We start from the raw sequence: 57,671 nt of genomic DNA, 5'->3' as shown, positions 1-57,671 counted from the left end.
GTGCTGTTCGAGAAGTGGCTGGCGCAGGCCTGCGAGGCCAAGTTGACCGATCCCACCGCCATGGTGGTGGCGACCGTGGATGCCGAGGGGCAGCCCTGGCAGCGCACCGTGCTGCTCAAGCACTACGACACCCAGGGCATGGTGTTCTACACCAACATGGGCAGCCGCAAGGCACACCAGCTGGAAGGCAACCCCCGCATCAGCCTGCTCTTCCCCTGGCACACCCTGGACCGCCAGGTGCACGTCACCGGCCGGGTGGAGAAGATGAGCACTTTCGAGGTGATGAAGTACTTCCACAGTCGCCCCAAGGATAGCCAGATAGCTGCCTGGGTTTCCAAGCAGTCGACCCGCATCTCGGCCCGCGGCGTGCTGGAGGCCAAGTTCCTCGAGCTCAAGCAGAAGTTTGCCAATGGCGAAGTGCCGCTGCCGAGCTTCTGGGGCGGCTATCGGGTGGTGATCGACACGGTAGAGTTCTGGCAGGGGGGCGAGCATCGCCTGCACGATCGCTTCTACTACACCCGCGAGGGCGATGGCTGGCACATAGAGCGGCTGGCACCCTGAGAGTCTGTTTTATTCCGTTCAATCTCCTGCGCTGACAAGGAGTCTGTATGCGTCTGTATGGCGACCTGAGATCCGGCAACTGTTACAAGGTGTGGCTGCTGGCCCGTTGGCTCGAGCTGCCTCTGACCTGGGTACCGGTGGATATCCAGGCAGGTGACACCCAAACCCCGGCCTTTCTGGCCATGAATCCCAACGGCAAGATCCCCGTGCTGGTCATCGATGAAGGGGATACGTTGGCGGAATCCAACGCCATCCTCTTCTATCTGGCGCAGGGCTCCACGCTCTGGCCGGCGGATCCCCGCCAGCAGGCCGAGGTGCTCAAGTGGCTGTTCTTCGAGCAGTACAGCCACGAGCCCTACATAGCCGTGGCACGCTTTATCGTTCACTATCTGGGCCGCCCCGAGTCCCAGGAGGCGCGACTCGACGGCCTCAAGGCCGGTGGCGAGCGGGCGCTGGCGGTGATGGAGCAGCAGCTCAAGCGCACCCCCTATCTGTGCGGCGAGGCACCGACCATCGCCGATATCGCCCTCTATGCCTACACCCATGTGGCGGAGGAGGGGATCTTCTCGCTGCAGGGCTGGCCCGCCATCCAGGCCTGGATCGCCCGCATTGAGGCCCATCCCCGCCACCTGAGCCTGCCTGCAGCCTGTCAGGCAAGCTGATGGAGTTGCTGATCGAGCGGGCGCTGTGGCAACCCCATTGGTCTCCTGTGCTGCAAGCCTGGCAGCAGCAGGGTCATTGCTGGAAACTGCTGCTGTGCAAAGAGAGCGCACCCCATCTGGGGCAGGGGGCTGACCTCTGGTCTGGGTGTCCCCCTGATGGCATCTTGTCCGCCAGCGCGCTGCTGGCGGCCTGGCTCGACGGCGATCTGAGCGCGGATCCCTATGTCGACCCCAGCCGTCAGATCCTGATCAGCGCGTCCCCCTCTCTGCTGACCCTGGCCAAGGAGAGCGGCCTGCTCACCTTGGGGCCGCTCGGGGCCGATCTGGTGCTGACCGCGGATGACGACATGGGCGCCGTGCTCAAGCGCCTGCTTGCCCGCCGCTTGACCGTGCCCCTGCTGCGTGAATCCGCTCTGGCGTCATCCTCTGGCAGCCCCCTGTTGTTGCGGCCATTGCTGGCCGACGACGAGGCCGAGGTGGTGCGCTACTGCAGCGATGAGGCGCTCTCCCGCTATACCCTCAATATTCCTCACCCTTACCCGCCGGAAGGCGCCCGTGACTGGCTCGCCAGCAGTGGGCGCAAGGGCGCGCTGGGGCTTGGCTGGAGCTGGGTCATGACGCTGCCGCAGGGGGCTGAAGTGGCCCCGCTGGTCGGGGTGATTTCGCTGCACTGGAACGGCGAGCTGGCCTGGTGGGTCGGCGTCCCCTGGCAGAACCGGGGGCTGGTTACCCGGGCTGCGCAGCTGGTCAAGTCATTTGCGTTCGACACCTTGCAACTGCCGGCGTTGACCGCCCGTCATATGCCGGGCAACCTCGCCTCCGGTCGGGTGATGGCCAAACTCGGCATGCACTATCGCGGGCTGCGCGCCCGCACTGCCCAGCAGCCGTGCGAGGTGAGCTATTGGCGACTGGACAGGGCCATCCCCCTGCCCGAGCCAGTGACGCAGCAACTGGCGCCCTGGCTGGCGAACGAGCGGGTGGCCGTGGCTATTTTGCATGGTGCCGATGCACAGGCCGGGTTGGGTCATGACGGCTCGTTGCAGCTCACCCTGTTTCTGGATGACAAGTGCATATCCACCTTGCCCGGTGCAGCACCCTATGATGGTGCTCTGCTCGACATTGTGTGCCATCCGCTCAGTCAGCTGGAGCAGGTCGAGCCCGAGCAGTTGCATCTGCTGGGTGGCTTGCTGCTAAAAGACAGGGACGAGCAGGGGCTTGCCTGCCTGCTGCAACTGACCAGTCTGCTGCGCCAGGGGCCCGTTCTGCTCACCCGCACGCAGCGGCAACAGCGGCTCGACTGGATTGACAAGATGGTGCGCCACACAGGGCTGCCCGCGGCAGGGGGGCGTGATGGGGCTTCGGTCGCGGGGCGTTATCATCAGCTCTGGCTGCTGGTAGAGCTGCCAGAGCTCATCGATGAGCTGGCCGGGCGCTGGCATCAGGGACCCGAGCTTGCTCTGGCAAGGTTGGAACAGGACGATGCCGAGCTGTTCGCGGCCTACGGTGAGGCCATCACTGCCATGACGCCGGTGGCCTTGCAAGGGGTACTGCGGCTGCTTGCGGCTCGCTTTCCTGAGTCCACTCTCCCATTTCTGGACAAAGGTGCTCAGGCCGACCGGTACTTTGTGGAATAATGCCCGCTCTGCTGTACGAGGAGTAACGCTGTATGCTGAGAACCGAGCGCCCCGGCGACATGCTGCCGGTTTATGAACTGGTGAGCGCCGCCTTTGGCCGTTCCGATGAGGCCGAACTGGTCAACCGCCTGCGCGAATGTGGCGCTGCCGTGGTGACCATGGTCGAAGAGGAAGAGTACGAGTTCATGGGGCACCTGATGCTGAGCCCGATCACCATTAACGGCATGGAAGGGCCCTGGCTCGGTCTGGCGCCTGTTGCCGTCCATCCGGACTGGCAGGGGCAGGGTATCGGCTCGGATCTGGTGCGTGAGGGACTAGATACGGCGCTGGAGATGGACTGGAAGGCGGTGGTGGTGCTCGGCGATCCGACCTACTACGGTCGCTTCGGTTTTCGTCCTGCCAGCGAGTTCGGTCTGCACTGCATCTATGAAGTTCCCGCCGACTGCTTTCTGGCGATGGAGCTGCAGGAAGGTGGCCTGGCTGGCATGGCCGGCGAAGTGCTCTACCACCCCCTGTTTGACGAACTCCCCGAAGACGAGTCCGAAGACGAGTCCGAAGAGGTTGGAGAGGCATAAGCCGCCGCTCATGAAAAAGGCGCCATCAAGGCGCCTTTTTCGTCTTTGTCAGCCAGCCTGACTAGCTGAAGAACCAGTAACCGCGGTTGACCAGACGGGTCAGCAGCTGCAGGAAGCCGGCCTGATCGGTAAGCTCCACCATGTCGGCCTGGGTGATGATGTCTTTGTCACACAACAGGGAGATGGCGGCGGCATCGTCGCTCGGCAGGGTCCAGGCTTCGCCGTCGATGTAGCAGGTACGGCTCTCGCCGCTGAACCAGACGGAGCGCAGGCCCGGCACCTTGATGGCAGGTTCGCCCTGGGTCAGCAGGTCGGCCACTTCCTCGGCGCTGTAGTCAGGCTCCATGGGGCTGACGTCCAGATCGTGCTTGGCCTCGGAGATCATGGTGCCAAACCACTCCTTGAACAGGGTCTCGTCGTCCAGAGCCTGCTGCATCAGTTCGCGCAGGCGGTGCAGCTCATGGGGCTGGATCTCGCCGTGACGGACGCGGGGCTTGAGATCCCCATCGCCGTAGCGTTCGGTACGCATTTCGTTGTCGATCAGGTGATCGGCAAAGGAGGAGATGAGTGCCTTGGCATCCGGCGCGCGGAAGCCTACCGAGAAATTCATGGAGGGCTCGATGGCGTAGCCTTCGTGCGGGAATCCGGGCGGAATGTAGAGGATGTCGCCCGGCTCCATGATGACGTCGATGATCGCCTCGAACGGTTCGCAATGCAGCAGCGCGGCGTGGGCGGCAAACTCGTTGAGAGGCTTGGCATCGCCCACTCGCCAGTGGCGCTTGCCCTGGCCCTGGGTGATGAAGACGTCGTAGTTGTCGATGTGGGGGCCGACACCACCATGAGGGGTGGAGAAGCTCACCATCACATCGTCAAAGCGCCAGCCCGGAATGAACTGGAACGGCAGTGCCAGCTCGTGTACCTCGGGGGCCCAGTGGTTGCAAGCCTGCACCAGCACAGTCCAGTTCTCTTCCCCCAGGTGATCGTAAGATTCGAAAGGGCCGTGAGCCGCTTCCCACTTGCCGTCGAAGCGGGTCACCAGACGGGATTCGATGACCTCTTCCATGGCCAGACCCGCCAGCTCGTCCGGGCTGATGGGATCCTGAAAGTCGGTGAAGCCGCCTTTTATAAGGAGCGGGCGTTTCTGCCAGTAGTGCTCGAGGAAGTGAGCGATATCCAGATTGAGTTCGTACATAGTGCTTCTCGTCAAAAGATCAGAAAGAGTCAGGAGAGGTCTTGCCCAAGATGGCTGCGGGCCTTGGGCAAGGCCTCTTGTATGGCAAAACGTATGGCCGTCAAAAATAACAGGGGCCCTGTTGCGCAATGTGCACAGGGCCCCTGATGTATCAGGTTATCGGCTTATTTCAGCAGATCCACCAGACGCTGGGCCTGACCGATATAGTTGGCCGGGGTCAGCTTCTTCAGCTCGACTTTCACGTGCTCGGGGAGCTCGAGGGTGTCGATAAAGGTACGCATGCCTTCGGCATCGACGCGGCGACCACGGGTCAGCTCTTTGAGCTTCTCGTAGGGCTTCTCGATGCCGTAGCGACGCATCACAGTCTGGATGGGCTCGGCCAGCACTTCCCAGTTGGCGTCCAGATCGGCGGCCATGGCACCGGCGTTGGCTTCCAGCTTGGAGATCCCCTTGAGGGTCGCCTGATAGGCAATCAGGGAGTAACCGACCGCCACACCCAGGTTGCGCAGCACGGTCGAATCGGTGAGGTCTCGCTGCCAGCGGGAGATGGGCAGCTTGGAGGCCAGGTGCTGGAACACGGCGTTGGCCAGACCTAGGTTGCCTTCGGAGTTCTCGAAGTCGATGGGGTTGACCTTGTGCGGCATGGTGGAGGAGCCGATTTCGCCCGCCACTGTGCGCTGCTTGAAGTGACCCAGGGAGATATAACCCCACACGTCCCGATCAAAGTCGATGAGGATAGTGTTGAAGCGAGCCATGGCGTCGAACAGCTCGGCGATGTAGTCGTGCGGCTCGATCTGGGTGGTGTAGGGGTTCCAGTTCAGGCCCAGCGAAGTGACAAACTCCTCGGAAAACTGGTGCCAGTCCACTTCCGGATAGGCGCTGACGTGGGCGTTGTAGTTGCCGACGGCACCGTTGATCTTGCCGAGGATCTCCACCGCCATGATCTGCTTGAACTGGCGCTCCAGGCGATAGGCGACGTTGGCCATCTCCTTGCCCATGGTGCTCGGGGTCGCCGGCTGGCCGTGGGTGCGCGACAGCAGCGGCATGTCACGATACTCATGGGCCAGACGCTTGAGCTCGCTGATCAGCTTCTCGCAGTAAGGCTTGATGACCTCGTCACGGGCGGTTTTCAGCATCAGACCGTGGGAGTTGTTGTTGATGTCTTCCGAGGTACAGGCGAAGTGGATGAACTCGCTGACGGCGGCCAGCTCGGGGTTCACTTCAACCTTTTCTTTAAGGAAGTACTCCACCGCTTTCACATCATGGTTGGTGGTGCGCTCTATCTGTTTGATGCGGGCGGCGTCACTCTCGTTGAAGTTGAGGACTATGCCGTCGAGCAGGGCGTTGGCGGCCGCGCTCAGGGCAGGAACTTCCGGGATCCCGGCGTGGCTGGCCAGTTTCTGCAACCAGCGCACCTCAACTTCGACGCGAAAACGCAGCAGGCCGAATTCGGAGAAGATAGGGCGCAGGGCATCGGCCTTGTCGCCATAACGACCGTCAATCGGGGAAACAGCAGTCAGCGCGGACAGCTCCATGGGGTGAACTCCTGATGATTGGTGTGGGGGATTCTCATCAACTCGCGCTCCTGTTACGAGACCGTTATCAAGGCTCATGTGCTGCTCGGCATCCTTATTTATCGACATAAACTCCGGTACCTGTGCTGCTCTTCACCTTGCTTCCGGCCTCTCACGACGGAGCTCGAGCCGATTCTTAGAAACGTTTGGCCAGTTCGACCATCTTCTTGCGAGCGAAGATGATCTGGGTACGGCTGCCGCCAAGCTGGCGCCACAGCACGCAGGCACGAATGCCTGCCAGCAGCAGGGCGCGCACCTTGTGCTGCACCAGGGGCTGCTGCAGGAACAGCGGGGTACCCGCTATCTGGATGCGCGGCCCAATGGGGCTGATGAGATCGCTGTAGATGCTCGCCATGTTGGCCAGGATCTGCTCGTCGAGCAGATCGAAATGCTGTTGCTGGCGGCCGATCTGGCTGATCCGCTCTCCCAGCATGTTGAGAATGTCCTTGCGCTTGGCCAGCTTGCGCTCCAGCGCAATCAGGCTCACCACGTAACGGGTCAGCTCGGCATTTTTCTGGCTGCCGTCGGATCCCAGTTGCTCGACCAGGGCGCGGTAGCCATCGCGAATGGCCAGATGGTTGCCAAACACCTCCAGCGGCTGCTTGGGATCGGTCACCAGCACGCTTTGCAGGCTCTCGCGCAGGGACGCTTCATCGCAAGTGCCATCACGGGCCACTTTTTGTACCAGATAGGCCGCCTGGCAGATGCCGGCAAAGGCCATGGTTCTGTCTTGAAATTTGTCGCTCATCGTTTCACAGCCCTGTTATGTTGGTTCACCGGCTGATGCCGCAGCAGGCCATGATCCGGCCTTGGAATTGGTCGCTCACGTTCGCTGCCTTCTTTGTTGGCCCAAACCGCATGGCTGACGCACTGTTTCAGCGTGCTTGCAAAGGCCATGGTTCAGCCCTGGTATTTGTCGATCATCGATGTCACCGCCGTCAGGATTTACACCGGATGGCTGAAACGCTGCTCGATGATGCCGCCGCCCAGGCACACTTCTCCGTCATAAAAGACGGCGGATTGACCCGGAGTTACGGCTGCCTGTTTCTCGTCGAAGATGACCCGTATGGTCTCGTCATCGATGGGCTGAATGAGGCAGGGGATATCCTGCTGGCGATAGCGTGTCTTGACGGTGCAGCGACGCGGTGCGCGGATCGGGGTGCGATCCACCCAGTGCAGCTGGCTGGCAATCAGGCCGTCTGAGTAGAGACGCGGGTGCTCGCCCTGCGCCACCACCAGGGTGTTGCGCTCCACCTCTTTGTCCACCACGTACCAGGCCTCTTCGGTGGCGTCTTTGCGACCACCGATGCCGAGTCCCTTGCGCTGACCCAGGGTGTGATACATCAAGCCCTGATGCTCGCCGATCACCTTGCCGTCCACGGTTTCGATGGGGCCGGGCTGGGCGGGCAGGAACTTGGCCAGGAAATCCTTGAATTTGCGCTCACCGATGAAGCAGATACCGGTGGAGTCTTTCTTCTTGGCGGTGATGAGATCCAGCTGCTCGGCGATGCGGCGCACCTCCGGCTTCTCCAGATCGCCCACCGGGAACAGGCTCTGACCCACTTGCTTTTCGCTCAGGGTGTAGAGGAAGTAGCTCTGATCCTTGTTGCTGTCGAGACCGCGCAGCAGGCGCGGGTGGCCTGTGCTGTCGTCACGGCGCACATAGTGGCCGGTGGCGATGTAGGTGGCACCCAGCTCTTCGGCGGCAAATTCGAGGAACGCCTTGAACTTGATCTCCTTGTTGCACAGGATATCCGGGTTCGGCGTGCGCCCTGCCTTGTACTCTTCCAGGAAGTGCTCGAACACATTGTCCCAGTACTCGGCAGCGAAGTTGATGGTATGCAGTTTCATACCCAGCTTGTCGCAGACGGCCTTGGCATCAGCCAAATCCTGGGAGGCAGAGCAGTACTCGTCCGTGTCGTCTTCTTCCCAGTTCTTCATGAACAAGCCTTCGACCTGATAACCCTGCTGCTGGAGCAGGTAGGCCGAGACGGAAGAATCCACGCCGCCGGACATGCCGACGATCACCTTGATTTGGCTGTTGTCTGTCATTAGTCGAAGTTACCAGTTCGTTTAAACGGGGCGTATTCTACCAGAGTTTTGCGCCCTCGGTCACATCTCCCTGTCCGCTTCCCCTTGAGGGGTAGCAAGGCAGGAAATCGTTTTTCTGTCAGCTGGCCCGCCAGCAATAAATCGGTGCCAAATGGCCTTAGATAAAGGCCTTGAGCGCCGACAGTGGCAAGCGGGTGCCCCCCAGATAATCCTGAATGCACTGCCACACCAGGGGACTGCGCAGGGCCGGTTTGCACTCGGCTATCTCCTCCAGAGTGAGCCAGTGGCAGGCCAGCACATCGCCGTCAGGATCCTCTGGATGGTGCTGACCCGGCGCCTTTTCAAGGTCGAAGATGACGGCAGTGCGCACAAAGGTGGCCTCGCTGTCGGCCGGTTTGTAGAGATAGACCCCGAGCCAGGCGCTGGGCGTGGCGGTCAGTCCTGTCTCTTCTTTGAGCTCGCGGCAGGCCGCTTCAATCAGGTTTTCACCCGGTTCCACATGGCCGGCAGGCTGATTGAAACGGCGCTGGCCCTTGATCTCTTCTTCTACCAGCAGGAAACGACCCTGCCAGTGCACCAGCGCCGCCACCGTCAATCTGGCCGGCATTCTCTCTTCCATCGGCGGGCGATCCATCATGATGACTCCTTGTCTGTGGTGTGACGGGCAGGACGGCGGGCCGTGCCGCGACCGCTGCTACGGGGCTTGCTCTCGGCAGGGGGACGAGAGCCTGCCTGGTCGATGGCTGGCTTGCCTGCGCTGCGCTGCGGGTTTTTCTGATTGGACTGGGCCGGTCTGCGTGGTCCGTCGCCCGCAGGTTTGGCGGCACTACTGCCGGTTTGAGGTTTGCGCTGACGAGCAGGCGATACAGACGCCAGTTCGGGGGCGGGCAGGCTGCGGCTCTGCCCGGGGGCCAGCCTATCGAGCGTCCAGTCGCCGATGGCGTAGCGAATCAGGCGCAGTGTGGGGTGGCCGATATGGGCCGTCATGCGCCGCACCTGACGGTTGCGCCCCTCTACTATCTTGATCTCGAGCCAGCGGGTGGGGATCTCCTTGCGCTCGCGGATCGGCGGATTGCGTGGCCACACATCGGGCTCATCCATGAGCCTTGCCTCGGCGGGCAGTGTCATGCCGTCGTTGAGTTCAACCCCGGCGCGCAGGGCGGCCAGTTCCTCTTCGCTCGGTATGCCTTCCACCTGCACCCAGTAAGTCTTGGGCGTCTTCTCCCCCGGCTGGGTGAGGCGAGCCTGCAACTTGCCGTCGTTGGTGAGCAGCAAGAGCCCCTCGCTGTCGCGGTCCAGCCTGCCGGCGGCATAGATGCCGGGCTCCTTGATGTAATCCTTGAGGGTCTCCCGTCCCGCCTCGTCGGTGAACTGGCACAGCACCATGTAGGGCTTGTTCAGCAGCAGCAACTTGCGATCGGCGGGGGCCACCTGCGGTTTCTGCCCGGCCTGTTCAGCGGCCTGTGCATGCCGGGTACCGGCCCGTGAGCGTGTCAGACCAGGCTGGTTGGCGTCATCTTGTGGGGTGCGGCCAGCGGCGGTCGTTCGGCCTTGGAGGGAGAGACGGGGGCGGGCAGATTTCATCGCATGCATACCAAAAACAGGGGATGCCGGAGTGTATCACAGGGGGCCGCCGCCATGGGGCATGGTCGGGCTTGTTCGCCTAACTCAACAGCCCTTCGATGACGATGGCCTGACGGGCGGGGGCCGAGCTTGCGTGCAAGAGCGCCGTGCTGACCACCTCGTCCATCATGGCGCGAGCCAGCCGGGTGAGGGGGCGCAATTGCTCGGGGGCGAGCCCGGCCGGGATCGCCAGCAGTATGATGGTCCGTACCGGCCCGAGCGCCGATCCCCACTCGATGGGCTCGGCGCAACTGAGCAGCGAGAGGGCGGGCTGGCGGATGGCGGGGCAGATCACGTGGGGTATGGCGAGGCCGGGCCGTATGATGGTGGCGGCGATCTGTTCGCGCTTGGCGATGGCCTGCTCAAGCGCTGTCCTGTCGCGAACCAGCTCGGCGGGCAAGAGATCGACCAGTACCCTCAGGGCCAGGGACTTGTCCAGCGATGCCGCCGCGTGCCCCAGCTGGGCGAGGGAAAAACAGTAGTCGGGCTGGGCGAGGCCAAGGCGCTGCTCGGCCGGGGTGGCGCTCCCCGGTCTGCCAAGGGGCTGGCCCAGTTCCACGCACCAGCAGGTGAAGGCCATGTGGGCCAGCTCCGCATCCAGCCCTTCGATAAGCAGCAGACAGAGATCGCCGGGCTGGGTGGCCAGGGTGAGCAGGGAAAGCTGGCTGGTCGCCTCCACACGTTGGCGGCGAGTGACATTGATAAGCTGGATATGGGATTTGAACAGCCCGGCCAGTCGGCTCAGCTGCTTGGCCTGGGTGATGGTCAGCCCCAGCCGGCAGAAGAAAGTGAGCTCGCGGGTGAGCATTCAGACGCCGACGGTGGCGGTTTTGAGTACGGCGCTGGCATTGAGCAGCACGGATTCCAGCGATACCTGGCGAACCGTGCAACCGAGGAAGCGATCCTTCTGCTCTATCTCGATGTCGGAGGCGATCAGCACCAGGTCGGCGCTGGCGATGTCCCGCGCGGTGAGAATGTTCTCCAGCCCCATGGCGCCCTGGGTTTCAACCTTGATCTTCAGCCCCAGCTTGTCGGCAGCTTTTTGCAGCGCCTCTGCGGCCATATAGGTGTGGGCTATGCCGGTGGGGCAGGCGGTGACGGCGAGGATCTTCATCGGTTCTCAAAGCAAATGGCGGTGGGGCAACAAGATAGCGCCAAGGGGCGGCTTTTGCCAAAGGCGTGGGGCAAAAATGGGATCTTGGCGGCGCACTGGTGCTGGCTTGCACAGGGATGGCGAGAATCTGGATTCATCTGCTGACGGCGGGTGTGGCAATAAAAAACCGGCCCCACCAGAAGATGGGGCCGGTTGTATTCAGTTAACGCGGGTTCAGGCTGACTGGGTCGCCAGCTCGGCGGCTTTCAGTTCACGCTTGATACGGCGGATCTTGCGCTCCTCGGCCACGGCCACGCAGGCCATCAACACAAGACAGGCGGCTGCGGCCATGTCCAGCGCCGCGAAGGTGCCGGCCCAGCCGGTCAGACCGAAGATGGGGGTGCCATCGGCGATCATGCCCAGACCCAGTTTGGCGAAGCTGTCACCGATGAGGTAGGCAAAGGTACCCTTGACGCCATCGGCCACGCTGATGCCCTGCTTGGGCACAAAGCCCACGGCGGCCACGCCGATCAACAGTTGCGGACCAAACACCAGGAAGCCCAGCAGGAACAGGGAGCCCAGGAACATGAACTGGGTGGTGGCATGCTGGTAGAGACCCAGAGTGGCGATAATCAGCGCCAGTGCCACGCAGGCCACCAGGCCTCGACGACCGTTCGCCAGATCCGAGAGGTAGCCCCACATCAGGGTGCCGACCAGGGCGCCTACTTCGAAGAAGGTGAAGCCCTGGATGGCGATCTCCTTGGAGAAGCCCAGCTCCTGGTGAGCGTACACGGTGGACCACTGGTCGATACCGATGCGCACCACGTAGAGGAAGATGTTGGCAAAGCAGAGCAGCCAGATCACCTTGTTCATCAGCACGTACTTCACGAAGATCTGACCCTTGGTCAGCTTCTGCTCTTCGGTGGCGATATCTTCTTCACTGGCCACTTCGTCAAACAGCTCTTCCACCTTGCCCAGACCATAGGCTTCCGGTGAATCGCTGCCAAAACGCAGGCCGATAAAGCCGACCACCAGCGCGATCATGGACGGGAAGATGAACATGCCGAGCACATTGCCATCGAACAGGTAGTTGGCACCGAACAGCGCCACACCGGCCGCACCGGCACCGCCCACGTTGTGGGAGAGGTTCCACATGCCGAGATAAGTGCCGCGCTTGTTGCGGGGGGTCCACTTGGTGATGGTGGAGTAGCTGCAGGAGCCACCACAGCTCTGGAAGAAGCCGCTCAGGGCATAGAAGAAGATCATGAAGTAGAGGCTGAAACCCGTGCCGCCCATGCTGGCACTGAAGCCCAGCATGCACAGGGCGGAGAGGATCAGCATCAGCGGCAGGAACTGCTTGGTGTTCTTGCCATCGGCATAGTAGGAGACGACCGTCTTGCCCACCCCGTAGGTGATGGAGAAGCCAAGGCCAATCATGCCAAGCTCGGTCATGGAGAGACCGTACTCCTGGATCATGTCGTTCTGCGCAATGTTGAAGTTCTTGCGGATCAGGTACATGGTCAGATAGCCAATAAATACAACCAGATAAGATTGCATAAACGGCTTGAACCAGAGCTTGCGCCGGGCTTCGACCGGCAGTTCCAGGGTCGGCACCCGGACCTGTTGGAGAAATTTCAACATCTTCGTTCATCCTCTGCGAGATAGACGGTATTTCCGCCGCGCCCCTCATTTTTTGGTTGGTGTCAGAGGTCACGCCACGGAAAGGACAACAGAAAGAGGTTGGACTGTGCCCCTCGCTCCCCTGTCGATTGAACCCATGCCCGAACCTGCGCCACTGCGGGGGTCGGGTCACTACATCAGGTAGCGTGACTTTAATGAGGCGCGGCGCAAATGGCGTGAGAGCCATCCCTAGTGGCATTAGGAAAATTTCCTAGTTTGACGGGATCCGGCCATGAAGCGTGAAGAGGATCACACAGTGACGGCCCACGGCGGGGCCATGCTACGAAAAGAGGGGGACTGCCCGGCAGTCAGACAGGGCTGGGGGCGTGAGGTTGTGCTATGGGGTGAGCAGGCCATCGTCAGCAGCATTGGCGGATATCTGACGCCATAAAAGAGGCCACCCGCAGGTGGCCTCTTGTCGTATCAGTGCGAGAAGGGGATCAGGCCGCCTTGGCGAGTTCCACCCCGTCGGTTTTCTTCACCCGCAGCTTTTTCAGGGCAACCGCCACCACGCCGGTGACGATGGCGCCACAGATCATGCAGAGCAGGGCCAGCAGCGGCTTGTTGACCGCACCCAGCAGGGCGACGATGGGGCCACCGTGGGCCACGCTGTTGGTGATGCCAAACAGGAAGGCCATTACCGCAGCTGTCATGCTGCCCAGCACGTTGGCGGGGATGACGGCGAGCGGGTCACGGGCGGCGAACGGGATCGCCCCTTCAGAGATCCCTACCAGACCCATGGCACCGGCGGCTTTGCCCGCTTCGATCTCGGAGGCATCGAAGATACCCAGCTTGCGACCGAGCACGGTCGCAAGCGACATGCCGAGCGGCGCCGCTGGTATGGCGCAGGCCATGGCACCCATAAACTGGGTCTGACCGGAGGCTATCATGCCCACCGAGAACAGGAAGGCCACCTTGTTGACCGGGCCGCCCATATCAAAACCGGCCATGCCCCCCAGCACTATGCCCAGCAGCACCAGACTGCCACCGCTCATGGAGAGCAGCATGGCGTTCAGGCCAGTCATCATGTCGGCAATGGGGGCACCTATGATGAAGATGAAGACCGCAGCGATAAAGAGCGACCCGACGATGGGGGCGATCAGGATCGGCACCAGCGGTTGCACCATCTTGTGGTACTGGCGGGTCGCAATCCAGCGCACCAGATAACCGACCAGGAGGCCCGCGATGATGGCACCGATAAAGCCGGTACCTGCGTCAGCGCCGTAGAAACTGCCGTTGTTGGCGATCCAGCCGCCGATAAAGCCCGGTGCCAGCGCCGGACGGTCACCGATGGCGTAGGCGATATAGCCCGCCAGTATGGGGATCATCAGGGTGAAGGCGGCCACGCCCACGTTGAGGATCTGGTTCCACATACTCCCTTCCGGGATCTGCATGCCGCTCGGGGTCGGGTTGCCGCCGATGGCCAGTGCCAGCGCAATCAACAGACCGCCGGTCACCACGAACGGGATCATGTGAGAGACACCGTTCATCAGGTAGCGATAGAGATCGGAACTGCCGCCCGCGCTCTTCTCTTCACCTTTTTTATCTTCTTTGCCAGCCACATAGGCGGGGGCTTTCAGGGCCTGCTCGATCAGACCCTTGCCATCCTTGATGGGGGCCTTGACGCCGGTTTTGATCAGTGGCTTGCCGTTGAAGCGGGCCATGTCCACCTGCTTGTCGCAGGCGACCACGATGGCGGCGGCGCGGGCGATCTCGTCCGCGGTCGGGCTGTTCTTGACGCCGATGGAGCCGTTGGTCTCCACCTTCACCTCATAACCGAGCTCCTTGGCGGCACGCTCCAGCGACTCTGCCGCCAGATAGGTGTGGGCAATGCCGGCCGGACAACCGGTGACACCTATGATGAAGCCCTTGCTGGTGGTCGGGGCAGCGGCTTGCTCCTCCTTGCGCTCCAGCAGCAGGGCCAGCGCGGCAGCTGGGGTCTTGGCAGCCAGCAACTTGGCAATGAAACCCTCTTCAATCAGCTTGGCGGAGAGCTCGGCCAGCACCTCGATATGGTGGTTGGCGCCACCGGCCGGGGAGGCAATCATGAAGAACAGCCGGGACGGCTTGCCATCCTCGGCGCCATACTCGATGCCGTTGCGGCTGATGCCGATGGCCACCGCCGGTGTGCTCACAGCCGCACTCTTGGCGTGGGGCAGGGCAACGCCTTCTTCAAAGCCGGTGTTGTCCAGCTCTTCCCGGGCCCACAAGTCCTTGATGAACTGCTGCTCATCGCTGACCTTGCCCTGCGCGACCAGCAAGCGGGCCATCTCGCTGAAGACCTCCTCCTTGCTCGTCGCGTTCAAATCGAGATTGATCAGATGTTCGTTGATCAGTGTGGTGATCATGGCGCTCTCCCGCTCCCGTGAGGGAGCCTGTTGGCATGTCGTGCAACACGGCATGCGGACAAAATTGACCTCACTATTATCGCGCCGGGGAGCAAGCCACCCTATCGGACAAATGTGCGAATGACTGGATTTTTGTGCGCTATCGTCCCGAGTGTGACCCCGATCTCACAGCAGACCTGCTGACAAAATAGATCTGAATGGAATCGAAATATGGTTTTATACCGTTAAAAATCAAATAATTATGATTTTACGTGCCAACGCACATCAGCCATGGCACGGGCCACCTCTTGGACGAGAGCCGCCGCCAGCCTGTAAATTTGTGAGGTGAAAACGAGCTGCAGGGTGTGAACCAACGCACACAAATGGCAGTGATTGGGTAAGAAATGAGAGGGGATCAAGAGAAGGAAAATACTGGAGAAATGGGTTTGGCACCTGGTCTGGATGCCGCTGGGCTGTGCCTTTTGCGGCTGAGTGTTGCCCCCTGAGGGAGCCAGCCAGGCGTAAATCAACGGCAATAGTTTATTGCATATGCCACAAACAAGGCGTATACATGGCATATGCTACTTACTTGGCCACCAGTTAAAGCACCGCATTAGCGGATGTGCTGTGAGTAAAACAGCCAGCAAGCGTTCATTCGGCACTTTCGATGGGTGGTAGCAAGGGGTAGAAAGCAGGGTCATGTCAATCTGGATCCTCCGGTGTTGTTATCGGATGGGGAATCGGACTCACAAGTGGTGATAAATGGCATGGTCTGACAATTAACCGTAATAGCAGGAGACCTTATGACCACCATCACCGCCATTCCCATGAAGGATGACCATATCGCAGGGCATTTTGCCAAGGCAGAACGCTTCGTTTTCATTGATGAGCAAGGCACCACACTAAAGGAGATTTCCAATCCGATAGCACCCAATGAGTGCAAGGGCATGTTGGCTGATCTATTCCAGACACATGGCGCAAACCGTGTGGTATTGAAAAATATTGGCAAGAAGATGCTCAAGAAGCTGTTGGATAACGGCTTGTCCGTCTATCAGGCAGTGCAGGGACGCCTTGCCATAGCAGAGATGCTGAAAAATGATTCCACCAGCCTGATCCAGCTTGTCTCTGCAGATCAGGGTCAGGAATCTACCTGTTCCCATGGCCAGCGCCATCAGAGAGAGGGCGCCAATAGCTGTGGCGAGCATGAACATGGCCACTCAGGAAAAAAAGGGTGTGGCAAAGTCGGTTCAGCCCAACGACACCAGTGTCAGGGCGCTGCTCAACCCCATGCACATAAAAGATGTTGTGAAGAATAAACGCGATAAATAAGTAAAGTTGGAGGGTATATGTCTAATGAAAGCCTGAACATGGAGGGGGCGACATTACCCTCTATCAGCAGGATTGCCTATATGCCGGTGACGCTCTTTTCGATCATCATGGGGCTGACGGGGGCCGCCATTGCGTGTAGAAAAGCCTTTCCTGATTCGGTGATGATGCACTCTGCGGGTTTCTTTTTGGGCGTCATGTCTTCAGTCTTGCTGACTGTGTTTGTGGCAATGTATGTCTTCAAAATGCTCAAATACAGGGATGAGTTTCTGCATGAATCGAGGCATATGGTCAGGATTAATTTCTTTCCGACCATCTCGATCAGCCTGTTATTGCAGTCAGCATATTGGTCTGGGTGGCATGATATCTCGCTATATCTCTGGTCTGCCGGCGCCATGCTGCAGCTGATGTTTACCTTGTTCATCATGAGCAGCTGGATCCATAGAGAGCATTTTAATATTGCCCATACCAACCCTGCGTGGTTTATTCCTGTCGTGGGGAATATTGTCGTGCCACTTGCAGGGGTAGGGCTGGGTTTTCATGAAACCAGTCTGTTCTTTTTCAGTATCGGATTGATATTCTGGTTCTGTTTGTTGACCATAGTATTATACCGGTTGTTCTTTCATGAAAATCTGCCTGACAAGCTGATGCCCACCATGTTTATATTGCTGGCACCCCCCTCGATAGGATTTATTGCTTACACTGATATCATAGGCTCGACAGACATTTTTTCACACATCATCTATTATTTTGCACTGTTTGTATTTATTTTGTTGATGTACAACACACTCACCTTTCTGAAGCTGAAATTTTATCTCTCTTCATGGGCTTATTCGTTCCCGCTGGCCGCATTTTCAGCTGCGTCGGCCAAGTTTGCCGATAGCACAGGCAGCGTCATTCCGTACTTTCTGGCCAAAATAGTGGTCTGTGCCCTGATCGGATTGATAGTGTGGTTAATCAGCATGACGGTGCTCTCGTTCTACAAAGGTGAATTATTCATCCCGGAGAAATAGCTATCCATGAAACATTACAAAGAGATCAACAAGGAGCAGCATCAGCTTGGGTCTGCCTATAGAAAGAGCAGCCCGGATACCATGAATGCGTTTATTGCCCTGCACAAATCGGTGATGAAAGACGATAAGGTGTTGGCGCTGAAATACAGAGAGATGATCGCCCTGGGGATCGGCATTGCATCAAGATGCGACGGCTGCATTGCATCAAGATGCGACGGCTGCATTGCAGCCCATGTTGCTGGCGCCTTGCAGGCCGGGGCCTCCAGAGAGGAACTGGTCGCAACCATAGACGTGGCCGTACTCATGGGGGGCTGGCCATCCATCATCTATGGCACCCAGGCCCATGCCGCCATTGAAGAGCTGTTGTCGTAATGGACCGTTATCAGCAGGCCATGAGATCACATGCCAACTGCATGGTATGTGGCATCGACAACCAGAGCGCTCTGGGCATCGGCTTTCACCAAACGGGAGAGCACTCGACAGAGGGTGTCTTCTTGACTGATGAAAGATACCAGGGTTATACCGGCATACTCCATGGTGGCATGACCAGCACACTGCTTGATGCTGTCATGACGCACTGCCTGTTGCAGCAAGGCATCAAGGGCTTGACTGCCGAATTGACCATTCGTTTTGTTGTACCGATTAATATCGGAAGCAAAATATATCTTTCGGCACAAATAGTAGACCAAGGTCACGGTATTCACCGGTTGAATGCCGTAGCGTCGGTCGACGGGGTAATTGTTGCAAAAGCGTCAGCAAAATTCATTGAGAAAAAAGCCGTACAGATCTAGTTATCACCTGACACCGGCCTCAAACCGGTGTCTTATTTACGCTACTTTAAGTGCGCACTTCCTTCGGTATCAATTTCTGTAGTGGTCATACGGTGACTCCAGATAACACGGTAGGGGTACCGTTTTGTTATCCGGTTTGAAGCCGTATGATCACTCCCTTTTGTGGGCAACTGTCAGGTGAATACCATCTCCATTCACCATGGCAGCGCGCTAAACGTGTTGACAGGCGGTGAGGTTATCAAGCTTCATCAGTTCACGGGCACAGCCTATGCCCGATCCCCCATGCCCTCCGATCAATCACAGAGGGTGGCTCGCCCCTCTTTCCGGGTTACTCCTTACTTGAATGTGAGACTCCAGCGTTTGAGCTCCCCTGTATCTTGGGCCAACTGGTCGGCTACGTGCAGCTGCCACTGTCCCGGAGAGGTAATCCCATTGCCGTCGACATAGAAGCTCTGTCTGATATGTGCCCCATTATCGGTATTGTCGGCATTTTTGAGGTTAAAGGTGGTGCCATCGGGGGCGATGAGTTTTATCGCGAGATCGCCGCGATACTTGTGTTCAATATCTACTTTTACCTCGATCTGACCTGCTGCTGCGCTCCTGTTTACCGCAAGGGTGCTGGTGATGCCGGTCATGTTGTTATCGGGGATCTTGAAGATTTCAGTACTCTCAAAGGTATTTGACGTTTGCTCATAGCTGGCGGTGAGCTGTGCCCCCGAGTAACTGCTATAGGCGCGTATCATCGCATAATATCGGGTGGCCTGAGGCGTATCTATGCTGACGGTTTCATTGTTACCGGATAGATAGGGACGATAGTCGTAGAGTGATGTAGTTGGGGCTGCACCTGCACGGACATAGAGGTCCGCATCACCCGTGCCACCTGAGAGTGCGAATTTCAGCTTACTGGCACCGGCGGGGATATCGATCATAAAGAAATGCTCATTGCCTTGGTTACCGGCAAGGCTGGTAACAGTCTGACCGTTTTTTAGCAGTGTATTGTCCCCCGAGCCACCTTCCTCTTCGGTATAGATGAAGACCTGCAGTTGCATATCCTCCACACTGTAGCTGGAGTTGTTGAAGACGCCGATATAGAGCTGCCCGGGGGTTGGATTATTGATACCTATCGCCTGGTTAAAAGAGGTGTGTGTGGTACCGGAGCGAGCATCATAATCCGTCCATGTCGGTGTGGTGCCGAATTTGCCATAGAGCGTCACGCCACCATCTTTGGACGCTGGTCCCTCGTTAGTTATGACCACGACGCGCTTGGCATTGCTTGGAATAGTCACGGGAGCGTAATACCACTGCCCGTTTCCTATATTGACACCTCGTATATCGGCAAGCAGTTGTTTTTTCTCACCATCGAAAGGAACGACGGCGGGCCGATAGCTGGAGCGTGTGGCCGCATTTTCACGCCAAACCCGAGCCATATTGGCTGTGTTGGGATTACCGATAGGCAGTCCAAAGAAATCGGTTACCTCGGGATTGGAGTAGTAGTTGATGTCGTTGCCGCACATGTGGGTGCGTGATTTGCCATTGTCATAACCGAAGTTATAACCACTACCGTCAAAGCAATGGCTGCCTCCGATGTTGTGCCCCAATTCATGACGGAAGGCGTTTACGCTTCTGACTTCGTTGATATTATAGTTGCCTGACACATATCCCCAACCGCCGGCCTGATTTGGATAGGTGTTGGTGTCGTCCCAGAGCATGATCCCGGCCACAATGTCCGGAGAATATTGTGCAATAGCATTGGCAAACCAATCATCTAGTTTGGATAACTGATGGGAACTCATCCCCTCGTGCATGGGGGTGGTTCCTGTGCCAACCAGGCGTACTTTGATCCCCTCGATCTTTGAATTGCGAAGGGCGTTATTGACAGTGGCGATCTGCATGAGGGCATAGGCATCTTTATCCTGCACATAGGCCATGGCTTTTTCAGAGAAACCCATTAAGACATCGATCACTATATTGCCCTCAGGATCTCTGTCACCACTGACAGAGTTTTCCATGGACATGATGTTGGCCAATGCCTCGGGAACTCCAGGAGCCTGAATGATTTCATCATCCATTTCGAACTGATGACGCTTAATGAGGTACTGCTCCCCTGAGGTTTCATCACTCATGATCAACCACTTACCCTGCAGCGCCTCAATGGAGGCCATTATACCACCTTGATCGGTCTCGACCAGAACCACTTCGGCGTAGGGGACAGGAACCCCCTTTTGCAGCAAGGCGCCTGACAGCACGGTGCGCCCAAGTTCTGACTTGGTTTCGGTGATATTAAGGGTAACTTCACCGATGCCGTCCAGATACAAAGGGGGCATGGGGGCTATCAGGGGGCTGGCCGCAGAAGACTGGGCAAAAGGAGAGGAGATAAATTGTCCGGTCTGTACTTCGCCAAAGGACTCCAGCTTGTTGGGATCCAGTGCAAAGGCCGGGGTGGAGAGGGCAGTTAATATTGCGCTAAGGAGTATTGTCTTTTTCATTCTATCCATCCTTGGTGTGAGAATTTATTTCGAAACTCCAATGAACAATGTAATTGATATGTTTATAGATTGCGCAAAATGTTAATGAAATTCTTCTGGTACCGCTCGCGTATGAAGCTCCTCTCTAGCGCAACATTCACACATTGGCTGACTTATCACTCGCTGTTGGGGCTGTTGTTGCCCTGGGGATGCTTAACCACGGCGCTAATCTTGCCATCCGGCTTGCTTATCGGGCAGGGCCATCTCCTTGCGTGCCGAGGTCGTGATGACTGCATTGCCGCAGGTTCGAGTAGCGAAGTGTAATCGGACGAGCGCGAGGGCTCTAACTCCAATTTTATGCAGGTACGCTACCGCCCCTGAATTACAGCTTCCAGTCTGTTGTGATTAACCGGTGATATGACGGGGGGAATGGTTGCATGATGCGACTCATCCGAAAGGTTGCCAAGTGAGACGTAGTAACTGATGGCGGAGGTGGCAAAACGGCACGTGGCGAGAAACTGGCCGGGAAGCAACAAGGGAAGCAACAAAAAGGTGAGCGAGCGTGGCTTATTTGTTCTGCAACAAACTGGCTATCGCCCCTTGCTGGTTAAGGCATGTGCTCAATACTCCAGAAACGTCTCCCCGCAGCGCTCGCAGATCAGATGTTTTACATGGGTGGTCTGATAGGCGAGGGTCTGGCCGAATACCGCGTTGGTCAGGAGGCTGGTGCGAAAGGCTTGCCAGAAAGTTTTGCGCGGCTCCTTGGGTATGATGTCCTGGCTATGGTCGCGGGCGACCAGTACCACAAGATGGTTGGTTTTGATGCCGCATTTAGCGCAAACATGCAGTTCAGTCTGGGCGGTCACTTGTGGCATTCACTCTCGTATGGGGTGCCAATAGCATACGCTTGTCATGCACATATTACAGCTATGCAAGGTACGCCACAGCTCTTTATCTGGAGGCTGTCATGGCGTTTCCGGCGCCGATTAATATCGGAAGCAAAATATATCTTTCGGCGCAAATAGTAGACCAAGGTCACGGTATTCACCGGTTGAATGCCGTAGCGTCGGTCGATGGGGTTGTTGTTGCAAAAGCGTCAGCAAAATTCATTGAGAAAAAAGTGAATGACAGGAGTTTTATTAATGAAGAATGACATCATGGTTTTACCAGAAATGGATATAGGCATCTCAACCACCGATCGCCAAAAAATTGCAGATGGTCTGTCGGCACTGCTTGCAGACAGTTATACCTTGTATCTGATGACGCATAATTTCCACTGGAACGTGACCGGCCCCCAGTTCAATAGTCTGCACAATATGTTTATGGACCAGTACACGGAGCAGTGGAATGCATTGGATATTATCGCAGAGCGGATCCGCGCCCTAGGATTTCCGGCACCGGGTACCTACAAGGAATTTGTACGGCTCTCCTCCATCAAAGAAGTGGAAGGGGTGCCTTGTGCCAATGAAATGATCAAGCATCTGGTGCTGGCACAAGAGGCCACGGCCAGAACCGCCAGGAAGTTGTTCAATCTGGTGGATGAGGCCAACGATCAGCCCACCGCCGATGTGCTCACCCAGCGCCTTGATGTGCATGAGAAGACGGCCTGGATGCTGAGAAGCATGCTCTCCTGACACAGTGTGCCTTGGCCTTGTGTGGCCAGCTGCAACGAGATCAATAAAAAGGAGCCCATTGGGCTCCTTCGTTTTTGGGGGCGGTAATTTTCCTGTCAGCTGTCTCTTGGTCCATCCCTCTCAAGTTGGCGGTTAGCTCACCGCCAAAGGTCAGGCGGTGAGCCTCGCGGAACTGCCATGGGGCTACCCTGGCCCTGTCTCCCCGAGTCTGGGATTGAGGGAGAGGATGCGGGTCTTGCTGACTCTGTGGCGATAGATCTCCCGCAGATAAAGCAGGGCCTTTTTCACCGATTCGCGGCTGAGGCGAATGTCGTTGATGGAGACGAACTTCTCTTTCTCGCGGATAAGCTCACGGTACTTCTTCTCGTACATGGGCTTGATGGCGTACCAGTTGGTATCGAGGATCTTGGCCGGGTTTTCGAACTCGTTGAGCATGCTGTCGAGCAGCTCTTCGTTCCACTCCTCGTTGCAGATCATCTCGATCACCACCTTGTCGAGGTGATCGTCGAAGCGATAGTGATCCTTGGCAAAGCAGCGCTTGATAAAGGCCACTATCAGGGTCAGGAAGTCATCGCTCAGGCAGGGGCTCTTGACGATCAGGGTGGTGAGGGAGATGTTGGCCGACGCACCTATGACCAGGGCATAACGCTTGAGGGTGGTATTGGGAAAGAGCCCGTTGAGGTGTGACTTGAGCCGGTTGAGATCCATATAGGAGAGCTTGTACTCCTTGGGCAGGGAGATGATCGACACCACAGAGGAGCAGTTCTTGAAGAAGTGCAGTTCGTTGAGGTGGGCCGGGTCATGGCCGCTTTTCACATAGTCGTCCAGATACTCCCGATAGTTGCCCGCTTCGATGGGCAGCAGGCTGATCCCCTCTATGGCCTGGGTCATCTTGTTGAAGTGGGGCAGCTCGATGGATCGAATGAAGAGGTCGTCCACATTAAGCCCGCCCTCCTTGTCAAACATGCCGCCGGGGGGCGAGATGGACTCGGCATAAGCCACCGCCACCGGTCCCGCCAGACTCATGAACAGATCGTTGGCATCGAGACGAATAGTCTCGCTGATGTCGATGCCCGCCCGGCGAAAGTAGTTCTCGTCGTAGTCGGTGGTGACGGCCTGGGCGGTGAGAATGTTGAAGATCTGCTGGGAGATGTACTGGTTGGCGTACTTCTCCATGGTGTTGACGTCAACATGCTGGATCTCGCCATCGTCGCTCTCTTCGGCGTAGCGCATGATGTCGTTGGAGATCAGCATCATGGCATTCCAGGGCCTGATCCGCTTGAGCATGCTGGCATCGCACGCCTGCTCGTTGTCGAAGTGATAGGAGAAGTCCCACTCCTCGGCCAGGTATTTGCACAGCAGGCGCCCGGCATTGATGTGCAGTGCTTCTGAAATCTCGATGCCCCGATCACAGATATTGGGCAGTATGCAGATGCCGCTGGTGAAGATGGGATCGAACATGAAGTGCTCCCCGAGGGAGAGGTGCTCCTCCTCTTCTGATGGGGGCGAGAAGGTCTTGCTCATGTAGGAGTACTGCTGGGCCAACCCGAATTCGGAGGCCATGCCGGAGCCGGTGCCGCCCCCGGCACTGAAGATGTAGAAATAGAGGCGGGACTGGTTGGCCTTGATGCCGCAGGAGTCCACCAGATAGGTATGGATCGCCTGCCACTCGGAGTTGGCGAAGTAGTGGGGGCTCTTGTTGAGAATGATCTTGGCCAGATACTGACCCAGTATGGGGGCGTTCCCCGCGCCCCCCGCGTGGATCTCCGACAAGTCCATCACCCGCATCTTGGCGTAGTCGCGCAAGGAGCCACCTTCGCCGCTGCGATTGGAGTGGCGGATGCGGCCATCTATGTCCTTGTCCAGGTCCCCCAGCATCACCATGGGTTCGATCAGAAAGACAGGGCGGGCGCCATTGCTGGGCAGTCGCAGGTTGCGGCGGATCCAGCTCAAGGGGCCAAACTCCTTCTCCCGCTTGCGCTGTTCCTCGCTGTTGAACTCGTTCATGTAAAAGCTGCGGGCGTTGTAAACCAGCGAGGCCACATCCTGGGCGATGTTGGAGCCGCAGCGCCCCAGCCCCACCAGGCAGACGGACGGAAAATTGTGCGGCACTGTGGTGCCGGTTTCGTTATCCCCCGGGGCGGTGGGGAATACAGCACTGCGAAGCTGCTCAAGATTGTCGAGAATGCGGGCCAGGTCCCCCTCTGTGTAGTAGAGATAGCGGTTGCCGGCGCTTTGCTCATCATCCGTGCTGGTGGGCAGCAGATCAGTATGCTCTGTCATGAAACAAGATCCCTCTTTGGCGGCGAATGTATATAAATCAGCAGCTTTTGCACTGCCTGGTAACTCTAGATGATAAAAAGCAAGGGGGCGGTGAGAGGGAAGTGAGAGTTGTCACTGTGTGATCATGGGCACAGCAACTGGCCGCAAATCCGTGAGTTCGTTTACCAAGCGTGCAGCAAGAGTTGGGCTGGTTGGGAGAGTGACCTGCCTCCATGGTCTGGTGACAACTGCAGATTGGGTCACAGCGCAGCCAGTGTCTGAAAATGGTGGCAACAGCGCTTAACCTCGCGCCAGATAGCCCAGCTCGGCGGGATTGGCCGTCTCACCATGATGATGGCGGCATCTGAATGCTGTTCTAACTCGGCGTAAAGTCCCACATTGACCTGGTCGTACCTAACAACCAAACGTGTCCTTATGGTGCACTTTTGATGATTTTGGTGCTGGTTGCGAGAGAAAGGTGTGGAGGGGTTCACTTTTTTAGAAAAGGAAGGGGGTGAGGACTGGATTGGTCTGGCTTGCAGAGTCGTGCGGCACTTCACGTTCACTTCACCGAGCGGGGGTAGGGTAGGTGCGGGTTTTCAGTTGGATCTTTTCGTTATGCCCACCATAGTCACCCACGCCGCCGTCCCCCTCTGCCTTGGGCTCGGGCTTGGCAGCCGGATCATCCCGCCGCGCCTGCTGCTGGCGGGGGTTGTCATCGCCATGCTGCCCGATGCCGATGTGCTCGCCTTCAAGTTGGGGGTTGCCTACGGCCATGTCTTTGGCCACCGTGGCTTTACCCACTCCCTGCTGTTCGCCTTTGCCCTGCCCACTCTGGCCATGCTGTTTCACCGCCAGCTTAGGGCAAGTGCCGCCACCGTCTGGTCGTTTCTGTTGGTCTCTCTGCTCTCCCACAGCCTGCTCGACTCGCTCACCACAGGCGGCAAGGGGGTTGGCTGGCTCTGGCCATGGCGTGACGAGCGTTTCTTTGCCCCCTGGCAGGTGATCCGGGTCGCCCCCTTCAAGCTGGAGGCCTATCTCACCGGCCGAGGTGAGGCGGTGATCCTCTCCGAGCTCTACTGGGTCTGGCTGCCGGGGGTTGTAGTGATGCTGATATTGATGGGATGGCGGGCGTGGATCAGGAGGCGGTGTGGTGGGATTGGAAAGGGATGTCGGAAATATCGTGGTATGGCAAGTATAAGGCAGCATTCCAACCATGATTTGCCATTTATATCGATATAGAGCATCCACCTTCCTGCGTGCTGACTATGCTGCGGCTTGCTTAGAAAGGTGGGTGTTCTAATTATTTCATTTTGTCTTATGTTAACTCAGCTATTCACTGGTTTGATTGGCATAAATAGCAACTGGAGTGTTGGCTGGGGCCCAGAGTAATGGCCAATAAAAAGGGGCACCTTTCCAACCTCGTTCTTCATCGCCATTTTGCCTAAATAGCATTAGCATGGGTGAATCTTTTGCGGTTTCTCGTGCTATTTTGCCTTCGGTTGTGGCTGTATCTGGTGTTGCGACATAGCGTGTGTGACTTCCTTCCCCAGCTAGGCGGCTGTTGTTACGGCCAGTGAGCCACAAGCACCAAATTTTACCTGGAGTTGATGAACGTTTATCCAAGTAATCAATAGCTGAGTGCACACTTTGCCAATCAAAGCTGTATCCTTCATCCTCAGCCATGAGAATAACTTCTTCTATTAATGTCAGAATTTCATGGGCCTTAGTTGTTGGGATCAGAAATGGCTCTTTACTCGCGCCACTTGGATGAAGAATAGCTAACATAGTGTCGACTTTGTCAGTGATATCCCTAGTTTTACCTTTACTCTGTGTTTGGAATCCAACAGGTAATAATCTCTTGTGTGGTTTTAGTGTTGTGGTCTCAGTGAGGAGTATTTTGTTGGGGCTACAAGGAATAACTGAGCCATCTTTGGCTTTTTGAATGAACACGACACCTTGCTCTGGGTTATTCTCTATTGCTTCACGAAGAGCTATGTCACTCTCATGCATACTTCTCATTGCGCTATAAATTGTGGGTTCGGTGTAAAAACGAGTTACAGCTAAATCTTCGTTAGAGCGATAACCGTACATTCTAGAATGTTGAAGCACAGTATCTTGTTGATATCTTGCAGGTTTTCTTCCGTAGTAAAATCCAATAAGACGACCAATGGTTATACCTCGATCCAAAATTTGGCCGCCAATAAATATATTCAATGGTGTACGTAGTTTTAGCTGACCACTATCATCTAGTAGTGACTCAATTTCTTTTTCTGAATTGACCGTGGTAATTATCAGTTCCCCATCACACAATGCTTCGCGACAACGCTCAAGCACGGCAGGGAATTGCGGCATTAAATATCCCGCAAGGCAAACCGATTTAGCCAAACCATCATATGCATCCTTCACAAGATATTGGAAAATGTCACTAGTATTTTCAGCTGCAGCCTTAACTTTCTCGCTCAGTTCTTGAATAATTTGCTCTTGCCAGCCATGAGTAGATTTTGATACATCAGTATGAATTAAAAAACTAAATTTTTGATGGCCCTCTTGAGCTTGCTTTGATTGCAATTGACGGATCGCACCACCAACTAAAAAATTCAAAAAAGCAGTTCGTAGTCCTTTTATCGCATTAGAGGTAAGTACATCCTCTAGCTTAAAACGCCGCCTATCCTGCTGTTTCATAACATGTAATTCTGTTAGTGCAAGAGGATGGTAAAGATAACTTGCGACAGTATCCTCTTGCTCTGAGTCGGAAAAATAGTAATCGCTTCCTACATAAGCATCATTTACTGGGACTAACTCGGTAAAAGCAGGCTTTACTGGCTTAAAAGTCTCACCATGAATTTCAGTGTTATCTGGTTGTAAATAAAGAGCGTATGGTGTGGCTGTGACTTGTAAAAACGATGCGGCAGTGGCGTAAGTGCGTAACTCTTCTAGTTTTACAGCAGTAAGATTTGCATCAATCTCCCCCTGCTGTTTTTTAAAACCGACGCTGGCGTAATCTGCCTCATCGTCAATAAGAAGCACACGCTTTTGTGCCAGTTCAGGGTATTTTGTCGAAAAAATATGGACTAATTTCTCTAGGTTATCCTTTTGCTTCTTGGCTACTAAGATGATCTTTTTCTTCAGTTCATAACCAACTAACTCCGTTGGCATATGCATGATGTCAAATACCAAGACATCGTCTTGTTCACAAAAGGGCTTGAACTCTCTCTGAATTCTCTGTTGGGTCTGCTTGGATAAGGCTTTAGTGCCCTTTGTCAGGATAACTGATATATCATAATTATTATCGAAGGCAAGCCCAACAATAGCCATGAAAGTTTTAGTTTTTCCTGACTGAATTTTCCCCAACAACATACCAGGATGATCACCCTGAGTTTTATGACGGTTTAACTTAACAACTGTAGACTCAATACATCTACGTTCAATATCAGTATAAGGGAATTGAGCTGATTTAAGAAAATGATTATAGAAAGCACCATTGATTATTAAGTTTTCCATAAAACCTCTTTTTATAACGATAAATGTGTTAGCTGGTGATGTTGTTCTCAGTTAGCTCTATTTATAAATCTCGTATGTTGGGTTAAAAATCGTAGGTTGGTGCTGAACGAAGTGAAGCCCAACGTTTACCGCGAATATATCTGAAAGCTGTTTTACGGATCAGCCACATCCTTATTTATCCAGCTCTGGGTGGAGTAATAATATTCGCCTGTTGGGCTTCGCTACGCTCTGTGCCAACCTACAAACAGCCACGCTACCGCCCCTGAGTTACAGCCTCCAGTCTGCTGCTTTTAACCTACGAGAAAGCAACAATCGCTGTCATGGCGCTCTCCCGAGAGATGGATTGTCGTTTGGCTATCTTAAGGGGGAGTCTGGCGGGTTGAGAAGAGGGGTTTAGCGGGAATCTGTGCTGGATCAACAAATTAGTCATTGCACCCAGTGCTGGGTGATCACTCGCTTTGCTAGTGAATGCGAAGATATCCTCACTCCAGCTCTCTCCCAAGGGGAGAGGGGGGGGGCACGGTTGCACGGTTTTGATCCCCCTCTTATTCGCTGAGGCGAGGCCTCTTGTCCAGGCCGCGAGGCAGGATGCCGAGCGAGCGGCGCTGGGCCATGGACGGCCCATCGGCGCGTGCCGTTGGACAAGAGGATGAGCCGAAGGTACCCGACGTTAGTCGGGCGAATAAGCGGGGGAGAAGACCTTTGGTGTTATTTGCCAAAGAGAGCGGGTCTTTCCAAAGTCACTCGCCCACGCCCGAAGGGCGGGCGAAACCCCGTCGAGGGCAGCGCCCTCGCGTCCCATGCGGCGAAGCCGCATCAAGGGGCCAGCCGCTGGCTCAGGAATCCGGCGAGAGTCTGTTGTCGTGGAGCAACTATGTCTTGCGGTGCAATGCGCTGCGCTTATTGCACCCTACGGTGTTCCACTGCGTGGTAACGCCGCGCCATCACATCCAATCCGCGAACGTCCGAATACGCTGCGCTATTCGAACCTACGATTCGATAACGCCGGGGGATTAGGGGTTCCCTCACTCTGACCCTCTCCCAAGGGGAGAGGGGACAAAGACGCTGGGGCGGCAACAAGCAAAAAAATAGAAAGGGAGCCTATCAGGCTCCCTTTCCGCACTCACGGTCAATGGCATGTGACCCATGCCGGCCCTTATCGATTTGTCGCCGCCTTCATCCCTTCCACAAATTCCTTCAGGCGGGTCAGCATATGCTCCGGGTTCTGGTGGTGGGTCTCGATGATCTTCACCACGGCGGAGCCGGAGATGGCACCGGCGGCGCCAGCGGCAATCGCTTCGCGTACCTGAGTCGGTTCGCTGATGCCAAAGCCGAGCAGGGTGGGGGGCGCCTTGAACTCGCGCAGGGTATTGATCAGCCCATCCACCGGCATGCCGGCCTTGGTCTCGGCACCGGTGACGCCAGCGCGGCTCACCAGATAGGTGTAACCACTGCCCAGCTCCGCCACCTGTTTCAGGGTCTCGGCATCGCCATTGGGCGGGGCGATAAAGATGCTGTCGATGCCGAACTTGTCGGCGGCCGCCTTGTAGGGGGCGCACATCTGCACCGGCACGTCGGCGACCAGCACCGAATCCACGCCCGCCTGCTGGCACTTCTCATAAAAACCGTCGATCTGGCGCACATAGACCAGATTGGCGTAGACCAGCAGGCCAATGGGCAGTTGCGGGTACTTGGCGCGGATCCGGCCAAGCAGCTCGAAGCAGTCGTCCGGGGTGGTGTGGCTCTCGAAGGCGCGCAGAGCTGCGCCCTGAATGGTGGGGCCGTCCGCCACCGGATCGGAGAAGGGAATGCCGAGTTCGAGGGCATCGGCGCCCCCCTCGACCAGGGCATCGACGATGGCCAGGGAGAGTTCGGGGGTGGGGTCACCCAGCATCACGAACGGTACAAAGGCGCCCTGATTGACCGCATCCAGACGTGAGAAAAGTTGTGCGTAACGGTTCATGACAAGGTTCCTTCTTTCTCGAAAATGTCGGCAACGGTGAAGATATCTTTGTCGCCACGGCCGGAGAGGTTGACGATGAGCACCTGCTCTTTCTCCGGTTCACTGCGGGCCATCTTGAGGGCGTGAGCCAGCGCGTGGGAGGACTCCAGCGCCGGGATAATCCCTTCTGATTTGGCCAGCTCCTGGAAGGCGTCCAGCGCCTCCTTGTCGGTGATGGAGACATACTCGGCGCGGCCGATGGAGGCCAGATGGGCGTGCTGCGGGCCGACGGAGGGGAAATCCAGCCCCGCCGAGACGGAGTAGGACTCCTGAATTTGCCCCTGCTTGTCCTGCATCAGGTAGGAGTGCATGCCAAAGAAGACCCCCTTGCTGCCGTGACCGAGCGGCGCACCGTGTTCACCGCTCTCGATGCCGTGACCACCCGGCTCGACCCCGATCAGGCGCACCTCCTTGTTGTCGATGAAGTCGGCAAACATGCCGATGGCATTCGATCCGCCGCCGACGCAGGCGATCACCGCATCGGGCAGCCGCTCCTCTTTCTTGAAGCACTGGGCCTTGGCCTCTTCGCCGATCATCTTCTGGAACTCCCGCACGATAGTGGGGAAGGGGTGCGGACCGGCGGCGGTGCCGAGCAGGTAGTGGGCGGAGTCGTAGTTGGCAGCCCAGTCACGCAGCGCCTCGTTGCAGGCATCTTTGAGGGTGGATGAGCCGGAGTGCACCGGAATGACGGTGGCGCCCATCAACTTCATGCGAAACACGTTGGGCTTCTGGCGCTCGCAATCCTTGGCACCCATGTAGACCCGGCACTTGAGGCCGAGCAGGGCACAGGCCAGTGCGGTGGCGACGCCATGTTGACCAGCGCCGGTCTCGGCGATGATCTCGGTTTTGCCCATCCGCTTGGCCAGCAGCGCCTGACCCAGCACCTGGTTGGTCTTGTGGGCGCCGCCGTGCAGCAGGTCTTCACGCTTCAGGTAGAGGCGAGTCTTGGTGCCCTTGGTCAGGTTGCGGGTCAGGGTGAGCGGGGTCGGGCGACCGGCATACTCGGTCAGCAGCTCCTGAAATTCGGCAATAAAGGCCGGGTCTTCCTGGGCATCGACAAAGGCTTTTTCCAGCTGAAGCAGGGCGGGGATGAGGATCTGGGGCACATACATACCGCCAAATTCACCAAAAAACGGGTTGAGCAGGGTCATGGTTTCTTCCTTATACCTTGAATCAAAAAGACATTATTAAATTCGGTGTTATCGCTCTGCGCTTTCAAAGAGGCGAAGGGCACTGTTACAAGCCGCGCAGGGCGCTAAAGGCCGCAGCTAGCTTGTGTGGATCTTTCTGGCCCGGGGCGCTTTCCACCCCGGAGTTGAAATCAAGGCCGAGGCAGCCGACCTGAGCCGCCTGCAGGGCGTTGTCGGGGTTCAGCCCGCCTGCCAGCATCAGCTTGGCTTTATCGAGATTGGCCAGCAGGGCCCAGTCGAACGCCTGACCCGTGCCGCCGCTCTGGCTGCCCACTTTTGTATCCAGCAGCAGGCGATCCGCCGGATAGTCGAGGGCGGGCAGCGGCTCGCCACTGTCCTTGCCAAGAGAGACGCCCACAGCTTTCCAGATCTGGCAACTTGCAGGCAGCAGCAGACGCAGGTTGTCGATATAGGCGGCATCTTCATCCCCGTGCAGTTGCACTGCGGCCAGTCCCAGCGCCTCCACCGTTTTGGCGATGGTCTCTTGCTGGGTATTGCGAAACACCCCCACATAGGAGAGCTGCGCACCCGCCATCACGGTACGGGCGGTGGGAATGTCCACATAGCGCGGGCTCTTGGCGACAAAGATGAGTCCGCCGAATACGGCGCCTGCCTGATGGGCAGCGGCGGCATCGTCGGCGCGGGTGAGGCCGCATACCTTGTTCTGGCCCAGCACCAGCTTGCGCACTGCGGCCTCCAGATCGGCTTCCTCCATCAGGGAAGAGCCCACCAGAAAGCCCTTGGCATGGTGGTGAAGGTCGGCGACCTGGGTGCGATCCTTGATGCCGGATTCGCTGATCACCACCCGATCGCCCGGAATATCTTTGGCCAGCTGTTTGGTGCGGTTGAGATCCACGCTCAAGTCCCGCAGATCCCGGTTATTGATGCCAATCACCGGCGCCCCCAGCGCGATGGCACGGGTCAGCTCCTCCTCGTTGCTCACTTCGGTCAGCACGCCGAGGCCGAGCTCCTTGGCCACCGCGAACAGGGCGCGATAGCCCTCGTCGGTGAGTACGGAGAGCATCAGCAGGATGGCGTCCGCCTGATAGTGGCGGGCCAGATAGAGCTGATAGGGGTCGATCATGAAATCCTTGCACAGCACCGGTTGCTGGACGCGGGCGCGCACTCGCGGCAAAAAGGCGAAATCCCCCTGAAAGAACTTCTCATCGGTCAGTACAGAGATGGCGGTGGCGTATTTGCCATAGATATCGGCGATCGCCTCCGGGCTGAAATCGTCGCGGATCAGCCCCTTGGAAGGGGAGGCCTTCTTGCACTCCAGAATAAAGCGGGTGGAACCGGCCTTGAGCGCACCGACAAAATCCCGATCGCTTGCTACCAGTTCACTCTGGAAGCTCTCCAGCGGCTGGGCCAGCTTGCGGGCCGCAACCCACTCCTGCTTGGCCGCCACGATTTTGCCGAGAATGGTCTGGTTGATGGAGGCCATATTCAGAAAAGCATGGGGGGCAATGGGGTCTGACATCTCGTTATCCTTGCGAAACTGGCTATTGCCCTGCGGGCGATCTGAATGAGTGCTGTGCGAAGTAGTGGCTGACATCATGCCTCCTGATGGCCCGCTTCCTGATGGCTTAGAATGGCGAGCCTGGCGGCGAGCTCGGCCGCCTTGCCGCTCGCCAGCACTGCCAGCACCTCGGCCGCCGCGCTCTTGAGATCCGCGGCCTTGCCCGCCATCAGCAGCAGTGGGGCCACGTTGGCGGCGATGGCGGCGTTGTGCGCTGGAGTGCCTTGCCCTGCCAGAATGGCGGCTGTGATAGCGCGGTTCTCTTCGGGCTCGCCCCCTTGAATGGCGCTGACCGGATAGGTTTCCAGGCCAAAGTCAGCCGGGGTGATCATGAATTCGCGGATCTCGCCGTCACGGATCTGGGCCACCTGGGTCGGGCCGTGGATGGCAATCTCGTCGAGCCCGGCGCCGTGCACCACCATACCGGTTTTCAGCCCCAGTGCCAGCAGGGTTTCTGCGATGGGGCGCACCAGCTCGGGGGCATAGACCCCCATCAGCTGATAGGTGGGGCGAGCGGGGTTGATGAGCGGCCCCAGCACGTTGAACAGGGTGCGGGTCTTGAGGGCCTGGCGCACCGGCATGGCGTGGCGCACGCCAGCGTGGTACTGGGGGGCGAACAGGAAGCAGATGCCGAGTTCGTCCAGGCAATGGCGCGCCTGCGCCGGGCTCATGTCGAGCTTGATGCCCATCTTGTCGAGCAGATCGCTCGAGCCCGACTTGCTCGATACCGAGCGGTTGCCGTGCTTGGCCACTTTCAGGCCGCAGGCGGCGGCGACCAGTGCCGAGGTGGTGGAGACGTTGATGGTGTTGAGGCCATCGCCACCGGTACCGACTATGTCGCAAAACTCATAATCCGGACGCGGGAAGTCGCGCGCTTCCGCCAGCAACGCTTCGGCGGCGCCAGCGATCTCCTCCGGTGTCTCCCCCTTGATCTTGAGGGCGGTCAAGAGACTTGCGAGCACTATGGGATCCACTTCGCCACGAACCACCTGGCCGAAGGCGTCACGGGTGCTTTCACGGCTCAGAGACTGACCCTGATAGAGGGTGTTGAGATGTTGATGCATGTTGGTCTCCTTACCTTAACGCACGCTGCTTTCTGGGCGGGTGATATGGGCGAGCGCCTGAGTCAGCAGACGGGCCCCTTCCGAGGTCATGATGGATTCCGGGTGGAACTGGAAGCCCAAAACCCGCTCATCCTGCTGCTCGATGGCCATGGGCATGCCCTGATAGTGGGCAATCACCGTCAGCTCTTCCGGTACATAGGTGGCGACCAGCGAGTGGTAGCGGGCCACCGGCAGCGGGCTCGGCAGACCGGCGAAGGCGCCATGGCCGTTGTGCTCAATCAGCGAACGCTTGCCGTGGACAATTTCGCCCGCCGCCCCGACGGTGCCGCCGTAGGCTTCGCACAGGGCCTGATGGCCGAGACAGATACCCAGGATGGGCACCTGACCACGAGCCAGCTTGATAAGGTCGATGAGGCAACCCGCCTCGTGGGGGGCGCCCGGGCCCGGCGAGAGTACCAGCACGGCGTCCCCTTCACAGGCTGCGATCTCGCTCATTATGCGGCTGGCCGGCAGGCTGTTGCGGTAGATCCGCACCGGATAGCCGAGGGAGCGGAACTGATCGACCAGGTTGTAGGTAAACGAATCGAAGTTATCGAGCAGGAAGATGTTAGTCATGATGCTGCTCCTTCGAAGTGCGGAACTGATCGGCCGGGGCGCTGTAGGTAAACGAGTCGAAGTTATCGAGCAGGAAGATATCAGTCATGGCTCACGTCCTTATGTTGCTCCTGCTGGGCGCTCAGGGCTTGCAGTGAGGTGCCATGGCTGGCGGCGATGGCGGCCAGCACGGCGGCCGCCTTGGCGCGGGTTTCGTCCGCTTCGGCCTGGGGTTTGGAGTCGTAGACCACACCGGCACCGGCCTGCACATGAGCCATCCCATCTTTGACAAAGGCGGAGCGAATGACGATGCAGGTATCCATCTCCCCCGCACCATTGATGTAGCCGACGGCGCCGCCATAGCTGCCACGGCGTTTGCCTTCCACCATGCGAATGAGCTCGCTGGCGCGGATCTTGGGGGCGCCGGTGAGGGTGCCCATGTTCATGCAGGCCTGATAGGCGTGCAGGGCGTCAAGGTCAGAGCGCAATGTACCGACCACCTTGGAGACCAGATGCATCACGTGGCTGTAGCGATCCACTTTCAGCAGCTCCTTGACGTAGCGGGTGCCGGGCTCCGAGATACGGGCTATATCGTTGCGACCCAGATCCACCAGCATCAGGTGTTCGGCCACCTCTTTTTCATCCTGGCGCAGCTCCAGCTCGATGCGACCATCGAGATCCCGGTTGATGCTGCCATCGGGGTTGAAGCCCCGGCGGCGGGTACCGGCGATGGGGTACATCTCGACGTCGCGGCTGGCGGCGCAGAACTTGACCGCGCTCTCCGGCGAGGCGCCAAACAGGGTGAAGTTCTCATCCTGCACGTAGAACATGTAGGGGCTGGGGTTGGTCTGCTTGAGGCGGCGATAGGCGGCCAGCGGGCTCGGGCAGGGCAGGGAGAAGCAGCGGGACGGCACCACCTGGAAGATGTCGCCCCGGCGGATAAAGCCCTTGAGCTTCTCCACCTCGGCGCAGAACTGCTTGTCACCCTTGTCCACGCTCATGCCGCCGGTCAGGGGCTGGGTGGTCAGCTCGGCGCTCAGGGGTTGCTGGCAAATCTGTTTGAAGTCGGTGAGTCGCTCGGTGAGACGGGCATATCTGTCATCCACATGGCTTTCGTCGCTGTCGCCACCAAAGATGCAGGCCAGCAACTGGGTGGATCGCGCGATATGGTCGATGGTGATCAGGGTTTCGGCCACGTAGAAGCAGTAGTCGGGGCAGTTGTTGCTCCCCTCCGGCACCTCTGGCAGATCCTCGAAGGAGGCGATCAGGTCATAGGCGAAGCTGCCCGCCATAAACAGTGCCTCTTTACCCAGCTGGCACTGCAGCTCCTGTTGCAGGGTGCGCAGCACGTCCAGCACGCTGGTTCCCTTGAGGCGACTGTCTTCATCCAGTGCCCGATCGGAGGCGGGGAAGTCGAGCTGCAACTCGCCATCCACCAGCGTCTGGCTGATGACGGCGGGCAGACGCTCGGCCAGCAGGCTCTGCAACTGGGCGCCGTTGTCGTTCAGGGTGCGAACCCGCACAGTACGCCCCCGACATTCGATGCGCAGGCAGGCATCGACCAGCAGCAGGCTCTGCTTGCCCGCCTTGGAGTCGATCTCGACCGATTCCAGCAGCAGGTTGTTGGGGCGCCCCTGGCAGAGCTGGGTATAGAGCGCCAGCGGGTCGGCCACATAGGGGGCATTGAGCTTGAGGGTATCGAATTCACCCAGGGGCAAGCGAGTCGTATTGACGGTCATAGTGCGTTCCCTTGCGTGTGATGCGTTTTACCGATGTTCATGACATTGAATTCCTTGAAAAAATGCCTTAGAAATTACGTTGGTTTGGCAGCTTCAGTTGGGTTGCCATCGCCATGTCAGTGTTCTTGTCTGAATTCTCGGTTTCATCACAGGTCCATTTGCCGGATAATAAAAAAGCCCGCTGGGGTCAGCGGGCTTTTTCTTTGGGTTCTTAATTTGCTGTCAGATTACAGATACAGCAACGACCACACGCCCGCATGTCAGGGAGTGTGCCACCACCAGATGGTCAGGATGGAAGTCGTTTGCATGATAAAGTCCTGTAAAAAAGATGTTTGCAATGAAGTGCCTACAGAAAACGATAAAGCCGCGGCCAAGTCAAGTCGCTTTTTTGCCTATCTATCCCGATGGGGACCTGACCATGAGAGCGGAATAACCTGATGAGATTCGATCTTCACTGCCATACCACTGCCTCCGACGGCGTGCTGAGCCCCGCCGATCTGGTGCGCCGCGCCGCCGAAAAACAGGTCGAGGTGTTAGCAGTCACTGACCACGATACCCTTGATGGGCTTGATGAAGTACGCAGTACCATCGAAGCCGAGCAGCTGCCGCTACGACTGGTAAGCGGGGTCGAGATCTCCACCGGCTGGGAGCACCACGAGATCCATGTGGTGGCGCTGGGGGTGGATGAAAAAAATCCGCAGCTGGTGGCGTTTTTGGCGGGCCAACGGGCTCGCCGCGAGACGCGCGCACTTGAAATAGGGCGCCGTCTGGAGAAGTGCCTCATCCCCGGCACCTATGAAGAGGCCAAGGCGCTTGCCGGTGATGCTGCCGTGACCCGGGCCCATTTTGCCCGTGTGCTGGTGGCGCGCGGTGTGGCCGACAACATGCAGAAGGTTTTCAAAAAGTACCTGAGCCGTGGCAATAAGGGTTATGCCCCGGCCGAATGGCCCGAGATGAACGAGGCCATCACCGCCATTCACGCCGCCGGTGGGTTGGCGGTACTGGCTCACCCCAGCCGTTACGATCTCACCGCCAAGTGGATCAAGCGGCTGCTGGTGGCCTTCAAGGCGGCCGGTGGCGATGCCATGGAGGTGTCACTTCCCCAGCAAAGTCCGCAGGAGCGGGCCAATCTGGGCCAGTGGGCCAAGGATCACGACCTCTATATTTCGGTGGGGTCTGATTTTCATTTTCCGTCCAGCTGGACCGAGCTGGGCCGCCACCTCTGGCTGCCAAAAGAAGGCATGCCGCTCTGGCTGGCCTATCCGGACCACTTTGGTCTCACCACCGAGCAGCACGCCACCCTGCTGGCCAGTCGCTAGCACGGGGTCTGCCGGTTGGCCCTCTGTTGCATGGGAGGGTAAACCGGCGTCAAACAGGTTAAGGTAGCGTCATGGGTCTGGAACCCGTGACCATACGAGCGGGCAGGCATTGCCGCCCCCATTGCGAGAACGAGCTATGAGTCAGCATTTTTACGTACACCCGGAAAACCCCCAGGCCCGTCTGATCGGCCAGGCGGTGCAGATCATCCAGAACGGTGGCGTCATTGCCTATCCGACCGATTCCGGCTATGCGCTCGGTTGCCAGATGGGTGACAAGGGCGCGCTGGAGCGCATCTGCCGCATCCGTCGCATTGAACCCACCCACGACTTCACCCTGGTGTGCCGGGATCTCTCCGAGATCTCTACCTATGCCAAGGTGGACAACACGGCGTTTCGTCTGGTCAAGGGCAACACACCCGGGCCCTACACCTTCATTTTCAAGGCGACCAAGGAAGTGCCGCGCCGCCTGATGAACGAGAAGAAGAAGACCATCGGCATCCGGGTGCCGGCCAACAACATAGCGCTGGCCCTGCTGGAAGCGCTCGGTGAGCCGTTGCTCTCCACCACCCTGATCCTGCCGGGTTCGGAGATGGCGGAGTTTGACCCGGAAGAGATCTTCGACAAGCTGGGCAAACAGCTGGATCTGGTGGTCAACGGTGGCTATCTGGGCGAGCAGCCCACCACAGTGGTGGACTTCTCCGACGACGAGACAGTGCTGCGTCGTCGCGGTGCCGGGGATCCCACGCCGTTTGAGTGATACTGCCGACCCGGCACCTGTGATGGCCACGCCAGCACAGGTCACCATGGGGGAGGGGCTTGCCCCATCCCCCATCGCGAAAGTGCTGGGGCAGCCCTACCATGAGCTGCCCCAGGATCTGTTTATTCCGCCCGATGCGCTGGAAGTGTTTCTCGATACCTTCGAGGGGCCCCTCGATCTGCTGCTCTATCTCATTCGGCGCCAGCAGCTGGATATCCTGAACCTGCCAATCCTGCAGATCACCGCCCAGTACATGGAGTACGTGGAGCTGATGCAGGGGCTCAATCTGGAGCTGGCGGCTGAATATCTGCTGATGGCGGCCTGGCTCGCGGAGATCAAATCCCGTCTTTTGCTGCCCAAGGCCCCCGAGCTTGAGGATGAAGAGGAGGGAGAAGATTCCCGCGTCACCCTTATTCGTCGACTGCAGGAATATGAGCGCTTCAAGGTGGGGGGCGAGCGCCTCAATGCCTTGCCACGAGTGGAGCGGGAGATTTATATCGCCGCCGCCCTGCCGCCGGATTTCGGCTCTCTCAAGCCACTGACTCCCGATGTTTCACTGGTTGAGCTCGCCCTTTACATGCAAAGTGTGGTAAAACGCGCGACTCATTTCGAACATCACCAGATCCGCCGTGAGCAGATCCCGACCCGGGTGCGCATGGCGGAGATCTTGGCCATGCTCTCTCTGGGCCAGACATTGCGGCTGGAACAGGTACTCAAAATGGAAGAGGGACGCATGGGGGTGCTGGTGACGTTTCTGGCGCTGCTGGAGCTGTGCAAGGAGTCCCTGATTTGGATCCTGCAGGCTGAACCCCTGGGTCCGATCCATTTTGCCCTGGCGAGCCAAGAGGAGACCGGGGAGCGTGAACATGCGCACTGAGTTGTTTTCTTTGTCACTTCCTCGCAGCCAACTTGCCGGGGGGGGCGTGCATTTCCCGTTGCCCAGCCCGCCTGACGTCATGAGCAAGGAGGGCAACCGTGGCGCTGCCCGCTGAACGACTCAAGACGCTGGTCGAAGCCGCGATTTTTATTGCCGGGCGCCCCTTGACTGTGAGCGAGCTGAAAAGCGGTGTGCTGGCGGATTACCCCGTCACCGGCCGCTATATTCAGCTGCTGCTGGCCGAATTGCGACAGGATTACAGCGAGCGGGGAGTGGAGCTTAAAGAAGTTGCCTCCGGCTGGCGCTTTCAGGCGCGCCAGGAGTATGCCGAGGAGCTCTCCAGGCTCTGGAGCGAACGGGCTCCCCGTTATTCGCGCGCCGTGATGGAGACGCTGACGCTGATTGCGTATCGGCAGCCCATCACCCGGGCCGAGATCGAAGCCATCCGCGGGGTGGCGGTGTCGAGCCAGATAGTGAATACCCTGAAAGACCGTGGCTGGGTGCGCAGCGTTGGTCACAAGGAGGTGGTGGGTCGCCCGGAGCTGCTCGCCACCACCCGGGAATTTCTGGATTATTTCAATCTGCAGAGCCTGGATCAGCTCCCCGAGCTGGATCCTGAACTGCAAACCCCCCTGGCCGTTATGCCGGCTGAGGGCCGTGAAACCTGATCCATGTCGTTGGCATTTGCCAAGGCGTGGGCCAGGTCTCTTAATGATCAAAGTGGTGCCGGATTGCCCTGACGGGATCTGGCACAGTAGTCAACGTTGCCCGTTATGCTGACGGGCAGCGATCAACAATCAGGTAACCCCGATGAGTGAAAAACTGCAAAAAGTGTTGGCCCGCGCGGGTCACGGCTCCCGTCGTGAGATGGAGGCCCTGATCACCGCAGGTCGGGTCAGTGTGGATGGCAAGGTCGCCACACTGGGAGATCGCGTCGAAGTGAACGCCGTGATCCGTGTCGATGGCCATACGGTCAAGACCCGTGCCGAGGAAGAGATGATCTGCCGCGTGCTGGCGTATCACAAGCCCGAAGGGGAGATGTGTACCCGTCACGATCCGGAAGGTCGTCCGACCGTGTTCGATCGTCTGCCCAAGCTGGACAGTGCCCGCTGGATCGCGGTAGGCCGTCTCGACGTCAATACCTCAGGCCTGTTGCTGTTCACCACAGACGGTGAACTGGCCAACCGCCTGATGCACCCGAGTCACGAAGTGGAGCGCGAATACGCGGTGCGCGTGTTTGGCGAGATCACCGAAGCCATGTTGCAGCGCCTGCGCAAAGGCGTGCAGCTGGAAGATGGCATGGCCAAGTTCAACAAGATCAAACCGGCCGGCGGTGAAGGTCTGAACCAGTGGTTCAACGTCACCCTGACCGAAGGTCGCAACCGTGAAGTGCGCCGCCTGTGGGAATCCCAGGAAGTGCAGGTGAGCCGCCTGATGCGGGTGCGCTACGGCGACGTCACCCTGGATCGTGGCATCCCCCGCGGTGGCTGGCAGGAGCTGAAACTGCCGGAAGTGAACTACCTGCGCGGCCTGGTCAACATGCCGCCGGAGACCGAATCCAAGGTCGACCTGCAGCAGGATGGCAAGAGCACCCGTCACAAGCAGGCTGCCCAGATCCGTCGTGCCGTCAAGCGTCACAAGGACATGCAGGGTATGGAGCCGCGCGCCCGCAGCACCACGGCCCGCCGCAAGCCAACTTCCTCTACCCGCAACTCGGGTACCGGCAGCAAGTAAGCATTGCGCCGAGCCTCATGGGTTCATACAAGGAAAGGCCCGCCTCTCAGGCGGGCCTTTTTGTTGCTGCTGTTTGCCGTTTATTATTCCAATCCCCTCCTTGCTGAATTAAACCACCCGGCGGACCCGCTGCGGGAGAGGGGCAAGGTTGCTCTGCCAGAGCGGGCTTGTTAGCCTTTGCGGCACTGATACAGGAGATAATAATGAGCAAGGTACTTGATGAGCTGCTGGCCCTGCTGGCGCTCGAGAAAATCGAGGAGGGCCTGTTTCGGGGCCAGAGCCAGGATCTCGGTCTGCGGGCCGTGTTTGGCGGACAGGTAATGGGGCAGGCCTTGTCAGCCGCTAAACAGACGGTGGCCGCCGATCGTCAGGTGCACAGTTTTCACTCCTACTTCTTGCGCCCCGGTGATGCCAATCGTCCCATCATCTACGACGTGGAGAATATCCGCGACGGTCAGACCGTCTCTACCCGCCGGGTCAAGGCCATCCAGGGTGGCAAGCCCATCTTCTATCTCAACGCCTCGTTCCAGGTCGAGGCCGAAGGGTTCGAGCATCAGATAAGTATGCCGGCGGGGATCACCCCACCCGAGCAGCTCAAGAGCGAACTGGATCTGGTGCGTCCCTACGAGCATCAGATCCCGCCCGCCCTGCGCGACAAGATCATGTGCGAGAAACCCATCGAAATTCGCCCTGTGACCCTGGTCGACCCGATCCGTCCGGATGTGCACGAGCCGCTGCGCCATGTCTGGTTCAAGGCCAATGGCCAGATGCCGGATGATCAGCGGGTCCACAAGTACCTGCTGGCCTATGCCTCCGATTTCCACTTCCTGTTTACCGCCCTGCAGCCCCATGGTGTCTCTTACTGGGAGCCGGACATGCAGGTAGCCACCATAGATCACTCCATGTGGTTCCACCGGGACTTCAGGCTGGATGACTGGCTGCTCTACGTGGTGGACAGCCCGAGTGCCAGCGCAGGCCGCGGTCTGGTGCGCGGCCAGTTCTTTACCCGCGATGGGGTGCTGGTGGCGAGCACGGCGCAGGAAGGGGTGATCCGCCGACGCGGTTGACCTCAGATGCCAGCCATAAAAAACGGGAGCCAGTGGCTCCCGTTTTGTTTTCCGAACCGGCAATCAGGCCGTTTCACGCTCGGGGGCGAGCTGTGCTTCCCCACCCTGGGCGAAACGGTCGGCCCAGAGGGCGATGACGCCGTCACCTGTGACGTTGCAGGCGGTGCCAAAGCTGTCCTGCGCCAGGTAGAGGGCGATCATCAGGGCGATGGAGGCTTCCCCGAAACCCAGCATGGAGGTGAGCAGACCCAGGGCCGACATGACGCCGCCACCCGGTGCGCCCGGTGCAGCTATCATGATGACGCCCAGCATCATGATGAAGGGCAGCATGGTGCCATAGCCGGGAATGGCCAGGTGCTCGGAGAGGAACATGACGGCGGTGGCACAGGTCACCAGGGTGATGGTGGAGCCACACAGGTGGATGGTGGCGCACAGCGGCACTGTGAAGTTGGCGATGCCATGGCTCACGCCGTTGTTCTTGCTGGCCTGCAGCGCAACCGGAATAGTGGCGGCGCTGGACATGGTGCCGAGAGCGGTGAAGTAGGCGGGCAGCATGTTCTTGATAAGCATGGCGGGTGAGCGACCGAGCGCCAGACCCGTGCCGACGAACAGCACGCTGAGCCAGAACCAGTGCATGACAATGGCCATCACCAGCACAACGCCGAAGGTCTTCAGGGTGGCGAAGACGGTGCCCTCCACCGTCATCTCGACGAAGACACCGGCGATGTAGAGTGGCAGCAGCGGAATGATCACGCGGGCCAGCAGGCGGTCTATGATGTCACGGCCCTGATCGGCGACCCGGCGCAGGTCGGTGGCCTGGGTGGCGCTGATGCCGATGCCGAACACGAAAGCGGCGGCTAGGGCAGACATGACCCCGAACAGCGGTGGTATCTCCAGATTGATGTAGGAGGCAAGCTTTACGGCGGTTTCCGTGGTGGGCTCTGCGGCTGTGGTCAGCAGCGGGATCAGATGGCTTGCCACTGTGAAGGCGAACAGACCTGCCAGTATGGTGGAGCAATAAGAGAGAGCCACCGTCTTGCCCAGCAGCTTGCCGGAGTTCTTCGGCAGGCTGGCGATACCGCTCATGATGAAGAACAGAATGATGAGCGGAATGGTGAAGGTGATCAGCTGACCTATGACTGTCTTGGCCGTAAACAGCAGGCGTGCAATCCATTCCGGGGCGTAGAGACCGAGCAAGAGACCGGCAAGAATACCGGCAACCAGTTTGAGGACAAGTTTCATAAGGAAATCCAGGTGTTAGTGTCTGATTTGTTATTTAATTCTAATTTTAATGCCGCTTTTTAACACAAGTGCCGCATCTTGTCTCCCAACACCTGGTTAACTCAGAGTTAAATATTGTTAGCTGGATGATGAATTGCGGGGGATGGGCCCCTTGAAGCGACGGCGGCGATATTGATTCGTGGTGGGGGCGAGATCGGGTAGGCGGATCAGCAGGGCATGCAGCCAGCGGCCGTGCTTGGCATCCTCGCTGCACCAGCTCTGATGCAGCTCAAACGGCAGGGGGGCGATCAGTTGTTGCAGGCGGGCTTCATCGAGCCGGGTCTGCAGCGGGTATTCGTCCTGTGAGGAGGCCACTGGGTTGCCGGATTTTCCCTCGTCATAAGGGAAGGAGCAGTAGAGCGGCGCCCGGGGTTTGAGCAGGCTGGCGAGATGGATCAGGGCGGGGGCAAGCGCCTCCTCGACCAGGCAGGGCAGGGAGCCGCTGGCCCAGATGCCGTCAAAGGGCAGGACGTTGTGCATCTGCTCGAATCGGCAGACACGCACCGGCTGGCTGCAGCGGCGCGAGGCCAGCTTCGCCTGGGCCAGGCTGGCATCAAAGGCGGTGACCATGAACCCCTGCTGCCGGAAAAAGAGCAGATCCTCGCCCGCTCCGCAGCCCGCTTCCAGCAGATGGGCGCCTGCCGCCAGCGGTTTCAGAAAACGCTGACGGGCTGACAGTGTGCCTGGATCCGCCACAGATGGCAGACTGGGGGAAGCATCATGGTTGGGCAGTGGCGATATGGACATGGCAGGCACCTTCTTTCGGGGGCGCTACTCTAGCAAATTTGGCGGCGGGCTACCAAAGGCTCAGGTAAGCGAAATAATACCGCCTGGGTGGACACTGACCCGTGACGCTGTGACTACCTCCTGGCTGAGCAAGAAGCTGGGCAAGATCCCACTGCGCCTTGCCAGCAAGGAATGCGGGCCAGCTCGGGGCTGGCCCAGGCAGATCAGGGGCGGCGGGTGGCCGGGCCGTTTGGCAGGGCTATCAGGGTAAACAGGCTGTCGAGCAGGAAATCGGCCTCGCGGGTCAGGTTGATACGCTCAGGGAAGTGCAGCCAGTTGATGATGTAGCCATCCAGGGTGCAGTGCAGCAGGGTGGCGGCGCGGGGTAGGTCGATCCCGGCGGGCAATTGTCCCCGCCGTACTGCATTACCAAGGGCGGTTTCCAGATCACGGAAAAAAACGATTGCCTGTAAACGCATATGCTCACGCAACGAAATGGCTTCCCCTTCCAGCGACTCCAGATTGAACATGATGCTGAACATCTGCTGGTGGGCCGGATGAGTATTGATATTTATTAGCACCTCCTTGAGGAAGTGGCGCAGCTTGCCAAGGGGGTCGGTTTCCTGGGCATCGATGCAGGCTCCCAGCTGATGGGAGAGCGGCTGGCACAGCTCCTCCCACAAGGAGACGAACAGCTCTTCTTTATTTTTGAAGTGCCAGTAGATGGCGCCACGGGTCAGATCGGCGGCCCTGGCAATATCGGTCAGGCTGGTCTTGGCCAAGCCGTGTGAACAGAACAGATTAAGGGCCGTACTCATGATGTGGCAGCGGGTCTGCTGCGCCTCTTCTTTGGTTCTTCTGGCCATCGATATCTGCGCCTTGTAAAAGTAAAAAAGTCACTTACATACATTCGTGAATGTATGTATATTGCCTCATCTTTCCGATTTTACCAACAGGGACCGTAAACCCTGTGGTTATTCATTGACTGACAAAGGTTAAGGTTCTCCATGCATAAACATATTCTCGCACGTTCGGTTGGTCTTGCCTTGTGGGCAAGTAGCCTGCTGACAGCTTGTGGCGAACAGGGCGGTGCCCAGCAAGGGCCGGGTGACATGCCACCCGCCGCCGTGGGTGTAGTGACCCTACACACGGCACCGCTGCAACTCACCTCTGAGCTGACCGGTCGCAGTGCGCCGCTGCGGGTCGCCGAGGTGCGTCCCCAGGTGAGTGGCATCATTCTCAAGCGTCTGTTTACCGAAGGCAGCGATGTCAAGGCCGGGCAACTGCTCTATCAGATTGACCCCGCGGTTTATCAGGCCAATGTGGCCAGTGCCAAGGCCAATCTGGCCAAGGCACTGGCCAACGAGCAGAGCGCTCGCCTCAAGGCAAAGCGTTATGCCGAACTGGTGAAGGTGAAAGCCATCAGCAGCCAGGAGTATGACGACGCCGATGCCGCCTGGAAGCAGCAACTGGCCGAGATAGGCGCTGCCAAGGCGGCCTTGCAGAGTGCCAACATCAATCTGGCCTATACCCGCATCACGGCCCCCATCAGCGGTCGCATCGGCAAGTCAGCTGTGACCGAGGGTGCCCTGGTGACAGCCCAGCAGGCTGACAGTCTTACCTCCATCCAGCAGCTCGATCCCATGTATGTGGATGTGCGTCAGTCCACCGCCGACCTGCTGCGCCTCAAGCGCCAGATCGCCGCAGGCAAGCTCGTTCAGGACGAGAACAAGGGTGCCAAGGTGCGCTTTCAGCTGGAAGATGGCAGCAGCTACAGCGAAGAGGGATCATTGCAGTTCTCCGACGTGACAGTGGATGAGACCACCGGCATGGTGACCCTGCGGGTGATAGTGCCGAACCCTCATCAACTGTTGCTGCCCGGCATGTTCATGCGCGCCACTCTGCAAGAGGGCGAGCGAGCCGAAGGGCTGTTGGTGCCGCAAACCGCCGTGACCCGCACCCCCAAGGGGGGCGCTACCGTCATGGTGGTGACGGCGGACAACAAGGTCGAGCTGCGCGAGGTACAGGTGAGCCGCATCGTTGGCAGTGACTGGGTGGTGGAATCCGGTCTCAAGACGGGTGAGCGGGTGATCGTCGCCGGTCTGCAAAAGGTACAACCCGGGGCTGTCGTGGCGCCCACTGAACAGGCGGCCACAGCGCTGTCTGAACAGACCCCGGCCAACAAGTAGGATGGAGTAGTCGCCTCATGTCACGATTTTTCATAGACAGACCCATTTTCGCCTGGGTAATCGCCCTGGTGATCATGCTGGCGGGGAGCCTGGCCATCATAGGTCTGCCGATCTCCCAGTATCCCAGCATTGCACCGCCCGCCGTGGGTATCTCTGCAAGCTATCCGGGAGCTTCTGCCAAGACGGTAGAAGACTCTGTGACCCAGGTCATAGAGCAGAACATGACGGGGCTGGATCACCTGCTCTATATGTCTTCTCAATCTGATTCCTCCGGCAATGTGTCGCTGACCCTCACCTTCCAGGCGGGGACAGATCCCGATATTGCCCAGGTGCAGGTGCAGAACAAACTTCAGTTAGCCACACCGCTATTACCGCAAGAAGTGCAGCAGCAGGGGATAAAAGTTCAAAAAACATCCAGCAGCTTTTTGATGGTGGCGGCCTTCATCTCCGGTGATGGCAGCATGAACAGCGATGATCTGGCCGACTATGTGGTGGCCAACATCAAGGAGCCGCTGAGCCGTCTGGACGGGGTAGGGGACATCACATTGTTCGGCAGCCAGTACTCCATGCGTGTCTGGCTCGATCCGAACAAGCTCACCCGGGTACAGATGACCCCGATTGATGTGCAGAACGCCATCAAGGCACAGAATGCCCAGGTGGCGTTTGGCAAGGTGGGGGGCACGCCCTCGGTCGAAAGTCAGCAGTTTACTGCCACCATCATGGGGCAGACCCGTCTCTCTACCGTGGAGGAGTTCAACAATATCCTGCTGCGGGTGAATCAGGACGGCTCCAAGGTACGCTTGCAGGATGTGGCCCGGGTTGAGCTGGCGGGTGAAAACTACGACGCTGATGCGCTCTACAACGGCCAGTCTACCGCGGCGGTTGCCATCAAGCTGGCGACCGGTGCCAACGCCCTCGATACCGCCGAGAAGATCCGCGGCAAGCTGGACGAGCTCTCCGCCTACTTCCCGGCCAACATGAAGGTGGTCTATCCGTACGACACTACCCCCTTCGTGCAGATCTCCATCGAGGAGGTGGTACAGACCCTGATCGAGGCGATCTTCCTGGTGTTCTGCGTCATGTATCTGTTCTTGCAGAACTTCCGTGCCACCCTGATCCCGACCATAGCCGTGCCGGTTGTATTGCTTGGGACCTTTGGCGTCATGTCGGCGTTCGGCTTCTCCATCAACACCCTGACCATGTTCGGTCTGGTGCTGGCCATCGGCCTGCTGGTGGATGATGCCATCGTGGTGGTGGAGAACGTGGAGCGGCTGATGAGCGAGGAGGATCTCTCCCCGCTGGAAGCGACCCGCAAGTCCATGACCCAGATCACCGGCGCCCTGGTGGGGATCGCCCTGGTGCTCTCTGCCGTGTTCGTGCCCATGGCTTTCTTTGGCGGGTCAACCGGTGCCATCTATCGTCAGTTCTCTCTCACCATCGTCTCGGCCATGGTGTTGTCTGTGCTGGTGGCCCTGATCTTGACGCCTGCTTTGTGTGCCACCTTGCTCAAACCGATCAAGCATGGCGAGCATGGTGTCAAGCGCGGCTTTTTTGGCTGGTTTAACCGCGTCTTTGATTCAGGCGCAAACCGTTATCAAAGCGGTGTGCGCAAAGTGCTCAAGCAGGGGGTTCGCTACGGCATCATCTATGCGGCCATGTTGGCAGTACTGGCCGTGCTATTTATGCGCATGCCCACCTCCTTCCTGCCGGAAGAGGATCAGGGGGTCATCATGTCCATGGTGCAACTGCCGGTCGGTGCTACCAAGCAGCGCACCGAAGTGGTACTGGCGGACATGCGCGATTACTTCCTGAAAAACGAGAAGGACAACGTCGACTCTGTGCTGACGGTGGCGGGCTTCAGCTTCGCCGGTAGCGGCCAGAACAGCGGCATGGCGTTTATCAAGTTGAAAGACTGGAAAGAGCGCAGCAGCCCGGATCGCAGCGCCAACGCCATCATAGGCCGCGCCATGGGTTATCTGTTCAGCATCAAGGAAGCCCAGGTGTTCGCCTTCAACTTGCCTCCCATTCCTGAACTGGGCACGGCCACCGGCTTTGACTTCTACCTGCAAGATCGCGCAGGACTGGGTCATGATAAGCTGATGGCGGCGCGCAACCAGTTGCTTGGCATGGCGGCGCAGGATCCCAACCTGGTGCGGGTGCGCCCGAACGGGATGGAAGACACGCCCCAGCTCGACGTCAAGATTGACTACGAGAAGGCGCTGGCTCAGGGGCTTTCCATCAGCGACATCAACAGTACTCTCTCTACGGCCTGGGGCTCTTCTTACGTGAACGACTTCGTCGACCGGGGTCGGGTCAAGAAGGTCTACCTGCAGGCGGATGCCCCCTTCCGGATGAACCCGGAAGATCTCAAGCTGTGGTATGTGCGCAACAGCACAGGTCAGATGGTGCCCTTCTCTGCCTTTGCCAGCACTGAGTGGAGCTTTGGCTCACCCCGTCTGGAACGCTACAACGGCGTTTCCGCGATGGAGATAGTAGGTGAGGCCGCACCTGGCAAGAGTACCGGTGATGCCATGGCCGCCATCGAACAGATGGTGAAGCAGTTGCCGGAAGGGATAGGTATCGAGTGGACCGGCCTCTCCTTGCAGGAGCGGCAAGCGGGATCCCAGGCACCGGCCTTGTACGCCATCTCCCTGCTGGTGGTGTTCCTCTGTCTGGCGGCGCTGTACGAGAGCTGGAGCATTCCCTTCTCCGTCATGCTGGTGGTGCCGCTTGGCATCCTAGGCGCCGTGTTGGCGGCGACCATGCGGGGCTTGGAGAACGACGTCTACTTCCAGGTGGGCTTGCTCACCACCATAGGGCTGTCGGCCAAGAACGCGATACTTATCGTCGAGTTTGCCAAGGAGCTGTACGACAAGGGAATGGGCTTGGGTGACGCTGTGGTTGAGGCTGCGCGTCTGCGTCTGCGTCCTATCCTGATGACCTCCCTCGCCTTTATCCTGGGTGTACTGCCGCTGGTCATCAGCTCGGGAGCGGGTGCCAGCAGCCGTAACGCTATCGGTACGGGCGTGATGGGGGGGATGATCAGTGCGACCGTGCTGGCCATCTTCTTCGTGCCGCTGTTCTTCGTGCTGGTGACTCGCTATTTCACCAAACACAATTCACGGGAAGAGCGGGCCGCCCTTGCCAAGGAGACCCATCATGACTAAGACACTGGTCGCCTTGAGCGTGACGCTGCTGCTGGGGGCCTGTTCCATGGCCCCTGATTATCAAAGACCCGAATTGCCCCAAGGCGCCTCATGGCAGAGCAATCAGACAGCAGGGAAGGCGGCCGTCTCCCCCTGGCAGCAACAGTTCCTCGACCCGACGCTGCAAAGGCTCATCGATACTGCACTGGAGAACAACCGGGATCTGCGGATCGCGGCTCTCAACGTCGAGGCGTATGAAGCCAGGTACCGTATTCAGCGGGCGGCGCAACTGCCGACCCTGGCAGCGAACGGCTCGGGCACCCGCCAGCAGGGATCCGACGATCTCAGCAGCACGGGGCAGGGGACTATCAGCAGCCAGTACGATGCCAGTCTCGGCATCACCGCCTATGAGCTGGACCTGTTTGGCCGGATCCAGAGCCTGAAAGATCAGGCTCTGGAGACCTACCTTGCCGAGATTGAGACCCGGCGCAGCACCCAGATTGCGCTGATAGCGTCGGTGGCCAATGCCTATCTCACCTTGCTGGCGGATCAGGAGTTGCTGGCGCTGAGCGAGGCGACCTTGTCGACCGAGCAGGAGAGTTATGGCCTGACCGAGCACAAGTATCGCTTGGGCGCGGCCTCAGAGATGGAGCTTGCCCAGGGGCGTACCGCACTGGAAAGCGCCCGGGTCAGCCTGGCCCAGTACCAACGCCAGGTGAAGCAGGATCGCAATGGTCTGACACTGCTCCTTGGCACCCAGGTTCCTGTGCTGGACAGCCAGCCAGTGACCCTGGCCGAGGTAAAACTGGCGGCGATCCCGGTGGGTGCGCCTTCGAGCTTGCTGCAACAGCGCCCGGATATCCTGGCTGCCGAGCACAGTCTGAAGGCGGCCAATGCCAATATAGGCGCGGCGCGCGCCGCCTTCTTCCCCTCCATCTCGCTCACCGCGACGGCGGGGACGGCCAGCAACCAGCTGAGCGGCCTGTTTGACGGAGGAACCGGCACCTGGTCGTTTATCCCCCAGATCAACCTGCCCATCTTCGACGGTGGGAAACGTATCGCCGATCTTGATGTGGCTGAAGTGAGTACCCGGCAGGCGGTGGCGAGCTACGAGAAGAGCATCCAGACCGCCTTCAAGGAGGTTGCGGATACCCTCGGTGCCCAGTCGGACTATCAGCAGCAGTTGCAGGCACAGCAGGCTCTGGTCGAAGCCAACCAGACCTATTTCAAGCTGGCGGAGTTCCGTTATGAGCAAGGTGTGGACAGTTACCTGACCCGGCTCGATGCCCAGCGTTCGTTGTTCAGTGCCAAGCAGGGCCTGATCAGCACCCGTCTGGCCCAGCTGACCAACCAGGTGGCGCTCTACAAGGCCATAGGTGGTGGTTGGCAAGCCCCCGACACGATGACAGGGCAGCAGTAGCGATTACCTCCCACTTTGGGTTATCATATAGCCACAGGGCGAACCATCCGGTTCGCCCTGTTTTTTGAGCAAGATCATATGCATATGGCACCTTGATGACATAATGCGTCGTGCTTTATCGAGTTGGGCCCCCTGTTTCCGATGTCCAGCTCATTGAGTAGTATGGGAATGGGCTGCAACACCGCAAAATAGCACTGGAACAGTGTTCGGAAGATAGGCAAGACCCTTTCAGGACCATACATACTAGTGCTTGCCGCAAGATCTGGTGAGTAAAAAATTTATTTTTGCGTTTAAGATCAAAGAAATAGTAACTCAACAAGCGAAAGACTAGCCGCAACTGTCCTTGCCATATATAAGCAAAGAGCGGGAACGGAAAGAGAGTGAGCCAGGATGATGCATTAACCAGATCAAGGGTCAGATCTGACGGTGCAACAGATCGCTAAAGGCGTTAGAATCCACCGCTGTCGTTGCAATGGAATAGCTCAATAAGATAGGTTCGAACATCAACGTCTCATCGAACCTTATTAAGCAAGTAGTTGGCAAGGGTAGTAGCCACTACGTCACAAGCTGGAGGGCATGATGGCCAACAGCACATTCATTCTGGTTAAAATCAGCGAACTGGGAGCTGTAACTCAGGGGCGGTAGCCATTGCACTTTTCCCCTTGATAGTCAGAAATCTGCCGGTCAGACATGTTTATCCTTGTCTCCAGTCTCATTGTTGCAACTCGTTTTACCTTCATTTTTTATATTCATTTCAAGAGCATACCTATGAAAATCCTTGTCACTGGTGGCGCTGGCTTTATCGGGTCGGCGGTTGTTCGTCATATTATTCGAAACACGCAGGATGCCGTGGTCAATCTCGACAAACTCACCTATGCGGGGAATCTGGAGTCCCTGGCCGACGTGGCTGCCAGTGAGCGTTATGTTTTCGAGCAGGTGGATATCTGTCATCGCAGCGAATTGGATCGGGTGTTTGCTCTGCATCAACCGGATGCCGTGATGCACCTGGCGGCCGAGAGCCATGTCGATCGCTCCATCACGGGGCCTGCCGATTTCATCGAAACCAATATTGTTGGCACCTATACGTTGCTGGAAGCGGCGCGCGCTTACTGGAACGAATTGAACGATACACGCAAAGCGGCTTTCCGCTTCCACCACATCTCCACCGACGAGGTGTATGGCGATCTGCCCCATCCGGATGAGGTGAGTGCCGGTCATCCCTTGTGGAATAAGCCACTGCCGCTCTTTACCGAAACCACTCCTTACGCCCCCAGCAGCCCCTATTCGGCCTCCAAGGCCTCCAGCGACCATCTGGTTCGCGCCTGGCGCCGAACTTACGGCTTGCCGACCCTGGTCACCAATTGCTCCAACAACTATGGCCCCTACCACTTCCCCGAGAAGCTGATCCCGCTGGTGATCCTGAATGCGCTGGATGGCAAGCCACTGCCGGTTTATGGCAAGGGGGACCAGATCCGCGACTGGCTCTACGTAGAAGATCATGCTCGCGCGCTTTACAAGGTAGTGACCACTGGCGTTATCGGTGAGACCTATAACATCGGCGGTCACAACGAGAAGCAGAATCTGGAGGTGGTCCACACCATCTGCGATTTGCTCGACGAGATGGTCCCCAAGGCTGGTTCTTACCGCGATCAAATTAACTATGTGGCGGATCGCCCCGGTCACGATCGCCGCTATGCCATCGACGCCAGCAAGATGAGCGCCGAGCTGGATTGGCAGCCAGAAGAGACTTTCGAGTCGGGCATTCGCAAAACCGTACAGTGGTATCTGGATAACCAGCAGTGGGTCAACAACGTTAAAAGCGGTGCCTATCAATCCTGGATCACCCAGCAGTATGGGGAGAAAAAGCAATGAAGGGCATTATTCTGGCTGGTGGTTCTGGTACCCGTCTCTATCCCATTACCATGGGGGTTTCCAAGCAGTTGCTTCCTGTTTACGACAAACCCATGATCTATTATCCACTGTCGGTCTTGATGCTTGCCGGTATCAGGGAAATTTTGATTATTACCACTCCGGAAGATCAGACAAGTTTCCAGCGTCTATTGGGTGATGGTAGCCAGTTTGGTATTTCGCTGACTTATGCAGTACAACCAACCCCCGATGGGCTTGCCCAAGCGTTTATCATAGGTGAAGAGTTTATTGGTAACGACTCTGTCTGCTTGATATTGGGTGACAATATGTTTTGGGGGCAGGGGTTTTCGCCGATGTTGCTCGATGCCGCAGGCAGAAAGGAAGGCGCAACAGTCTTTGGCTATAAGGTTCAAGATCCTGAGCGGTTTGGTATTGTTGAATTTGATGATAAACAAAGTGTCATCTCCATTGAAGAGAAGCCAGCACAGCCTAAGTCACATTTTGCTGTTACCGGATTGTATTTCTATGATAACCAGGTTGTAGATTTTGCCAAACAGGTCGAACCCTCCAAACGAGGGGAGCTTGAGATAACCAGTATTAATCAGATGTACCTTGAGCGTAATCAGCTCAATGTTGAGCTGTTGGGACGCGGTTTTGCTTGGCTTGACAGCGGTACCCATGAAAGCTTGCTTGAAGCATCAAATTTTGTGGCAACAATAGAGGCTCGACAAGGTTTTAAAATAGCCTGTCTTGAAGAAATTGCGTTGCGTAATGGTTGGTTGAGTAAAACCGAGGTAGCCGTTACAGCGCTGAAAATGGCTAAAAACAGCTACGGGCAATATCTTCTGGAGCTGATAAAGGATTCGTGATGAGTGTGATTAAATTAATCGATTTTCCTATATTAGGCGATGAACGGGGTTCGTTAATTGCTCTGGAAGGTAACAAAAATATTCCTTTCGAAATAAAACGTGTTTATTACATTTATGGTACGCAGGACGGTGTTGCCCGCGGCTTCCATGCCCACAAAGAGTTGCAACAGATCGCTATTTGTTTGAATGGCAGTTGTCGTTTTGTTATGGATGATGGCGTGGATAAATCAGAAGTCATTCTCGATTCACCATCTCAAGGGCTTCTTATTGATGTTATGCAGTGGCATGAAATGTATGATTTTAGTGCAGGTTGTGTACTGTTGGTGTTAGCCAGTGATGTCTATGAAGAGAAAGACTACATCAGGAACTATGATGATTTTTGCGGCTTAATACTTACTAAGAGAGTTACGTGATGATTCATACTCTGAGTGATGTACAGTCAAAAAATATTGGTAAGGATACTCGAATATGGCAGTATTCGGTTGTTCTACAAGGCGCAAAAATTGGTACAGAATGCAATATATGTGCTCACACATTAATCGAAAATGATGTCATCATAGGTGATCGCGTCACGATCAAGTCTGGTGTGTATATATGGGATGGTATAACAATCGAAGATGATGTTTTTATCGGACCTTGTGTTGCATTCACGAATGACAGGCATCCTCGCTCCAAGATTTATCCAGATGAATTCTCTAAAATGCTAATAAAGAATGGGGCATCTATCGGAGCCAATGCAACACTGTTACCTGGCATCACGATAGGAAGACATGCAATGGTCGGTGCTGGTGCCGTTGTCACAAAAGATGTACCCGATTATGCTGTTGTGGTGGGTAATCCGGCTAAAATAATCCGTTATGCTGAGATGTAAAAAATGATTAACTTCCTTGACTTGAAAACTATTAATAGCCAATACCAAAAAGAATTAAAAGATGCTTGTGCAAGAGTGATAGATTCTGGCTGGTATATCATGGGGAGCGAGCTGGCCCAATTTGAAATGGAATTCGCCAACTATTGTGGCGCCAAACATGCCATCGGTGTTGCTAATGGCCTTGATGCCCTCAATCTGGTGCTGCGTGCCTGGAAAGCACTTGGAAAATTGCAAGCTGGCGATGAAGTAATAGTGCAGGCCAATACGTATATTGCGTCCATATTGGCGATCACCGAAAACGATTTAGTACCTGTCTTGGTTGAGCCCAACCCGAATACTTATAACCTCGATCCCAGCGTTGTTCGTGCAGTAATAACTGCCAAGACCAAAGCAATATTGCCAGTCCATCTCTATGGTCAGCTTTCCCCCATGCCAGAGTTGATGGCGATTGCCGCTGAATCTGGTCTACTTGTGCTGGAAGACTGTGCCCAGGCGCATGGTGCAGCAATCGAGGGAAAACGAGCGGGTAACTGGGGCGATGCAGCTGGTTTCAGCTTCTATCCAGGTAAAAACCTGGGTGCTCTAGGAGATGCAGGTGCAGTGACAACGAATGATGATGAGTTGGCTCAGACAATCAGAGCACTGCGCAATTATGGCTCGCACAAGAAATACGAAAACCTGTATCAAGGGGTCAACAGTCGCTTGGATGAAATTCAGGCGGCAATGATGCGGGTCAAGCTCCCTTATCTGGAAGGGGAGACTGCTCGTCGTCAAAGTATTGCTCAATCCTATCGCGCACGAATTAACAATCCTTCCGTAACACTACCCTGTGTGGAAAATGAAAGCGCACATGTATGGCATTTATTTGTGGTATGCAGTGATGTACGTGAGCAGTTGCAGCAATGGTTGTCTGAGCAAGGTATCCAGACGCTGATCCACTACCCCATACCTCCCCATAAACAAAAAGCGTACCCTGAATTCCAGGATTACCGACTGCCGTTGACAGAGCAGATCCATCAGCAAGTCCTTTCTCTCCCCATGGATCCGACCATGAGCGATGAGGCTGTGACAAGGGTAATCGATGCGGTGAACGGCTTTAAAGCATGAGACGCTTGCTTAAAGTGACTGCCATGACGGGGCTGTTGACGCTCCTTAAAATGGCGATGGGGTTTGTCATTGCCAAGGTGGTGGCCATTTATACTGGCCCCACCGGGATGGCCATGTTAGGCCAGGTTCAAAGCATGGTCGGTGCGTTCAATGGGGTGATTAATGCCCCAGTGGGCAGCGGGGTTGTACGTTATACCGCTGAGAAGAAAGATCAGGGATTTGAGGCATGTGCTCCCTGGTGGCGAGCTGCAGTACAGTGGGTAGTGATTATTTCTGCCATCACGATTCCAAGCGGATTGCTTCTGGCCGAACACATTTCAAGCTGGCTTTTTCAAGATACAACGCTGACTTGGGTGGTTATGGCTACCGTCTGTGTCTTGCCGTTGTCAGCCATAGGGACACTGTGTAATTCCATCATCAATGGTCAGCAACTTTATCGCCGCTATGTTGGTTTGGGTATGCTCTCTGCCGTTATATCCGGTTGTGTTATGTTGACCATGATAGTGATGGCCAATATCCAGGGAGCCTTGTTGGCTGCTGCGGTACAGGCTGCCTTGATTGGACTGGTAATGCTGATTGCTAACTTGCGCCAACCCTGGTTTAGATTGAAGTATTGGTGGGGCGCAACCGACTTGGAAGCGAGAAAGTCTATTGGTGGTTATATGTTGATGGCAATCACCAGTGCCTTGACTGTACCTATATCGCTTATTTTAGTTCGTACAATTTTGATCCAGCAAGTGGGGTGGGAAGCTGCAGGTCATTGGCAGGCGGTATGGAAAATATCAGAGGTCTACCTTGGGGTTATTACCATGGCGCTAGGGACTTATTACCTTCCTCGTCTTTCCTCTCTGGTCGGTGTGGATGCCATTGTCAGTGAGATCAATAAAACGGCACTGGTAATTTTACCGATCGTTGCAATCATGGCTTTGGGTGTATATCTATTGCGTGATGTGGCTATTTGGTTGCTTTTTACAGAGGATTTCAAGTCGGCACGGGATCTCTTTGCTATTCAGTTGTGTGGGGATGTAATAAAAATTACAAGTTGGCTCTATGCATATCCTATGTTATCCCGAGGTAAAACCAAGATATTTGTAGCAACTGAAATTTTATTCTCACTCCTTTTTGTCATACTCTCTTACCCGTTGATATGCTACGTTGGAATTAAAGGAGCTACTATAGCTTACCTAGCAACGTATATTTGCTATTTCATATTTATGTATTCAAACCTTAAAAGAATTTCTCGTTAAAATTTAACTTCCTCGAGAGCTTGGTTATATGAAAGTTCTATTAGTCGGAGAATACTCCGGTGTACATACCAATTTAGCAAAAAATCTTATTGCTAAAGGATATACCGTTACAACAGTATCTGATGGTGATGGATATAAAAGTTTTCCTCGAGACATCGATCTTGCTATCTCTGAGAATAGACTATTTAAAAATTCTATAGTAAAAAATATTCTATATTATCTCGGCGTTAAAGGTGTTATATCCTATTTTAAGAAGCGAAATCAGCTTGATGAACTCAAAGGATATGACATTGTTCAGCTGATTAATCCAGCGCCGATAACAGCATACTCTTCAATTGCCAATTATATGTTGTTAAGAAAGCTCAAGAAAAATAACGGAAAGTTTTTTTTATGTGCTTTAGGCGATGACTATTACTGGGTCAAACTATGTTTAAGTAGGAAACTGAAATATAGTCCATTAGATAAGTTCACTCTATCAACATTTAAGAATTATCTTTTTTCTTTAAAGTATATATATGGGATTGGGTATAAAAAGTTAAATAACTATGCTGTTAATATATCAGAAAAAATAATACCTGGTTTGATAGATTATAAAAATGCATATGCTTGGTCTGATAAAGTTACCGAGATAATAGGCATTTCAATAGATCAAGAGCAGTTCTTACGAACAAAGGATATATATGAGACGCAATCTTTTATACGTAACAGAAACGTCATAAATGTATTTCATGGATGGCAAAAAGGTAAAGATCTGCGTAAAGGTAACGATATACTTGATGCTACTATGTTGTCTTTAAAAGAAAGATACCCGGACAAAATTAATTATGAAGTCGTTTCTGGATTGACTTATGATGAGTATATAAAAAGATTTGATTCTGCCGATATATTCCTAGATCAATTGTATAGCTATGACCGGGGAGTAAATGGCATACTCGGTATGGCTAATGGAAAGTTGGTTGTGTCTGGTTTCGAAGATTCTCCATCCATACAAGGGCTTGTAACTCAACTAGGAATTAATGGAACACCAAATCAAAAGACGCTATTTGACGCACTTGAATTTATTATTAACAACCAAGATATTAGATATCAGATAGTTAAAAATTCTATTTCCTATAT

50 protein-coding genes and 1 pseudogene (1 of these 51 only partly in view) are annotated in these 57,671 nt (G+C 56.7%); 28 read left to right on the top strand and 23 right to left on the bottom strand.

Annotation, left to right across the window (positions count from 1 at the left end; genetic code table 11):
* The 4 genes in view from pdxH to AACX78_RS16165 are tightly spaced (at most 47 nt apart) and all read left to right on the top strand, a layout consistent with a single transcriptional unit that may run on beyond the window.
* Positions 1-561, top strand: partial view of a pyridoxamine 5'-phosphate oxidase gene (gene pdxH / locus AACX78_RS16180; RefSeq protein WP_159166818.1) — the 3' portion only. It extends 78 nt beyond the left edge of the window; only the last 561 of its 639 coding nucleotides appear in the window; the start codon falls outside the window, past its left edge; the stop codon is at positions 559-561.
* 47 nt (positions 562-608) lie between these two features.
* Complete coding sequence (locus AACX78_RS16175; protein ID WP_159166817.1) at positions 609-1,223, top strand: glutathione S-transferase family protein; 615 nt, start codon at positions 609-611, stop codon at positions 1,221-1,223.
* Positions 1,223-2,857, top strand: a complete 1,635-nt coding sequence (locus AACX78_RS16170; protein WP_159166816.1) for a GNAT family N-acetyltransferase — start codon at positions 1,223-1,225, stop codon at positions 2,855-2,857. Before AACX78_RS16175 ends, AACX78_RS16170 begins: the two co-directional genes overlap by 1 nt.
* A 32-nt stretch (positions 2,858-2,889) precedes the next feature.
* Positions 2,890-3,432 (top strand): GNAT family N-acetyltransferase, encoded by a 543-nt coding sequence (locus AACX78_RS16165; protein ID WP_159166815.1) that lies wholly within the window; start codon positions 2,890-2,892, stop codon positions 3,430-3,432.
* 61 nt (positions 3,433-3,493) lie between these two features.
* Here AACX78_RS16165 and AACX78_RS16160 read toward each other — a convergent pair whose 3' ends face one another.
* The 9 genes from AACX78_RS16160 to uhpT form a co-directional block, all read right to left on the bottom strand.
* Positions 3,494-4,624, bottom strand: a complete 1,131-nt coding sequence (locus AACX78_RS16160; RefSeq protein WP_125607523.1) for a ribosomal protein uL16 3-hydroxylase — start codon at positions 4,622-4,624, stop codon at positions 3,494-3,496.
* A 164-nt stretch (positions 4,625-4,788) separates the two neighbouring features.
* Positions 4,789-6,159 carry an adenylosuccinate lyase gene (gene purB / locus AACX78_RS16155; RefSeq protein ID WP_159166814.1) on the bottom strand — a complete coding sequence of 457 codons (1,371 nt, stop codon included), beginning with the start codon at positions 6,157-6,159 and terminating at the stop codon, positions 4,789-4,791.
* A 175-nt stretch (positions 6,160-6,334) separates the two neighbouring features.
* Positions 6,335-6,946 carry a high frequency lysogenization protein HflD gene (hflD, locus tag AACX78_RS16150; RefSeq protein ID WP_017412872.1) on the bottom strand — a complete coding sequence of 204 codons (612 nt, stop codon included), beginning with the start codon at positions 6,944-6,946 and terminating at the stop codon, positions 6,335-6,337.
* Between the two features lie 197 nt (positions 6,947-7,143).
* Positions 7,144-8,250, bottom strand: coding sequence for a tRNA 2-thiouridine(34) synthase MnmA (gene mnmA, locus AACX78_RS16145; protein WP_005319178.1), 1,107 nt, complete (start codon positions 8,248-8,250; stop codon positions 7,144-7,146).
* A gap of 157 nt (positions 8,251-8,407) precedes the next feature.
* Complete coding sequence (locus AACX78_RS16140) at positions 8,408-8,887, bottom strand: NUDIX hydrolase (protein WP_034524276.1); 480 nt, start codon at positions 8,885-8,887, stop codon at positions 8,408-8,410.
* Positions 8,884-9,834 (bottom strand): pseudouridine synthase, encoded by a 951-nt coding sequence (locus AACX78_RS16135; RefSeq protein ID WP_407704492.1) that lies wholly within the window; start codon positions 9,832-9,834, stop codon positions 8,884-8,886. Before AACX78_RS16135 ends, AACX78_RS16140 begins: the two co-directional genes overlap by 4 nt.
* Positions 9,835-9,913: 79 nt before the next feature.
* Complete coding sequence (locus AACX78_RS16130; RefSeq protein ID WP_159166812.1) at positions 9,914-10,681, bottom strand: PTS sugar transporter subunit IIA; 768 nt, start codon at positions 10,679-10,681, stop codon at positions 9,914-9,916.
* Positions 10,682-10,987: a PTS fructose transporter subunit IIB gene (locus tag AACX78_RS16125; protein ID WP_005319168.1), complete on the bottom strand. Its 306-nt coding sequence runs from the start codon at positions 10,985-10,987 to the stop codon at positions 10,682-10,684.
* 213 nt (positions 10,988-11,200) lie between these two features.
* Positions 11,201-12,607, bottom strand: a complete 1,407-nt coding sequence (uhpT, locus tag AACX78_RS16120) for a hexose-6-phosphate:phosphate antiporter (RefSeq protein WP_058394254.1) — start codon at positions 12,605-12,607, stop codon at positions 11,201-11,203.
* Positions 12,608-12,878: 271 nt separating this feature from the next.
* Here uhpT and AACX78_RS16115 point away from each other — a divergent pair, with 271 nt between their 5' ends.
* A complete protein-coding gene (locus AACX78_RS16115; RefSeq protein WP_159166811.1) occupies positions 12,879-13,037 on the top strand; it encodes a hypothetical protein in 159 nt (52 codons plus the stop codon).
* Positions 13,038-13,086: 49 nt separating this feature from the next.
* On the opposite strand, the gene AACX78_RS16110 is transcribed toward AACX78_RS16115, so the two are convergent.
* Positions 13,087-14,994, bottom strand: coding sequence for a fructose-specific PTS transporter subunit EIIC (locus tag AACX78_RS16110; RefSeq protein ID WP_159166810.1), 1,908 nt, complete (start codon positions 14,992-14,994; stop codon positions 13,087-13,089).
* A 782-nt stretch (positions 14,995-15,776) separates the two neighbouring features.
* Between AACX78_RS16110 and AACX78_RS16105 the strand changes: the two genes are divergently transcribed.
* Genes AACX78_RS16105 through AACX78_RS16090 form a run of 4 tightly spaced genes read left to right on the top strand, consistent with a single transcriptional unit; the run spans position 15,777 to position 18,103 of the window.
* A complete protein-coding gene (locus AACX78_RS16105; RefSeq protein WP_159166809.1) occupies positions 15,777-16,289 on the top strand; it encodes a NifB/NifX family molybdenum-iron cluster-binding protein in 513 nt (170 codons plus the stop codon).
* A gap of 30 nt (positions 16,290-16,319) precedes the next feature.
* Positions 16,320-17,312, top strand: a complete 993-nt coding sequence (locus AACX78_RS16100; RefSeq protein WP_159166808.1) for an SLAC1 anion channel family protein — start codon at positions 16,320-16,322, stop codon at positions 17,310-17,312.
* Between the two features lie 6 nt (positions 17,313-17,318).
* Positions 17,319-17,684, top strand: coding sequence for a carboxymuconolactone decarboxylase family protein (locus tag AACX78_RS16095; protein WP_159166807.1), 366 nt, complete (start codon positions 17,319-17,321; stop codon positions 17,682-17,684).
* Complete coding sequence (locus AACX78_RS16090; RefSeq protein ID WP_236556347.1) at positions 17,684-18,103, top strand: PaaI family thioesterase; 420 nt, start codon at positions 17,684-17,686, stop codon at positions 18,101-18,103. The genes AACX78_RS16095 and AACX78_RS16090 overlap by 1 nt, the downstream gene beginning before the upstream one ends.
* Positions 18,104-18,438: 335 nt before the next feature.
* Here the strand turns inward: AACX78_RS16090 and AACX78_RS16085 are convergent, their stop codons facing one another.
* On the bottom strand, positions 18,439-20,589 hold the full coding sequence (locus AACX78_RS16085; RefSeq protein ID WP_159166806.1) for a pre-peptidase C-terminal domain-containing protein: 2,151 nt from the start codon (positions 20,587-20,589) through the stop codon (positions 18,439-18,441).
* Between the two features lie 599 nt (positions 20,590-21,188).
* Positions 21,189-21,443: a hypothetical protein gene (locus AACX78_RS16080; RefSeq protein WP_159166805.1), complete on the bottom strand. Its 255-nt coding sequence runs from the start codon at positions 21,441-21,443 to the stop codon at positions 21,189-21,191.
* A 92-nt stretch (positions 21,444-21,535) separates the two neighbouring features.
* Between AACX78_RS16080 and AACX78_RS16075 the strand changes: the two genes are divergently transcribed.
* Positions 21,536-21,721: a hypothetical protein gene (locus tag AACX78_RS16075; RefSeq protein ID WP_236556346.1), complete on the top strand. Its 186-nt coding sequence runs from the start codon at positions 21,536-21,538 to the stop codon at positions 21,719-21,721.
* Positions 21,711-22,202, top strand: a complete 492-nt coding sequence (locus AACX78_RS16070) for a Dps family protein (RefSeq protein WP_159166804.1) — start codon at positions 21,711-21,713, stop codon at positions 22,200-22,202. Before AACX78_RS16075 ends, AACX78_RS16070 begins: the two co-directional genes overlap by 11 nt.
* A 183-nt stretch (positions 22,203-22,385) precedes the next feature.
* On the opposite strand, the gene AACX78_RS16065 is transcribed toward AACX78_RS16070, so the two are convergent.
* The gene (locus AACX78_RS16065) at positions 22,386-24,485 is read right to left on the bottom strand and encodes a hypothetical protein (RefSeq protein WP_021141219.1); all 2,100 of its coding nucleotides are present in this window, start codon (positions 24,483-24,485) and stop codon (positions 22,386-22,388) included.
* A 597-nt stretch (positions 24,486-25,082) separates the two neighbouring features.
* Between AACX78_RS16065 and AACX78_RS16060 the strand changes: the two are divergent.
* Positions 25,083-25,613 (top strand): annotated as a pseudogene (locus tag AACX78_RS16060) (metal-dependent hydrolase); the annotation flags it as partial.
* A 183-nt stretch (positions 25,614-25,796) separates the two neighbouring features.
* Here the strand turns inward: AACX78_RS16060 and AACX78_RS16055 are convergent.
* The 7 genes from AACX78_RS16055 to AACX78_RS16025 all read right to left on the bottom strand — a co-directional run bounded on the left by AACX78_RS16055 (position 25,797) and on the right by AACX78_RS16025 (position 36,076).
* A complete protein-coding gene (locus AACX78_RS16055; RefSeq protein WP_159166803.1) occupies positions 25,797-27,968 on the bottom strand; it encodes a Z1 domain-containing protein in 2,172 nt (723 codons plus the stop codon).
* Between the two features lie 1,156 nt (positions 27,969-29,124).
* Complete coding sequence (gene trpA / locus AACX78_RS16050; RefSeq protein ID WP_159166802.1) at positions 29,125-29,931, bottom strand: tryptophan synthase subunit alpha; 807 nt, start codon at positions 29,929-29,931, stop codon at positions 29,125-29,127.
* Positions 29,928-31,121 carry a tryptophan synthase subunit beta gene (gene trpB, locus AACX78_RS16045; protein ID WP_068977078.1) on the bottom strand — a complete coding sequence of 398 codons (1,194 nt, stop codon included), beginning with the start codon at positions 31,119-31,121 and terminating at the stop codon, positions 29,928-29,930. The genes trpA and trpB overlap by 4 nt, the downstream gene beginning before the upstream one ends.
* A gap of 85 nt (positions 31,122-31,206) precedes the next feature.
* Positions 31,207-32,715 carry a bifunctional indole-3-glycerol-phosphate synthase TrpC/phosphoribosylanthranilate isomerase TrpF gene (gene trpCF / locus AACX78_RS16040; RefSeq protein ID WP_201302880.1) on the bottom strand — a complete coding sequence of 503 codons (1,509 nt, stop codon included), beginning with the start codon at positions 32,713-32,715 and terminating at the stop codon, positions 31,207-31,209.
* The gene (gene trpD / locus AACX78_RS16035; protein WP_159166801.1) at positions 32,715-33,743 is read right to left on the bottom strand and encodes an anthranilate phosphoribosyltransferase; all 1,029 of its coding nucleotides are present in this window, start codon (positions 33,741-33,743) and stop codon (positions 32,715-32,717) included. The genes trpCF and trpD overlap by 1 nt, the downstream gene beginning before the upstream one ends.
* Positions 33,744-33,758: 15 nt before the next feature.
* A complete protein-coding gene (locus AACX78_RS16030) occupies positions 33,759-34,358 on the bottom strand; it encodes an aminodeoxychorismate/anthranilate synthase component II (RefSeq protein ID WP_005359135.1) in 600 nt (199 codons plus the stop codon).
* An 80-nt stretch (positions 34,359-34,438) separates the two neighbouring features.
* On the bottom strand, positions 34,439-36,076 hold the full coding sequence (locus AACX78_RS16025) for an anthranilate synthase component 1 (protein WP_159166800.1): 1,638 nt from the start codon (positions 36,074-36,076) through the stop codon (positions 34,439-34,441).
* A gap of 437 nt (positions 36,077-36,513) precedes the next feature.
* On the opposite strand from AACX78_RS16025, the gene rnm reads away from it, so the two are divergent.
* The 6 genes from rnm (at position 36,514) to tesB (ending at position 41,830) form a co-directional block, all read left to right on the top strand.
* Positions 36,514-37,395, top strand: coding sequence for an RNase RNM (rnm, locus tag AACX78_RS16020; RefSeq protein ID WP_159166799.1), 882 nt, complete (start codon positions 36,514-36,516; stop codon positions 37,393-37,395).
* A gap of 136 nt (positions 37,396-37,531) precedes the next feature.
* Positions 37,532-38,152, top strand: a complete 621-nt coding sequence (locus AACX78_RS16015) for an L-threonylcarbamoyladenylate synthase (protein ID WP_159166798.1) — start codon at positions 37,532-37,534, stop codon at positions 38,150-38,152.
* The gene (locus AACX78_RS16010) at positions 38,145-39,029 is read left to right on the top strand and encodes a segregation and condensation protein A (protein WP_201302879.1); all 885 of its coding nucleotides are present in this window, start codon (positions 38,145-38,147) and stop codon (positions 39,027-39,029) included. The genes AACX78_RS16015 and AACX78_RS16010 overlap by 8 nt, the downstream gene beginning before the upstream one ends.
* Positions 39,030-39,127: 98 nt before the next feature.
* Entirely contained in the window at positions 39,128-39,697 is a 570-nt protein-coding gene (gene scpB / locus AACX78_RS16005) for an SMC-Scp complex subunit ScpB (protein WP_021139994.1), read from the top strand.
* 142 nt (positions 39,698-39,839) lie between these two features.
* Positions 39,840-40,763, top strand: coding sequence for a 23S rRNA pseudouridine(2605) synthase RluB (gene rluB, locus AACX78_RS16000; RefSeq protein ID WP_021139995.1), 924 nt, complete (start codon positions 39,840-39,842; stop codon positions 40,761-40,763).
* Positions 40,764-40,966: 203 nt separating this feature from the next.
* A complete protein-coding gene (gene tesB, locus AACX78_RS15995) occupies positions 40,967-41,830 on the top strand; it encodes an acyl-CoA thioesterase II (RefSeq protein WP_159166796.1) in 864 nt (287 codons plus the stop codon).
* Positions 41,831-41,893: 63 nt separating this feature from the next.
* Here tesB and AACX78_RS15990 read toward each other — a convergent pair whose 3' ends face one another.
* The 3 genes from AACX78_RS15990 to AACX78_RS15980 all read right to left on the bottom strand — a co-directional run bounded on the left by AACX78_RS15990 (position 41,894) and on the right by AACX78_RS15980 (position 44,703).
* Entirely contained in the window at positions 41,894-43,072 is a 1,179-nt protein-coding gene (locus AACX78_RS15990) for a dicarboxylate/amino acid:cation symporter (RefSeq protein WP_159166795.1), read from the bottom strand.
* Positions 43,073-43,189: 117 nt separating this feature from the next.
* Positions 43,190-43,858, bottom strand: coding sequence for a class I SAM-dependent methyltransferase (locus AACX78_RS15985; RefSeq protein ID WP_159166794.1), 669 nt, complete (start codon positions 43,856-43,858; stop codon positions 43,190-43,192).
* A 203-nt stretch (positions 43,859-44,061) separates the two neighbouring features.
* Positions 44,062-44,703, bottom strand: a complete 642-nt coding sequence (locus AACX78_RS15980; RefSeq protein ID WP_159166793.1) for a TetR family transcriptional regulator — start codon at positions 44,701-44,703, stop codon at positions 44,062-44,064.
* Positions 44,704-44,844: 141 nt separating this feature from the next.
* Here AACX78_RS15980 and AACX78_RS15975 point away from each other — a divergent pair, with 141 nt between their 5' ends.
* From AACX78_RS15975 to AACX78_RS15930, 10 genes are all read left to right on the top strand, one after another.
* Complete coding sequence (locus AACX78_RS15975; protein WP_159166792.1) at positions 44,845-46,026, top strand: efflux RND transporter periplasmic adaptor subunit; 1,182 nt, start codon at positions 44,845-44,847, stop codon at positions 46,024-46,026.
* A 17-nt stretch (positions 46,027-46,043) separates the two neighbouring features.
* Positions 46,044-49,193, top strand: a complete 3,150-nt coding sequence (locus AACX78_RS15970; protein ID WP_159166791.1) for an efflux RND transporter permease subunit — start codon at positions 46,044-46,046, stop codon at positions 49,191-49,193.
* On the top strand, positions 49,186-50,592 hold the full coding sequence (locus AACX78_RS15965; RefSeq protein WP_159166790.1) for an efflux transporter outer membrane subunit: 1,407 nt from the start codon (positions 49,186-49,188) through the stop codon (positions 50,590-50,592). Before AACX78_RS15970 ends, AACX78_RS15965 begins: the two co-directional genes overlap by 8 nt.
* Before the next feature lie 768 nt (positions 50,593-51,360).
* Positions 51,361-52,464 (top strand): dTDP-glucose 4,6-dehydratase, encoded by a 1,104-nt coding sequence (rfbB, locus tag AACX78_RS15960; protein WP_159166789.1) that lies wholly within the window; start codon positions 51,361-51,363, stop codon positions 52,462-52,464.
* Positions 52,461-53,330 (top strand): glucose-1-phosphate thymidylyltransferase RfbA, encoded by an 870-nt coding sequence (rfbA, locus tag AACX78_RS15955; protein ID WP_159166788.1) that lies wholly within the window; start codon positions 52,461-52,463, stop codon positions 53,328-53,330. Before rfbB ends, rfbA begins: the two co-directional genes overlap by 4 nt.
* Positions 53,330-53,743, top strand: a complete 414-nt coding sequence (locus AACX78_RS15950) for a sugar 3,4-ketoisomerase (protein WP_159166787.1) — start codon at positions 53,330-53,332, stop codon at positions 53,741-53,743. The genes rfbA and AACX78_RS15950 overlap by 1 nt, the downstream gene beginning before the upstream one ends.
* On the top strand, positions 53,743-54,201 hold the full coding sequence (locus tag AACX78_RS15945) for a DapH/DapD/GlmU-related protein (RefSeq protein ID WP_201302878.1): 459 nt from the start codon (positions 53,743-53,745) through the stop codon (positions 54,199-54,201). The genes AACX78_RS15950 and AACX78_RS15945 overlap by 1 nt, the downstream gene beginning before the upstream one ends.
* 3 nt (positions 54,202-54,204) lie before the next feature.
* The gene (locus tag AACX78_RS15940) at positions 54,205-55,308 is read left to right on the top strand and encodes a DegT/DnrJ/EryC1/StrS family aminotransferase (protein ID WP_159166785.1); all 1,104 of its coding nucleotides are present in this window, start codon (positions 54,205-54,207) and stop codon (positions 55,306-55,308) included.
* Positions 55,305-56,555, top strand: a complete 1,251-nt coding sequence (locus tag AACX78_RS15935; protein ID WP_159166784.1) for an O-antigen translocase — start codon at positions 55,305-55,307, stop codon at positions 56,553-56,555. The genes AACX78_RS15940 and AACX78_RS15935 overlap by 4 nt, the downstream gene beginning before the upstream one ends.
* A gap of 28 nt (positions 56,556-56,583) precedes the next feature.
* A partial coding sequence (locus AACX78_RS15930) for a glycosyltransferase family 1 protein (RefSeq protein WP_159166783.1) occupies positions 56,584-57,671 on the top strand: 1,088 nt, incomplete at its 3' end.

The sequence above is a fragment of the Aeromonas sp. 9A genome (assembly GCF_963900955.1).
Lineage (GTDB): Bacteria > Pseudomonadota > Gammaproteobacteria > Enterobacterales > Aeromonadaceae > Aeromonas > Aeromonas salmonicida.
This window is presented reverse-complemented; position numbering and strand designations above follow the sequence as displayed.

Coding starts and splice junctions, on each gene's coding strand:
- AACX78_RS16175 (WP_159166817.1), top strand. CDS start 609: ATGCGTCTGTATGGCGACCTGAGATCCGGCAACTGTTACAAGGTGTGG.
- AACX78_RS16170 (WP_159166816.1), top strand. CDS start 1,223: ATGGAGTTGCTGATCGAGCGGGCGCTGTGGCAACCCCATTGGTCTCCT.
- AACX78_RS16165 (WP_159166815.1), top strand. CDS start 2,890: ATGCTGAGAACCGAGCGCCCCGGCGACATGCTGCCGGTTTATGAACTG.
- AACX78_RS16160 (WP_125607523.1), bottom strand. CDS start 4,624: ATGTACGAACTCAATCTGGATATCGCTCACTTCCTCGAGCACTACTGG.
- purB (WP_159166814.1), bottom strand. CDS start 6,159: ATGGAGCTGTCCGCGCTGACTGCTGTTTCCCCGATTGACGGTCGTTAT.
- hflD (WP_017412872.1), bottom strand. CDS start 6,946: ATGAGCGACAAATTTCAAGACAGAACCATGGCCTTTGCCGGCATCTGC.
- mnmA (WP_005319178.1), bottom strand. CDS start 8,250: ATGACAGACAACAGCCAAATCAAGGTGATCGTCGGCATGTCCGGCGGC.
- AACX78_RS16140 (WP_034524276.1), bottom strand. CDS start 8,887: ATGATGGATCGCCCGCCGATGGAAGAGAGAATGCCGGCCAGATTGACG.
- AACX78_RS16135 (WP_407704492.1), bottom strand. CDS start 9,834: ATGAAATCTGCCCGCCCCCGTCTCTCCCTCCAAGGCCGAACGACCGCC.
- AACX78_RS16130 (WP_159166812.1), bottom strand. CDS start 10,681: ATGCTCACCCGCGAGCTCACTTTCTTCTGCCGGCTGGGGCTGACCATC.
- AACX78_RS16125 (WP_005319168.1), bottom strand. CDS start 10,987: ATGAAGATCCTCGCCGTCACCGCCTGCCCCACCGGCATAGCCCACACC.
- uhpT (WP_058394254.1), bottom strand. CDS start 12,607: ATGTTGAAATTTCTCCAACAGGTCCGGGTGCCGACCCTGGAACTGCCG.
- AACX78_RS16115 (WP_159166811.1), top strand. CDS start 12,879: ATGAAGCGTGAAGAGGATCACACAGTGACGGCCCACGGCGGGGCCATG.
- AACX78_RS16110 (WP_159166810.1), bottom strand. CDS start 14,994: ATGATCACCACACTGATCAACGAACATCTGATCAATCTCGATTTGAAC.
- AACX78_RS16105 (WP_159166809.1), top strand. CDS start 15,777: ATGACCACCATCACCGCCATTCCCATGAAGGATGACCATATCGCAGGG.
- AACX78_RS16100 (WP_159166808.1), top strand. CDS start 16,320: ATGTCTAATGAAAGCCTGAACATGGAGGGGGCGACATTACCCTCTATC.
- AACX78_RS16095 (WP_159166807.1), top strand. CDS start 17,319: ATGAAACATTACAAAGAGATCAACAAGGAGCAGCATCAGCTTGGGTCT.
- AACX78_RS16090 (WP_236556347.1), top strand. CDS start 17,684: ATGGACCGTTATCAGCAGGCCATGAGATCACATGCCAACTGCATGGTA.
- AACX78_RS16085 (WP_159166806.1), bottom strand. CDS start 20,589: ATGAAAAAGACAATACTCCTTAGCGCAATATTAACTGCCCTCTCCACC.
- AACX78_RS16080 (WP_159166805.1), bottom strand. CDS start 21,443: ATGCCACAAGTGACCGCCCAGACTGAACTGCATGTTTGCGCTAAATGC.
- AACX78_RS16075 (WP_236556346.1), top strand. CDS start 21,536: ATGGCGTTTCCGGCGCCGATTAATATCGGAAGCAAAATATATCTTTCG.
- AACX78_RS16070 (WP_159166804.1), top strand. CDS start 21,711: ATGAAGAATGACATCATGGTTTTACCAGAAATGGATATAGGCATCTCA.
- AACX78_RS16065 (WP_021141219.1), bottom strand. CDS start 24,485: ATGACAGAGCATACTGATCTGCTGCCCACCAGCACGGATGATGAGCAA.
- AACX78_RS16055 (WP_159166803.1), bottom strand. CDS start 27,968: ATGGAAAACTTAATAATCAATGGTGCTTTCTATAATCATTTTCTTAAA.
- trpA (WP_159166802.1), bottom strand. CDS start 29,931: ATGAACCGTTACGCACAACTTTTCTCACGTCTGGATGCGGTCAATCAG.
- trpB (WP_068977078.1), bottom strand. CDS start 31,121: ATGACCCTGCTCAACCCGTTTTTTGGTGAATTTGGCGGTATGTATGTG.
- trpCF (WP_201302880.1), bottom strand. CDS start 32,715: ATGTCAGCCACTACTTCGCACAGCACTCATTCAGATCGCCCGCAGGGC.
- trpD (WP_159166801.1), bottom strand. CDS start 33,743: ATGCATCAACATCTCAACACCCTCTATCAGGGTCAGTCTCTGAGCCGT.
- AACX78_RS16030 (WP_005359135.1), bottom strand. CDS start 34,358: ATGACTAACATCTTCCTGCTCGATAACTTCGATTCGTTTACCTACAAC.
- AACX78_RS16025 (WP_159166800.1), bottom strand. CDS start 36,076: ATGACCGTCAATACGACTCGCTTGCCCCTGGGTGAATTCGATACCCTC.
- rnm (WP_159166799.1), top strand. CDS start 36,514: ATGAGATTCGATCTTCACTGCCATACCACTGCCTCCGACGGCGTGCTG.
- AACX78_RS16015 (WP_159166798.1), top strand. CDS start 37,532: ATGAGTCAGCATTTTTACGTACACCCGGAAAACCCCCAGGCCCGTCTG.
- rluB (WP_021139995.1), top strand. CDS start 39,840: ATGAGTGAAAAACTGCAAAAAGTGTTGGCCCGCGCGGGTCACGGCTCC.
- tesB (WP_159166796.1), top strand. CDS start 40,967: ATGAGCAAGGTACTTGATGAGCTGCTGGCCCTGCTGGCGCTCGAGAAA.
- AACX78_RS15990 (WP_159166795.1), bottom strand. CDS start 43,072: ATGAAACTTGTCCTCAAACTGGTTGCCGGTATTCTTGCCGGTCTCTTG.
- AACX78_RS15985 (WP_159166794.1), bottom strand. CDS start 43,858: ATGTCCATATCGCCACTGCCCAACCATGATGCTTCCCCCAGTCTGCCA.
- AACX78_RS15980 (WP_159166793.1), bottom strand. CDS start 44,703: ATGGCCAGAAGAACCAAAGAAGAGGCGCAGCAGACCCGCTGCCACATC.
- AACX78_RS15975 (WP_159166792.1), top strand. CDS start 44,845: ATGCATAAACATATTCTCGCACGTTCGGTTGGTCTTGCCTTGTGGGCA.
- AACX78_RS15970 (WP_159166791.1), top strand. CDS start 46,044: ATGTCACGATTTTTCATAGACAGACCCATTTTCGCCTGGGTAATCGCC.
- AACX78_RS15965 (WP_159166790.1), top strand. CDS start 49,186: ATGACTAAGACACTGGTCGCCTTGAGCGTGACGCTGCTGCTGGGGGCC.
- rfbB (WP_159166789.1), top strand. CDS start 51,361: ATGAAAATCCTTGTCACTGGTGGCGCTGGCTTTATCGGGTCGGCGGTT.
- rfbA (WP_159166788.1), top strand. CDS start 52,461: ATGAAGGGCATTATTCTGGCTGGTGGTTCTGGTACCCGTCTCTATCCC.
- AACX78_RS15950 (WP_159166787.1), top strand. CDS start 53,330: ATGAGTGTGATTAAATTAATCGATTTTCCTATATTAGGCGATGAACGG.
- AACX78_RS15945 (WP_201302878.1), top strand. CDS start 53,743: ATGATTCATACTCTGAGTGATGTACAGTCAAAAAATATTGGTAAGGAT.
- AACX78_RS15940 (WP_159166785.1), top strand. CDS start 54,205: ATGATTAACTTCCTTGACTTGAAAACTATTAATAGCCAATACCAAAAA.
- AACX78_RS15935 (WP_159166784.1), top strand. CDS start 55,305: ATGAGACGCTTGCTTAAAGTGACTGCCATGACGGGGCTGTTGACGCTC.